Genomic DNA, 57098 nt, shown 5'->3' with positions numbered 1-57098 from the left:
TTAGAGGCGGTTTCAAAAAGCCGAAATAGATCGCTGGAGAGTATTCCAGCAGATTAGGCAAGCAGCGAACTTCAAGAAGGCTTCATGGATCTTGGCCAGTCGCTCGTAGCGGATTCGCAGTCGGTGGAAATTATGGAACCAGGCATGAGTACGTTCGACTACCCATCGATACTTTCCAAGTCCGCTGCCATGTTCAGTACGGCGCTTGGCGAGAACAGGTTTAATACCGCGATCGCGCAATTTCTGTCGGTGTGCTTCGGAGTCGTATCCGCGATCTGCAAAGACCACTTGAGGCTTTTGCAAGGGGCGACCGCGTATGCCACGGATGGCTGGAATCGCGTCGATGAGCGGCAACAATTGTGTGACGTCATGGCGATTCGCACCGGTCAAGATGATCGAAAGCGGCACCCCGTTTGCGTCGGTCGCCACATGGTGCTTGGAGCCCGGTCGCGCACGGTCTACGGGGTTCGGCCCAGTTTTTGGCCCGCCCCGATAGCCCGCACGGAAGACGAATCGACAACTACGCGTGACAAGTCGATTTGGCCCGCTGCGCGTAACTCGGCGAGCAGCACTTCGTGCAATCGGTCCCACACGCCTGCTTCTTGCCAGTCGCGTAAGCGGCGCCAACAAGTCACGCCGGAGCCGCAACCCATTTCGGCGGGTAGATCGCGCCAACGCAGCCCTGTGCGCAACACAAACACAATGCCGTTCAGTGCTGCGCGATCCGGTACCGGCTTGCGACCAGGGAACTTCTCGCGACGAGCTTTCGGCTGGGGCAGTAACGGTTCGAGTCGTCGCCATAATTCGTCATCAATGATTGGCTTGTCCATCCCTTGATCTCGTCGTCACGATGACAAAGGTTAACAGCATGTCCATGAAGTTAACAGCCCCCTTCACGTCTTTTTGAAACCGCCTCTTAGAATTAAAATTGAATTTATTTGAAACAGTGATTCCGAATAGTTATCAGCAGCTGTTCGCGACAGGGTTGAACGAGGGAGCCTGGCTCGAACAGGATCATCGCAACGCATGGAGTATCCCGTCGCATCACACCGGGTGATCGGCCCGGCGCTTGGTTAAACGATCGACAGGCGGACGGCGGCGGAATTTATGCCAGGACAGAACTCGCAGTCTCTGGGTAGAAGACTCGACTCGTGCCAGTGCGTAGCGTCGAAAATGGGACCGGTTTGCGCTACCCGCAAACGAATGCCAGGTTTCTACGTTTACCTTCCGAAGCGGACCGACCTCGATATGGCTGGACGCACCACCGCATGATGGGAGCGGCCGCGAGGCACCGGTGCCAGGCATGCGGACGAGGCGGGCGCCAGGGACACGAAATCAGGCGCAGCTCCGGACTCAGTTCCACGTTCTGGAACGAGGACCGCTTCTAACAGTGAGAGACGCCCCCGTGAGCCCAAAGCACGCCTTACGATAAACATTGAAGCCGTCGCGCGTCACACAGACGGCTCTGACCAAACATGGAGACAGGAAGTGATGAAGTCCCGCGGAAAATACCGTACGACCATTCTGATGATGCTGTTGCTCGCCACGGTCATCAATTACATCGACCGCTCGGCGCTGTCGATCGCCATGCCGTTTATCACGCGCGACTTTCACCTCACGGCGGGCGAAAAGGGCATGATCTTCGGCGCCTTTTCGATTGGCTACGCGGTGTTCAATTTTCTCGGCGGTTATCTTTCCGATCGCTTCGGCGGCCGCAGCGTATTGAGCGTCTCGATGACCGGCTGGTCCATCGCCTGCGGTTTGACGGCGGCGGTGTCGGGCTTCTGGTCGATGCTGCTGATACGCGTCGCTTTTGGCATGGGCGAAGGCCCGAACGCGGCGACCGCAAACAAGGTCGTGAACACGTGGTTTCCGATCGACGAGCGCGCTACGGCTGCGGGCGTGGGGCAGGCGGGCGGCCCAATAGGCGGTGCTCTCGCAGGTCCGGTCGTCGGCTTTCTCGCGCTTGCGTTCGGATGGCGCGCGGCATTCATCGTCATGGCGGTGCTCGGCATTACGTGGGCCATTGCGTGGCGCCTTCTCTCGACCGAGACGCCTGCACAGCATCCCAAGGTGAGCAGGGAGGAACTGGCTCACATTGAAGCAGGACAGGAAGCGGTGACGGCGCCTTCAGGCGGGAAGGTGTCGATACGCGAGGTGATCACGACACGCGCGGTCCTCACGACCGGCATCTCACTCTTTTGCTACAACTACATCCTGTTCTTCTTCATTAGCTGGTTTCCAAGCTATCTCGTCGATGCAAAGAACATCAGCCTCAAGGACATGAGCCTCGTCAGCTCGCTGCCGTGGATCACGGGGGCGATCGGTTTCCTGTCAGGCGGTTTTCTCGTTGACGCTATTTACCGGCGCACCGGCAAGCGCATGTTCTCGCGCAAGGTCGTGCTCGTGACGTCGCTGCTGATCGCGGCGAGCTGCATTGTGTTGACCGGTTTTGTCGATGCGGTCTCGACGGCCGTGGGCGTCATGACGATCGCCATCGGCCTGCTCATGCTCGCCGCGCCCGCATACTGGGCCATCATTCAGGACAGTGTGCCGCGTCATCAGGTCGGCACGGCGAGCGGCTTCATGCACGGCCTCGCAAATTGCTCGGGCATCGTCGGGCCGGCGATAACGGGCTTCCTGATCCAGAGCACCGGCAGTTTTGTAAGCGCGTTTGTGCTGGCCGGCGTGGTCGGCTTGATCGGCTCGCTCATCCTCGCGTGCTTTGTGGACGGTACCGACCGCATGCCGGAACCAACGCCGGCCTGAACCTCCCGGCGCCCCGCATGTATCGCCGTGTGTTGTGCGCTCAGCGTACGCTCAACGCGGCCGAAGAAATCTCGACACGACCTGCTCGTCGGGCTCGATCCCGATACCGGGCGCGTCGCTCAGGCGAAAGCGCTGGCCCTCGCGGACCGATGACAAATCGATCAGCTCAGCCGCCGGTTCGACATAGAGATATTCGACCTGCAGCATGTCTCGATACGCTGTCGCAAGATGCAGGGTCGCGAGAAAGCCGGGGCCGAAATACGGGCTGTGCGGCAACACGCCGAGCTTCGCGTCGCGCGCGAGCGTCATGATGTCAACGAACTCCGTAATGCCGCCGACCTTGCTGACGCTCGGTTGCAGGTAGTCGACGGCGCGCGCATCGATCGCCTGGCTGAATTGCGTCGCGGTGCACCAATTTTCGCCGGCCGCGATCGGCACGCCCTGCGAGCGAAGCCGCGCGAGACGTGCGAAATCCTCCGGCGGGAAAATCGGCTCTTCGAGCCACGAGACGCCGCCGAGCGCGCGCAGCCGTGCGAGATTCCCGAGCGCGGTCGCGTCGTCCCAGGCACAGTTCACATCGACGGACACTGGTGCCTGTCCGGCGATTTCCGCATGCGCCGCCTCGATCACCGGCATGTCGATTTCATGCAGCTTGATATCGCGAAACCCTTCGTCAAGCGCGCGGCGGCAGATGGTCGATGCGGCCTGTGCATCGCCGTAACGCACGAGGCTTGCGTAGGTGGAGAGCGTGGCCGGTTCCGTGCCGCCGAGCAGTTGCCATAGCGGCACGTTTGCGCGTCTTGCGGAGAGATCCCAGAGCGCCATGTCGACGCCGGAGATCGCGAACATCGTGATCCCGTATCGGCCGAAGAGATGCAACTGGCGCTGTGTCTGGCGCGTCCATACAGGGATCGAGTCGATGCTCGCTCCTTCGGCAAGCGGCTTCACGCGCGTCTCGACAACGCTGCGCGTGGCGTCGGCCACAAAATAGCCGAACGCTTCGCCCCAGCCCACATTGCCGTCCGTATCCTCGACGCGGATCAGCACGGTCTCCAGCGTCTTCCACGCAGAAGGTGTGATGCCGAGTCCGGTGCCACGATCTTCGAACGGGATCTCGACGACACGTGTTTCGACTGAGCGGATCTTCATCGCGGCGTCCGAACGAGGAGCGGCTGCGGCACATACGGTCCACCAACAAAGCCGGGACCGGCTGACGGCGGCATCGCTTCGCGCGCGAGAAACGCGGGCGCGAGATGATCGACGGCCGAATCCTGCGGCGCGTAGCCCAGCGCGACGGCGCGCCCATTGTGGAAGAACGGAGCGGGGCACCGCGACACGCCATAGACGACGTCGTGCGTGATGTCCTCATGCTCGAGCCCGATGCGGATGAGCTGTGCCAGATCGCGGCCGCTCACCCAGATGTGCTGGCGCCGTTCGTCCGCGACCTGCTCGTCGGCGTTGCCGATGCGAATCGACAGCGCCTTGAGGCCGTGGCGATGTGCGTAGAGCGCGCACGCGGCCTCGCCGAACACCTTGCTCAGCGCATAGAAGCCGTCGGGTGCAACGGGTGCGTCGTCGCCCGCGAAGCCTTCCACTCGATGCTGGCCGAGCACGTGATGGCTGCTCGCGAACACGAAACGCCCAATGCCAAACTCGCGGCATGCGTCGAGCAGATAGAGCTGGGCGCGATAGTTTGCATCGAGCGTCGCTTCGAAGTCGATGTCGAGGCTGTACGTGCAGGCGAGATGGAGGATGCCGTCGACACCCTGCGTGGTCTGCTGCACCACGTCGCGATCGGTCATGTCGCCGGCGATCGCCGTTTCGTTGGCGGCCAGACCACCTGCCTCGCGCAGGTCGAGCAGACGCAGGTTGTAATGCTCGCGCAGCCACGGGCGCACGCGGGTCGCGACGCCGCCGGCCGCGCCGGTGACAAGAATGGTTTTCATCGAAAGGCTTTTCCCTGTTTTCATCGAGTGCAGTCGCATGCAACCCACTCGAAGTAAGTCTTCAAATCCGCGATCGAACGCGCGCTGGCAGAGATGGCGTGTGAGAACTCATTGGCGCTGCCCGTGAGTGTAGGACCGCGAAAGCACCGCGTACTTCGCCGCCGGGCCGCGCCGCGCGCGCGAGTTCCAGGATCTGGAACTCGCGCGAGGAATTTGAGCGCACTTCATGCTTTGGGTTCCCAGGCGAGCGTGGTCCGCGCCGAGAAAATCTCCCCGGGGGCCAGTACGTGCATGCCAGTGCCGTCGATGCCGCGGGCTGCGAGATTGAATCCGTTCGCGACGTGACTAACCGGTTCGACGCAGAAGAAGGAGCCGCCGCGTGGCGTGTAGGCGACCAGGTGTGTGAGGGGCGCGTCGGCGGTTATGCGCATCGTGCCCGCGTTGCGCTCGATGAGCGCCGTGCCGTTCCATTCGCTCGCATAGATGGCGCAATCGCGCGTTTGCCAGTCAAGGTGGGAGAGTTCGGTCGGCTGCGTCGTGGCGAAAGCGTTGCCAGTCGGCACGAACGCGGCGTCGAGCTCCCAGCGCCGCTGGGCATCGAAGCGGATCACCGAGTCCGTATCGATCGCGAGAAACGGATGCCAGCCGAGTCCGGCCGGCATTGGGCTAGCCCCGAGATTACGCAGCGCGAAGGAAACATCCAACGCATTCGCGTTCAGCTCGAACGCGATGCGGGCCTCAAAGGGCCAGGGCCAATGCTCACGGTCGTCGGAATGCAACACGAGTTCCGCGCGTTGGGAATCGTGCGCACGCATTTGCCATGCGCAGCGTTGCGCATGACCGTGCAGGGTGTTCGGCAGATCGAGTGGGTGCGGCGCGAGCGCGTACGTCGAATTGCCGAATGTCAGCCGCGCCTCGGCGATCCGGTTGGAATAGGGGATCAGCGGATAGGCGCCTGCTTTGGGCCAGCCGTGTTCGGGCGCGTCCCACGCGCGCAGCGGTACGAGGAGGTTGAGGTTGCGGTCGAGCGCTTTCAGGCTGCAGAGACGCGCGCCGAGGTGTGGGGCGATCTCGGCTTCGAGCGAGCCGTTCGATAGCGTGAGGCGGTATGGGTCGGTCATGGCAGGAGAGGGTGCGAAAAGACCTGGTTCGGGTCAAGCGTCGAATTGCAGACGCAGCAGGTGGCCGGAGAGCGGCGCGCTCGCGAGCGATTCAATCGGCTGATGATTGCGGTCGCTTGTAATGTAGAGCGAAGCGCGCTGCGAGCCGTCGTGTACGAATGCGAGGCCGGTGGGCGCGGCAACGGGCAAGCTGACGATGTGATCGAGCACGCCTTCGGCGGTGAAGCGCATCAGGCTCCAGCCGTCGCGCAGTGCGGCCCAGACGCCGGCGCGTGCATCAAGCGCGACACCGGAAAGCCGGCCGGAACCCGGTGGCATCGACGCAAAGCGGCGCACGTTCGACGAGCCGCGGCGCAGCGCATATAACGTACCGGACGCCGACGCCGCGGCGTACGCGCAGGCACCGTCGGCGGACCACGTCATGGAGTCGATGGTTTCGCTGAATTTCCACTTCGATTCGAAGCGCTGAGCGTCGTTGACGAAGCCGAGATGCCCATGGTTGCCGCGCTGCATCCAGCCCCACGTGTGTCCCATCGCGTCGGTGCAGAGCAGCGTGACGTCAGGGTCGTTCCAGACGCTCGACCCCTCGTGGACGGTGAGCGTCTCGTCAGCGGCGAGGATCAGATGGCGTCCGGCTTGCGCAAGCAGCAAACCTTCGGGGCGCAGTTGCATCCCTGCGATGGGGGCGTCCAGATGGCAGACAATGCGGTCGGAGGCGCCGTCGAAGGCGTGCAGCACGGGCGCCAGCGTGTCGGCCCAATAAAGCGCTCCGCGAGCGGCCCACCAGACCGGGAACGCACCATGAAACGCCCACGACGAGCTGACTGCGGAAACCTCTTCGGTCTCGGCCGTCCGGCTGCCGGATTGAAGTTGCATGCCGACGCGCCGTGCTGCTTCGGCCAGTTCCGGGCCGAGCAGTTCCAGCCGCGCCAGCGACATGCGGTACGCGGGGCCGGCGACGCTCAGCGCGCCTCGCACGCGTCCCTCGTTATCGACGATTGGCGCCGCGACGCAACGCACGCCGAGTACGATCTCTTCGTCGTCGACGGCGTAACCGCGCGCTGCCGTGATGCGCAACTCGACCTGCAAACGCCCCCGATCGGTGATCGTCCGCGGCGTAAGCGCGGTCAAGGTCACGCCGCGCAGCAAGCTGTCGCGTTCGTCACGCGGCATGCGAGAGAGGATTGCCTTTCCCTGACCCGTGCAATATACCGGCTTGCTGCGGCCGAGCGCCGCCGCAGAGCGCTGGGAATGTGCGCCGTCGCAACGTTCGAGCGAGATCACTTCGCTGCCGTCGAGCGCCGCGAGATAGGTCGTCTCGCCGGTGAGATCGCGTAGTGCGCGCAATTCCGTGGCCGCAGCAACGACAAGATCCGGCATCAAATAGGAGTTGCGCACCAGTTCCAGATAGCGAAATCCAAGCCTGTACACACGATGCGCCAGGTCGCGGCGCAAGAGGCCGTGCTCAATCAGCGTGGCGAGAATGCGATAAAGCGTTGTCTTGGGCAGGCCCGCATGCTCCAGCAGATCGGCATTGGTCATGCCTTTCGGTGCCGCGCCCACCATTTCCAGGACTGTCAGCGCCTTCGACAGCGCTGCCGTTCCGTCTCCGATACTCATGTTTCCACCCGTTGGAATTCGGCGGTGTGGGCGCTTGCCGAACCGCGCCGAGTTTAATCACTTTATCAGCAGGATCGATATTCATGGGGTGCAGAAGGGCGCAAAGTTCCATATGCTGGAACTGAAGGCAGTTTTTTTGAACGAATGAGAAATCAAGCAAGCGCTCGTCATGCATATGCGAAGGGCTTCTATCGCGACGTCGATCCCACTGTTCACGTTAGCGGCGAAACGTTCGCGCAACTGCCAAATGCGGTTGGTCCGGTTCAGCGCTTTCGTGGGCAGGTCACTGTCTCCAGCAGATCCGCATTGCTCATGCCGTGTGGGCGCCGCGCCGATCAGGTCGAGCACGCCCGGCGCCTTATCCAGTGAAGCGGTTCCGTCTCCTATTGCCATATTCCCATCCGCTGGAACTCGAGAGGCGAAATGCGGATATCACCGGTTTTCACGGACGAATCACCGGACTAGCATTCGACCCACGGTGAACGAAAAAACGTCGCGCCCGGTTTCAGACTGTGGAACTGGCGCTCCGGTTTCACACCTCCGACCTCTACGACAGGACATTCCAGTGAAGATCCATCACTATGCAGATTCACTTGCCACCGCTACGCCTCGCGACGTGGTGGTGAGCGACGAAACGCTCGCGAAGCTGGCCAAGGTCAGCAGTGGTTCCCTCACCACGCAGCTTTTCAAGCACGGTTATCGACAACCGGCACTGGTGGGTTTGCGTGCGCTGAACAAGCATGTCGAACCGTTCGCCGGGCGCGCTTTCACGATGCGGTTCATCCCGGCGCGCGAGGGCATTGATACCTACGGCACGATGACCACCAAGCCGAACATGGACAACCTGCAGTGGCAGGGCGTCGAGCAGGTGAAGCCCGGGGACGTCCTCGTGATCGACAGCCAGAACGACCCGCGTGCGGCTTCCGCCGGCAACATCCTGGTCACCCGCCTACTTGCGCGCGGCGCCCGCGCCATCATCACGGACGGAGCATTGCGCGACGGCAGCGAAATCGCCAGCCTGCCGCTGCCGGCTTATGCCCGCGAGATCACCGCGACTACGCGTATCTCGTACCATCATGTGGCGGACCTGCAGGTGCCGATAGGCTGCGCGGGCGTCGCGGTGTATCCGGGCGACATCATTGTCGGCGACGCGGACGGCATCACCGTCGTGCCCCCGCATCTGGCGCAGGAACTGGCGGACTTCTGCACGCAGCAGGATGACCTCGAGCGCTATCTCGCCATGCGCATTGCCGCGGGGGAAGCGTTGTGGGGAGTCTACCCGCCGAGCCCGCAAGCCTACGAGGACTACAACGCATGGGTAGCTGCGGGACGGCTGGTGATTGCGTCTGTCATCGGCAAGGAGAAGCGCTGATGGCCGTCATCGATCAAGCAGGGTACGCCGCGTTGATCCGCCGTTATTTCGATGCCTGCAATGAAGCGGACTACGACAAGCTGGTGTCGTGCTTCACGCCTGACGCGGTCCATTATTTCCCGGCGGGCTTGCCCGATATCCCATGGCGCACCGCCGACACCATCGCCCGAAAATGGCAGTGGTGCGTTGAAAACCTCGGCTCCCAATGGACCATTGAAAAGATCCTGGTGAGTCACGACAGTCACGAAGCGGTGATCGAGTGGACCCACTGGAAGGCAAAACCGGGCACGGCGTTGCGCGGCGACGAGTGGTATGTCTTCGATGAAACCAGCGGCCTCATCAAGGAGATCCGCGCGTATTACGCATCGCCGGCGGACAAGGACGTGAAGATCAACGAGCTCGTGGATTTCGCTTATGAAGCGCGTGGCTACCATCTGCAAGCGACATCATGAGCAGCCCGGGAGGAGTCGTGAAGCGGGGAGGGACGTCATGGTGATGAAACACATCGTCATGTTCCGGCGGCGCGCGGACGTGGCGGGGCAGCCGGGACTTGAGGCGCAACTCGTCGAGCGCATGCGCACGCTGGACCGCGAGATCGTGTTCGTGCGCGGCTGGAAGGTCTCGGCCAACGAACTCGATCGCGCGATCTGCTGGGACTATCTGCTCGAGTCCACCTTCGACGACCGGCAAGCGCTCGAGCAGTACTTGCCGCATCCGGCTCATGTCGCGCTGATTACCGATCTGAAACAGTACTTCGACTGGGCCGCTGTCGATTACACGGACCACACGGATTCACCGGCCACCTGAATAGTCGAACCCGGATCGACAAGAAGCGGAACAGCTTCCCGGGTTCGCTCACACGCATGACGGCTGCGCTTGAAGCAGCGCGAGCCGGCTGGAGACAATGCAATGAACAGACACCCGTCGTCCGCGCAAGCGGACTTGGGGTCCGCTGTCGGCTCCGACATGGCCCGCGAACTGCGCATTACATCGGTTGAACGGGGCGAGATCTCTTCCGCGTTCAGTTGGGCCTATGTGATCTTCCTGACGCAGGCGGCCCGGGTGACAGACCGTATCGGCTCGAAGAAAGCGATGTTCAGCGCCATCGCGGTGTGCTCGATTCTCACCCCCGGCGCCGGACGAATGCTCCGATACTCTTCGTCGGCTCGAGGTCCAGGGGTCGACAAGTATTCGTCAGCGTTGTGGACGAAACCATGCATCAGCGAGAAGCCCATCCGAGGTGGCCCAAAGATGTCCGCCGGCCAGCATCTCGCTTCGAGCACTTGACTGGTATGAATAAGTCCTGCAGGAAGCGCGACGGCAGCAGGGATGTAGATATCCAGGTGCTCGTCCGGGAACCATCGTATTGAGTCCACTCCCTACGGGGTTCGCAGACGGTGCGAAAAGCTGCCGGCATAGGTCAAGGTGGTCTGCTCGAAGTCGTCGCGGGACTGGGGCGTCAGCTTCGTGCTGTCGCGTGTGCCAGGATAGACGTCGGTGTTGTTGACCATCAGGTCGGTGCATCGGAACGCGCTGCCGAGAAATCCACCGGTCAGACCAACGTTTAGGAGGCACCTCTTGGCGCACCGGCCCCAGCAGTTCTGCGGAACCATGAAAGAGGAGATGCTCGCAATAGAAATCGACAGTACGACGAATGGCGCTATGGAGCCTCATTGCAACCAGCAAGAAGGCGGCACTAACGCGTGCAGCGAGCAAGATCATTTTCCTGACCAACATGCTATCGCGTGAACGCTGACCGAACTAGTCGCTGATCCAGCCGCGCGCAGCCAGTTCGATTGCACCTCAGAGCAACGCCGCTGCATCCAGCAAAAGCGGGCATTGCAGTGATCAAATTATCGCGGGATTGGGGGCATCGAAGCTCCGCAGTTGGTTTGAACGACTTTGCTTGGGCGCTGCGCATGCGGGTAATCCACAGCATTGCCCTTCGAATCCCAGCCTGTGGAACTCCTTGAGCCGTTCGTGACGTCACCGGATTCACAGACTTCAGGCGCGTCTATAGCATGCGATTCTTGCTAAGCGCCCCGACACTGAACGATCGATCGCGAGAGACCGTGCCATCCACGTGCTTTGCGGCGAGTTCGTCGAAGAAATTAGATATCCAAACGAAAAAAAATAGAAAAGGAGACGCACCGTGAAATACGCAAAGGAATGTGTAGCGACCTCGCTTGCCCTGCTGATGCCTATGTTCGGTCACGCCCAAAGCAGCGTTACGCTATATGGTGTGATCGACGCCGGCCTGATCTACGTCAACAATATCAACGGCGCGCATGAGTACGCGGCACAGGCGGGCTGGTTTCAAGGAAACCGTTGGGGTTTGTCAGGCGTGGAGGATCTTGGCGGCGGGTATCAGGCAGTTTTCAGACTTGAAAGCGGCTTCACTGTGTTGACGGGCGCACTGGGGCAGGGCGGCGCGATGTTCGGCCGTCAAGCGTACGTAGGTATCGCAAGTCCGAATGGTACCGTGACGGTCGGCAGGCAATACGATTCAATCGTCGATTACGTCGAACCTGCGCGTGCAAATACAGGGTTACTCATCAACCATCCGGCCGAATTCGATAATCTCGGCAACGACTATCGGCTGAACAATGCCGTTAAGTTCGCAAGCGCGGACCTGCACGGTTTCAAGTTTGGGGGGGTGTTCAGCCTCGGCGGCGTGGCGGGAAGTTTCCAACAGAACCGCGCGTATTCAGTTGGCGCTTCGTATAACCAGGGGCCGCTGTTCGTTGGGTTAGCCTATCTCGACGCGCGCGACCCAAACTTCTCGTACTACGGCAACAATCCATCGTCGAGCACGACGGGCAGCAATATGTCTGTGTATCGGATCTTCTCCGGGTATGCGTCGGCCGGCTCGCTGAATACGTTCGCCGCGACGACCGGTTATACCCTTGGCAGCCTGAATGTGGCTGCGACCTACACCAACGTGCGATTCAAGGGACTCGGCGCAATTGCGTCCCTCAATCCGCTGGAATATCAGGGCACGGCGGCATTCAACACGGCGGAACTCGCGCTGGGCTATGCGCTGACGCCATCGCTCAAACTCGGCGCCTCGTATCAGTACATTCACGGCGCGCCGGTGCAGAACGGCGACGCTGGCAAGGTCACTTATCACGAGGCGGATGTCTCGATCGACTACTTTTTCTCGAAGCGCACGGACGTTTACGCGATGGTCATGGCGCAGCAGGCTTGCGGGCAGGATTCGACGGGAAAGACGGCAACTGCCCAACTGTGGGGGCTTTCGCCGGCGTCGACGAGTCGCCAGATTGGCAGCGTGGTCGGCCTACGCCACAAGTTCTGAGTCCGGGCAGTGCGCTGAATTCCAATGCGCGGGATTTACTCTCTTATTTGGAAACGACGCGCATTCCCCGTCGCGTGGTCGACCTTTACGATGCTACGAATCGCAGCCTCCGCGCGTAATAAGCGGTCGGCAGAAAACAAATCTGGAGACGTGACAATGAAACTCCGCGGACAGTACCGCTCGACCATTCTGGCGATGCTCCTTCTCGCCACGGTCATCAACTATATCGACCGCTCTGCGCTGTCGATCGCGATGCCCTTTATCACACACGACTATCACCTCACGGCAGGTGAGAAAGGCGTCATTTTCGGCGCATTCTCGATTGGCTACGCCGCATTCAATTTCCTTGGCGGCTATTTCTCGGACCGGTTCGGCGGACGACGTGTGCTGAGCTGGTCGATGACGGGCTGGTCCATCGCGTGCGGCCTGACGGCTGCCGTGTCGGGTTTCTGGTCGATGCTGCTGCTTCGCATCATGTTCGGCATGGGAGAGGGACCGAACGCGGCAACGGCCAACAAAGTGGTAAATACGTGGTTTCCGATTAACGAGCGCGCCTCAGCTGCTGGAATCGGTCAGTCTGGTGGTCCAATCGGTGGCGCGCTGGCGGGCCCTATTGTCGGCTTTCTCGCGCTCGCCTTCGGCTGGCGCGCCGCTTTCATCGTTATGGGTCTGCTCGGGGTAGGGTGGGTCGTGGCGTGGCGTCGCCTGTCGACGGAAACGCCCGCTCAACACCCACGTGTCGGCCAGGCCGAATTGGCTCAGATTGACGCGGGTCAAGAGCCCCTGCGGCCAGGAAAGAACGAGAAAGTGTCTATACGTGAGGTGGTGACGACCCGCTCGGTGCTGACGACCGGCATTTCGCTGTTCTGCTACAACTACATCCTCTTCTTCTTCATTACCTGGTTTCCGAGTTATCTCGTCGACGCTCGTCATATTAGCCTCAAGGATATGAGCCTTGTCAGCTCGCTACCATGGATCACCGGAGCAATCGGGTACATGTCGGGTGGCTTCATCGTTGATGCGATCTATCGGCGTACTGGGCGGCGAATGATGTCACGCAAGATCGTGCTCGTCACGTCGTTTCTGATTTCTGCCGGCTGTATTGCGCTGACAGGAATCGTCGACCAAGTCTGGACTGCAGTGACCGTAATGACGGTCGCAATCGGCTTCCTGATGCTAGCTGGTCCCGCGTACTGGGCAATCATCCAGGACAGCGTGCCGCGTCACCAGGTTGGCACGGCAAGCGGGTTCATGCATGGTCTTGCAAACTGTTCGGGCATCGTCGGTCCTGTGGTTACGGGCTTTCTGATACAAAGCACGGGCAGCTTCGTCAGCGCTTTCATTCTTGCGGGAGCGGTCGGCCTGATCGGCTCATTGATTCTTGCGTGCTTCGTCAACAGCAAGGAGCAGGTTGCCGCACCGGCACCGGCCTGACGCAGAGTCCTTGTATTAGCGCACGAGCGTTTGCCCTTCGAGAGCACACGCCTCTTATTTTTTGCACTTCACCATGAATAACGCCACGCCACGCCACGCCACGCCACGCCACGCCACGCCACGCCACGCCACGCCTGGCTTGAGCGAAGGTATGCGAGCTTTCGTTGACACCGCCGCGAGTCTTAAGAGCCTCACCGCCGACCGGCCATCGCGCCGTGCTGCTTTCGCACGACAGTGCGCGCATGTCACGTCTCCCGCGCCCCGGCCGCTGGTTGTCGTGGACCAGCCGGTCGGCGATGTGGTGACGCGTTGTTTTTTGCCGGCGCGCATCGTACCAGCGCACGGTTGGCCTGTACTTATGTTTTTTCATGGCGGCGGCTGGACCACCGGCAGTCATGCGACGCGCACTGGTTTGCCGATGCGCTACTGGCGCGGGCCGATCTGGCGATCGTGATGGTCGACTATCGCCTAGCGCCTGAGGCGAGCTATCCAGCGCAACTCGACGACGGAATGGCCGTATGGGACGCCCTCGATACGACGTCGCTGCCATTTGACCCAGAGCGCCGCGCAGTATCGGAAGACAGTGCAGGCGGCACGCCGGCCGCGGCGCTCTGCGTTGCGCTTCATTGCTTGGCGAAGCAAAAGATTAAAAGCATCGGGCGATTGATCGCATCTCTTTCAAAAGTATGCTGCGCGGGGAACGATATGACTGGTAGTAACTGCATCTGACATTGCCGCCACGCCTTCTTCAAACGCGAGATCCAGCTGATTCCTGAGGCGATGCCAAAGAGTACTAATACGTATTACTAATGAAATTAAGGAGGCGTCGGTGTATTAGGAAGCACTGACAAGAAGAATCCAGTGTCGATTAGGCGTAATACATCGACCGCGATCCGCTCGCTGCTCGCTCAGCCCCCGGCGCGCGCTGCAAAACGGCTTGCGTGCCGGGCCCGGCTAGCTCGATTCTCTAACATCAGAATCAATTACGGCTGGAATCGCGCATGAGGCGCGGATCATTAACGTTGACTCGCACTCGATGCTTTGAACCGCAGTATTGCCGTCGAGTTGCGCGATCAAGAGCGCGGCAGCGTGCTTGCCAATTTCCGCGCTTGGCACCCGAACCGTGGTGATAGGAACAGGTAATTCAGCCATCAACTCAAAATCGTCGAAGCCGATCAGGCTTAGGTCTCTTGGAACGACATAACCTTCGGACATCGCTTCAAGCATCGCTCCCATGGCGAATGATCCGTTGCCGCAAATGATGGCCGTCGGCACCTTGATTGGTGCGGCCATTATTTGCCGTAGCAGTCGTCGTCCGTCTTTCACACCCCAATATCCCTCGACGACATGCGCAGGATGCATTGCAATACCGCACTCGGCCAAAGCGTCGCGAACTCCATCGCGACGGGCGGCTGCCCGATCGTTCGTGTCAGCGTTTTGCGCAATCATCCCTATACGTCGGTGGCCTAGATCGAGCAGATAATTTGTAAAGTTGTAGAAAGCCCGATAGTTGTCTACGCCTACACACACGGACCGATGCTGAGGACGATAAGTAAACGTGCTGACGCATGGCACGCCTCGCTGTTCGAGCAACGGATAAAGCTCGGGATGATGAGCCTCGCCCACCACTGCGATGGCATCAACGCCGCGTTCGAGCATCTTGCGCACTTGGCGATACTCCCGCTGCAGATCGTATTCGGAACATGCCAGCAGCAATGTGTAGCCCTTGCCCTCGAGTTCGTCCTGAAGCGTCTGGATAGCGGTCGCAAAGTGTTCGTTTGCGAGTGTTGGCACGACAGCGCCTATGGTGCCGGTACGATGAGTTGCAAGGGCGCGCGCCGCTGCGTGCGGGACCCAGCCTAGATGGTTGATTGCAATACGGATACGCTCGCCCACCGTAGGTGAAACGATTTCAGGCGTATTGATGAAGCGCGAAACTGTCGCCTTTGACACGCCAGCGAGTTCCGCTACCTCTCTAAGGGTGGCGGTGGCGGGTCGGGGCGCGCCAGCCGTCCCCGACCCGGCGGCGTTGCTATTGGGCGTGGCCTTTGCCATATCGAGTGCCGAATTATTGATAGCGCCTATTATACCGCTCGCACTTTTCATCGGACCTCAAAGGGGATGATCGGGACCACGGGGGGCAACTGCCTATTTCACGGACAGCTTCTTCGCCCATTTCATGATGTGTCGACCTGCCGCGACGACTTCGCCCCGCTGGTTGATTACGTCCATGTCAGCGATGCTGCGACGCTTTTCTTCGTCGATTTCCGTAACTTTGTAAATGACGGTGACGGTATCTCCGAGAAGAACCGGTCGAATGAACCGGATCCTGTCGTAGCCCGCCGAGACCGGGAACTCATCGAGGTCGGTACGGTGAATGACATGCGCGATGCTGATGGTGGACGCAGTCGACATATAACCGACGAGCAGGGCGCCGTGAGCAATGCGGGTGCCGATCGACGATTTTTCCTGCATATATTGTTCGTTGATGTGGGTATCGCTGAAGTCACCTGTTAGTCCGGCAAACAGTGTGACATCGGCTTCACCGACCGTCTTTGCGAACCTGAATTCCTGCCCGATTTCAACGCCCTTGATTGGCATTTCTCTTTTCTCCAGATGCAGTTAGGTGGAGACGACTGACGTCGCCTAGTTTCAAAGATTGTGTGCCGAAGGCTCGGAAGCACTCGTTTTTATTTCTAAAATGATACCGGTTTCATTGTGGAAGTAAACTGCTGAACTGGCGATCTATCCCGAAAATTTCGGGAAATAATGGTATTCCCTAAGTCCTCAAAATACGGGTTTCAAACTCTTATGAGACCGGTTACATTGACGTGTTAGATGCACGGCACGATCGGCGTCGATAGCATCAAAGCGTACAAACGTTTCAGTGGACAAAGTGACATGCAAACTATTTCGATCTCAGAAGCGGCCGCCCTCGTGAAGGATGGCGACGCCGTTCTAATCAGCGGTTCAGGCGGGGGGCATTCCGTACCCGAGGCATTGCTTGCCGCGCTTGGCGAACGCTTCAAGCGGGAGCAAAAGCCGCTTGGGATCACGTCGATCAGCGTGGTCGGCGTCGGTGACAGGGATGCCCTCGGTGCAGGGCACCTAGCACAGGAGGGCCTGCTACGCAGAGCCATTACAAGTGCTCTCGTTGATTCTCCCGGTCTTGTAACGCTTGCAGCAGAAGACAAGATAGAGGCGTACACCTTTCCACAAGGCGTTCTGTCGCAACTCATGCGCGACATGGCCGGTGGACGGCCGGGCCTAATCACGAAGACGGGACTCCATACGTTCGTCGATCCGCGCCAACACGGCGCACGACAGAGTCCTCGTACGCCGCCAGACTTCGTCGAGTTGATCGAACTTGACGGGCAGGAGTGGCTGCGTTTTAAACCGCTTCCACTTGATGTGGCGTTTTTGCGCGGCACAACCGCCGACGAGGACGGCAACGTCACGATGGAGCAGGAGGCCGTCCTGGGAGAAATGTTGGCGATGGCTCAGGCGACGCGCCAGGCAGGAGGCATCGTCGTGGTCCAGGTGAAACGCATGGCTCAGCGCGGTACGCTGCCGCCCAAGCAAGTGAGGATTCCCGGCATATTGGTGGATTTCGTGGTGGTCGTGGCGGACCAGCGCCAGACCTATGCGACAGATTACGACCCGAGCTATGCCGGTGAATTGCGCGTGCCATTGTCGGCAATCAAGCCGCTTCCGTTCGGTCCGCGGAAAGTCATCGTGCGGCGCGCGGCGCTTGAACTTTATCCGGGCGCTGTCTGCAATCTCGGCGCGGGGGTGTCGACCGGGCTGTCCACCGTAGCTGCCGAAGAAAGGCTGCTTGAAGAGGTGGTCCTCACCAACGAACAAGGTTTGATTGGCGGTGCGCCGATTACCGGCCGTGATTCGGGCGGAGCTCAGAATTTCGCGGCGATGATTGAACAGCCCTCACAGTTTGACTTTTATGATGGCGGCGGTCTTGATCTTGCCTTCCTTTCGTTCGCCGAAGTCGATCCGCAGGGCAACGTTAATATCAGCCGTTTCGGCGATCAGATCGTTGGGGTAGGCGGCTTCATCAACATTAGTCAGAACGCAAAATGCGTGATCTTCAGTGGCACCTTGACCGCAGGAGGCCTGGATATCGAATGGGAGGCGGGCAAGACTGCGATACGCCGTGAAGGACGACATCGCAAATTCGTGAAATCGCTCGAACAGGTTTGCTACAGTGCCTCGTTCGCCCGTGCACGCGGTCAAAGCGCGCTGTATGTGACGGAGCGCGCTGTTTTCAGCATCGGGGCGAGCGGTCTTGAATTGATCGAGGTTGCACCAGGTATCGACCTTGAGCGCGACATATTTGCACAGATGGATTTTCGGCCGCAGGTGTCACCGAATCTGAAAGAGATGGACTCGCGCCTGTTTCATCCCGGACCCCTCGGTATCCATGACGAGATTGTCGCGCGCGAGCGGCGCTTTCGTTCGGCCCGGGTCGCCGCGTGGCATGCGGAGCATCGCTCATGACCATCGACGGCGCCACGAGGCTTTACGCGATCATCGGCGACCCGGTCGCGCAAGTTCGTTCGCCATCGGTCTACACGGAACTCTTCGCCGGCGCCGGCATCAACGCGGTCATGATCCCGGCACACGTCGGAACCGAGTTCTTTGAGCCGACGATGCGAGGCTTGATGGCACTCGGCAATCTCGATGGTCTGTTAATCACGTCGCCTCACAAGAATGCGGCGCTCTCGCTCGCCGGGCAGGTCTCGGCACGCGCACAGAGCGTTGCAGCCGTCAACGCACTACGTCGGGAAAGCGACGGTTCCTGGACCGGCGACATGTTCGACGGCGTGGGTTTCGTGGCGGCGGCTCAAGCTCTAACGCCGGTCGACGGTGCGCGGGTGTTGCTGTTTGGCTGCGGCGGAGCCGGGGCAGCGATTGCAGCGGAGCTTGCGGCCGAGGGCGCAAGCTCGATCGCTCTCATCGATCCCGATGCATCCCGTGCCGAGGATCTGAGCCGGTCGCTTACCCGGCATTTTCCAGCGTGCTCGATCTCCCTTCGGCGCGATGATGCGCGTTACGACATCGTGGTCAACGCATCGGTCGTAGGCATGAAAGACACCGACGATGTTCCGGGAGATCCCGGTCCTCTTGATGCTCAGAGCATCGTCGGGGATGTCGTGCTTCGTCCGCCCGAAAGGCCGACCGAGTTTGTCCTGCGGGCGCTTAGTGCCGGCGCGCGCGTTGTGACCGGACAGCAGATGCACGCCGGACAGACCGACGCGATCATGCGTTTCTTTTTCCGAGCAGGTTGAAGGCCTGCTTCTCAAAATACATAGGAAACTCTTCATGTCTTTGCTAGGCAAGGCGGCAGTTCTGATCTGGAATGACGTGATCGAAAACGAGCGGGAAGCTTTCTACGAATGGCATGACAAGGAGCACATCCCCGAACGCCTGTCAGTTCCGGGCTTCATGCGCGGACGGCGATATCGGGGAGATCGCAGCCACGGTGCGACCGAATGGCTGACCATGTATGAAGCGGACCATCTCGATACGTTGACCAGTCCCGCCTACCTAGCGCGCCTGAACGATCCAACGCCTTTGACGCGCCGTACGGTCAAGGCGTTTCGCAACACTGCACGCTCGATCTGTCGGGTGTTGCGAACGTCAGGCCAAAGCACGGGCGGTCATGTGCTAACGCTGCCGATAGCGGAGGATTTCGAAACGCAGGCGCTTGCCTGCCTGCTGGAAAAAACCAGTGTGCTTGCCGCGCACGTATTCGTAGCCGACGAGACAGCGAGCAACATCGACACCAAAGAGGCACGAGAACGTGAGTTCGTCGTGCCGAAAAACGTGTTGTTCGTGGAGACCTCGACGATAGCCGCTGCGTGGCGGGTGTTCGACGACTTGAGAAGCGGTTCGGCGGTGGAATCGGCCGCGGCGGAAGGCGGGCAGTCCGGTGTGTTTTCCCTTGAAATCAGCCGGCTGCCGGCATAAAGACAACCCCAAAGGAGTGTAAATGAAACTGTTGAGATTTGGCCAGAAAGGGCTGGAAAAACCGGGTGTCCTTGATTCAAAGGGCCGTATTCGCGACGTGTCTTCTCTATGCGAGGACTTTTCGCCCGCATTTTTTGCGAATGGCGGCGTCTCGCATCTGCGTGGCGGCGATATCGAAAGCATGCCGATCGTGAAAGACGATCAGCGTATCGGATCGTGCATAGCGCAGCCTGGTAACTTCATTGCCATCGGCTTGAATTACGTGCAGCATGCGATCGAAACGAACGCTCCGATTCCAGACGAACCCATCATCTTCAACAAGGCACCATCGTGCATTTCTGGGCCGAACGATCCCGTGGTCTTGCCGCCCGGATCCACGAAGTGCGATTGGGAAGTCGAAATCGCCGTGGTTATTGGCAAACAGGCTCTTTGTGTACCGGAATCAGAAGCGCTCGACTACGTCGCAGGATATTGCGTCTGTAACGACGTCTCCGAGCGGGAGATGCAGCTCGAGCACGGTGGCCAATGGGTCAAAGGCAAGATGTTTCCGACATTCGGTCCGCTCGGCCCGTGGCTCGTCACACCAGACGAACTCGGCGACGTCCAGAACCTGGGACTTTGGCTCGAACTCAACGGAGAGCGGATCCAAAATTCCTCGACATCGGACATGATTTTCAATCTCGCGCTGATCGTCTCGTATGTGAGTCGCCACGTCCTGCTGCAACCCGGCGATGTGATCACGACTGGAACGCCACCGGGAGTGGGTCTAGGTATGAAACCCGAACGTTACCTCAAGCCTGGCGATGTCATGGAACTTTCGGTGAGCGGCCTTGGTGTGCAAAAGCAGACTGTCATTGCATTTGAGGAATCGCTGCTGGCTGTAAGCAAATAAGAAAATCATAAGAATAAAAAATATACGATCGTTCATATTAATTCGGATACCTATGTTAAGGATTCGGAAAATGGAGACAGGTATGAAAACCGTACTGTTGGTAAGCTGGACGTCAAGCGTCGCTCTTTGCGATAGTGCAAGGAGATCATTATGAAATCGAGCGAAGCAACGCCGGTGGTTGCCGGTTCGATGCCATGGTATCGAGATATCACGGCGGCGCAGTGGCGTGTGTTAGCCGCTGCCTGGGGCGTCTGGGTGATGGATGCCGTCGACTTTCTGGCGATCACCTTCGTGCTGCGCGACATCGCATCGGAGTTTAATGTCCCCCTTAGCACAGCGTCTCTATTGCTGTTTGCAACCTATGGGGTGCGCTGGATCGGCGGACTCATGTTCGGTAGCCTCAGTGACCGGATTGGCCGCAAAATTCCTCTTGTTATCACGCTTGTCTGGTTTACCGGAGGTGCCGTCCTGACGGGGATGTCCTGGAGTTTTGTCTCCCTGGCCGTATTCCGCTTGCTGCTCGGTTTTGGTATGGCTCCGGGTTTCTCTCTTGGCGCAACAATGGTGGCGGAGTCATGGCCAGAGCGGCACCGAGCGATTGGGATCGGTATTCTCGATACAGGGTGGGGACTTGGTGCAATCGGGGCAGCGATAGCCTATGACCTGGTATATCCGCACTTTGGCTGGCGTGGGATGTTTTTTGTGGGCGTGATTCCAGCGCTTTTGCTGGTCGTGTTCATTCTTCTATTCGTCCCCGAGTCGCAGGCCTTCCGCAAGGGAGCAAAGCACGTGCGGGTACCGTTGCGTGACAACCCGGCAGTGATCTTGTTTCGTCGTTACCCCAAACGGGTCGGCTATCTCGCACTGCTGATGCTCGTGCTGTGTTTTGGGTCATGGCCCTTTCAGGGGTTGTTTCCGACCTACCTGAAGTCGCTATCGTTTGAGCCGCTAACCATCACATGGCTCACGATGACCTCCGCAGTCGGCCAGGTGTTCGGATTCTTTGCCTCTGGATTCATCGCGGAGCGCCTCGGTCGACGCGCAGGCATTAGCGCCATGCTCGGTGCCGGGGCGTTGTCTGTCGTCGCACTAGTCTATAGCGTCAACTATCTCTTGCTTGCCGAATGCTTCGCTTTCCTGAGCGGTTTTTTCCTGGTCGGATCATCGGGAATCTGGGGAACAATTCTTACAGAGAATTTACCGCGGGAAGTACGAGCGTCGGGCGTCGGCTTTCTCTACAACATCGGCGTGGTGGGCGGCGGCATCGCGCCTTATATCGTCCTCTCGACGGTCAAGGCGGCCAGTATGACCATCGCTCTGGGCATCGCTGTTTTCACGATCGTTGCCGCGCTGGCAGCCATCGTGATTCTGCGCTCGGTTCGCGAAACCAAGGGGATGCAGTTAAGTGAAATCGATGGGGGCGGTCATTAAGCCGATAACCAACAAGAAAACAAAAGGAGATAAAGAATGAAGAGCTATATCGAAAGGCAATCGCTGATTCCCCGAATTCTGGTTTTTGCGGGTCTCGGTCTTGCCGCCGCTCCCGCGCTTGCACAAAGCAGCGTCACGTTGTACGGAGTCGTCGACGATTCGATAATCTATCAGAGCAGCCAGAGCACGTTAGGCTCAACGAGCGGCGGTCGTTCCAACATCAAGATGGTTTCGGGGATCTGGTGGGGCGACCGTTGGGGTATCAAAGGTGCGGAGGACCTCGGCGGTGGCACAAAGGTGAATTTTCAGTTGGAATCGGGTTTCAACATTGCTACCGGCGGTCAGCAATTTACGAACGCGATGTTCGGGCGCCAGGCATGGATCGGAGGGTCCAACCCGGAGTATGGATCTCTCACGATTGGCCGCCAGTATACGCCTTACTACACTCTGGTCACCGCGCCTTATGGGCCAACTCTATGGCTAACGGGCGGGATTGGAGCACATCCGGGAGATCTCGATCAAATGGACCTCGACTACCGGGCAAACAGTTCGCTAGTCTATGTATCGCCGAAGTTTTACGGTGTGACAGTGGGCGCTTCGTATTCTCTGGCGGGTGTGCCCGGCAGCATTTACAGCGGTTCGACGTGGAGCGGAGCTTTGCAGTATGCATCCGGACCACTGGGCATCGGCGCGGCATTCGAGCGCATCAACAATTCAACGAGCGGTGGTGGCGTATTTGGCACGGATTCCACAACGACCACCGGTGGTCAGTCGGGAGTGTCTGCTGTCACCAACGGCTATCAGGGAGCGCAAGCGCAGCAGCGTTTCGCGGTCGCCGGCCTGTGGACGTTCAACAGTTCATGGGACGTCTCGGTATCGTACTCGAACGTCCAGTACATTCCAGGTATTAACTCGAAGTTTTCCGACACAGCGGTGTTCAACACGGAGGGCGCTGTGCTGCATTACAAAGCGCTACGGGACCTGGACCTTGCAGGCGGCTACAGCTATACGCGGGCGTCGAAGGCGAACGGGATAACTAGCGCGGCCCAGTACCAACAGGTCACGCTGTCCCAGTACTACACGTTATCAAAGCGCACTGGGCTTTACGCATTGCAGGCTTATCAGCGCGCGAACGGCAACACGCTGGGTACTCCGTCCTTCGGGACGGCGACCGCAACGCCACAAATCAACGCCACTGCAGCGATGGGCGACGCCTTCCAATCGACCCCGTCATCTTCGCGAAGCATGGTTGCAGTCGTCTTCGGCATCATTCACCACTTCTAGAATATCCAATGAAGTGGGGAAACAGGCAATTTCATCGCTTGCTGGCAGAGGAAGCATGGGATTGATTTTTTCGTTGAATTCTCGATTCGTCGGGCAAAGGCGCTTGGCATCCGAGCGTTGGTCCGGGCTCGATATTTCATCATTGCAATGACTCTTCGCTACATCCTGATATGAAAATTCTGATCACCGGCGCAGCCGGATTCCTGGGACAAAGGCTTGCGCTCCGACTGCTAGAGCGCGGCGAACTTATGGACGCGAACGGTAATCGCCAACCTATTACCGAACTCGTCCTACTTGATGTCGCACATTCTTCCCACTCAGGCGACTCGCGCGTGCGTGTGGAAACGGGAGACATTGCTGACCGATGTTTGCTGGAGCGCGTCATTACCGTTGAAACGGCGGCAATTTTTCACCTTGCTGCGATCGTCAGCGGGCAGGCGGAGGCGGATTTCGATCTTGGCATGCGCATCAACCTTGACGCCTCGCGCTTGTTGCTCGACGTTTGCCGCGAACGGGATCACAAACCCCGGGTACTCTTCACGAGTTCGGTCGCAGTGTATGGCGGCACGCTGCCACCGGTCGTGCGGGATGACACGGCGCTTCATCCACAGTCGTCTTATGGAACGCAGAAGGCAATGGCTGAACTGCTGCTGTGTGACTACACGCGGCGGGGTTTTGTCGATGGGCGAGTGCTTCGGCTTCCAACCATCACCGTACGGCCTGGGAGGCCGAACGCGGCCGCGTCGTCATTTGTGAGTGGGATCGTCCGAGAGCCGCTTAGCGGACAGCGTTCCGTCTGTCCAGTTGATGCGAGAACCCCCCTCTGGCTGCTCTCACCCGAGCGAGCGATCGAATCTCTCATCGCGGGGTGCGAACTTGATCGTGAATTGCTCGGGACGTGGCCAGTCGTTAACCTGCCAGGCTTGTCGGTCAGCGTCGCTGAAATGGTAGAAGAGTTGAGAAGAATAGCGGGAAACGATGTTGCCGACCGAATTGACTGGCAGATCGATTCGAGAATTGAGCAAATCGTGGGCAGTTGGCCCGGGTCCTGGGAGACATCCCGCGGGGAACGATTGGGCTTGGCTCCTGACCAGGATTTCGCTGCCATCATTGGGGCTTTTATTAACTCGCGGAACTCTTCAGATCCGGTAAGCGGCGGCTACTGATCGCGGACCTCGTGTTCCACTGTAAATCTTTAAGACCATCGAACAACGCAGCTAATGACACGAGCCGGAAAACGGAGACTGTGAAAAAGCGATTTTGATTTCTTCATCGCGTCATCTTACGTGACTGGCTCAACAACCTGACACCCATTAGCCAGCCGAAATCAAGGACAGAATTCTCCATCACGAGGTGTCGTTGGTGATGCTCTGTGATATCACCAATGACACCTCGTGATGGGCCTGCAATCCTGCTGCCGCGCTCGTTACGGATTCAAATCGTGCCCGGGTTTTCGTTCAGTTGGCTGCGAACTGAGTCGTGCCAGACACCCATCGGGATCAAGCAGGTGCAATGCAACTGGTAGCTGCCCTGGCGGCATAGGCCGCCCCAGAAAATCATCGGTACCAGACCGTGTCCAAAGGTAATTTGACAAAAGCCTTGGCTATCTCACGTCACGTGAGCGCCAGTCCTGAAGTGGCTCACGGTCTGGACGACCCAGTCATCCGCAAACAGGGGGTGGCGCAAGACAGGTGTCCAATCAATGCCTTGGCTGCAGGCTAGTCAGGTTACTGGCTCGCCCGCTTGCGTCGAACCATTAAGTAAAACATCGCGTCACATCAAACGATTGCTGCTCGCGCAGCATGTAGTAACAGGCACGCGCAAGTTTGTGCTCCACCGCCTTGAGCGCGACGACCCGGTTGGTTGCGCGCTGCTCGCGCTCATAGCAACGACGCGCCGGCGGGCATTGCATTAATGCAAAGTTCGCCGCCTCAATAAACGCCCATGCCAGATACGCATTGCCGTTGCGGGTGTTGCCTTCACCTTTCTTCCTCCCGTTACTTTGCCGCACGCTATCGACGCAGCGACAGTACGAACTGAACTGGCCTACTTCGGCAAAACGTGCCACCGTTCCAGTCTCCAGCATGATCACCGTCGCAAGCCTTTCACCAATTCCAGGCACCGTCTTCAGCAGGTGAAACTCGGCACGTAGCTTGACGCGCTCGGTGAGCCGTTTCTCATCCATCATTACTCGATGCCCCATTGCTTACAGGATGATCTGACGCATCGTCTGTTCGAGACCGGCGTGACGTGCATGTCTCAGCGGGCTTTGCCGCTTTAAATCGAGGGCGCAGGACGGGCGCGCTGGTTGTAAAGAATCTTGCGGCGGCGTTCCTGTTCCTCGGGCGTGACGCTGGCGGGATCTTCCGGCTCTCCGGCCGTCACCGCCAAACCTCGTTGCACCGCCGGCCGCTCGGACAGTTCCTCGAACCAGCGTTTGAAGTGGGGGAATTCGGCCAGGTCGATGCCTTGTTGCTGCCAGGAGACCGTCCAGGGGTACGACGCTATATCCGCAATCGTGTATTCGTCGCCGGCCAGGTAGCGGCGATCATACAGGCGATTGTTCAGCACTCCATAGAGGCGGTGGACCTCGTCGTTGAATCGACGCCGGGCGTACGTTTGGTCGCCAGCGCTTTCCGGGACCCGCGAGAAGTGCCCGCGCTCGCCGAACTTCGGCCCCTGGTTGGCCATCTGCCAGACCACCCACTGGGTTACTTCATACTTGGCTTGAACATCGTGTTGAGGCCAGAAGCGGCCTTCCTTTTCGGCCAGGTAAAAGAGGATCGCCCCGGACTCGAATACGCTGACCGGCGAGCCATCGCGCTTCGGTTCAGTGTCGATAATGGCCGGCATTCGGTTGTTGGGGCTGATCGCGAGAAACTCATCCTTGAATTGATCGCCTCGGCCGATGTTCACCGGAACAATCGTGTAGGGAACACCCAGCTCCTCAAGGAGAATGGTGACCTTCTTGCCATTCGGAGTTGGCCAGTAATGGACTTCAATCATGAGCTTGCTGCCTTTTAGTGATCTGCCGCAAACGGCACAGTGCGTCTGGTCGCTGGCCGAAGAAGATGATGGTGCGGAATTCAATGCTCTGCCAAAGCGGCGTGCCGGGCGACATCAGCATGACCAATCGCCGTGACTCACCCGTGCTGCGGCGGATCAAATACTTTAGATCGTCGGGGATGTTCATGGAACGACTAAATAGTCGTTTGTTTAGCGCGATTTTTGAATAACGATCCGGCGCGTAGCCAGGTCATATGCCGGCGGGCGTCGCGCTGCGCTCAGTGCTGGATGCATGTAGACAGTCTGGATCAGACGGCAGTCAGGACGGGAAATATTGGTTCGCCGGACTTGCGAGCCCGTAATAGCCGCGCAAGGTAGTGGCCTCGTGATTGCGGCGGAACAAACCGCGCCGCTGCTGGATTGGGACGACGTGATCGATGAACGTATCGAGTTGTGTCGGCAACACGGGAGGCATGACGTTGAAGCCGTCTGCGGCGCGGCTTCCCACCCAGTCTTCGATAACGTCGGCCACACGCTCAGGTGAGCCTGCAATCGTGAAATGCCCGCTGCGCCCGCCAACTGATGCAGCAGCGCGCGCAGCGTGGGATGCTCGCGCGCCACGAGACCGGTAATCACCGCTGCGCGGCTCTGCGCCGCCTGCACGGTGGCGGGGTCCGGAAAATCGTCCACGGAGAGGGGCTGATCGAGGTCGAGGTGCGAAAAGTCGAATCCGCCAAAGCGGTTTGACAGACGGCTCAATCCAACACTGACGTCGGTCAGGCTGTTCAGCTCTTCGAGCAGCGCACGTCCTTCGGCATCGGTTGAACCGATCGCTGCGCTTATCCCCGGCAGTATGACCACATGGTCGGCGGCGCATCCTTGAGATGTCGCCGCGGTTTTCAGATCGGCATAGAACTCGCGATCCTGGTGAAGGGTGTGGATGTCAGCGCGTTGCGGGGTGAGTCGTTGCGTCTGTTTCGCCGGAAGATTCAATTGGTGTATCAGAACCCGTTCACGTCGCTTGATCCGACCCAGACGGTGTTCCAACTGATCGAAGAACCTTTGCTGAACTTCGATCGACCGCCGAAGGCGGAACGGCAATGTCAGGTGGAAGCCGTGACCGAGCGCGTGGCCCTGCCGCTCTCAGTGCTGCAACGCAAACCTCGGGCCTTGTCCGGGGGGCAGAGGCAACGGCTCGCCATCGCCCGTGCGCTGATACTGAATCCATCCGTTCTGGTCCTGGATGAGGCCACCTCCGCCCTCGACGTCACCGTGCAGGCGCAGATCCTGAGTCTCCTGTTTCAATTGCAGCAAGAGCTGGGATTGACCTACCTGTTTATCACGCACGACCTGGACACGGTTCGCAAACTTGCACATTCGGTGTCGGTTCTGCACGCGGGGCAGCAGGTGGAGTACGGCGCCACGACAGAGCTGTTTCAGCACCCGGCCAGCGATTACACGCGCGAGTTGATTCTCGCGATTCCTGAGGCCCCGGCCTTGCATGCGGCTTGAGATCTTTCCGGGTAAGGCGCAGGTGCACGAGCTCAGGGCTGTCGATAGCAGACCAGATCAATTTCGACGAGCGCCGCCCTGCCAAGGCGTGCCACGCCGACGGTGGTGCGAGAGGGCAGGCTGACACTGTCTTGCGGAAAATAGCGCGTGTAGATCGCGTTGAACGCGGCGAAATCACGGTCGAACTCGCTGAGGTAGATGCGCACGAATACGGCATCCTCGTAACCATATCCGGCATGTCTCAAGATACGGGTGAGGTTCTCGAAGCAGACGACTGCTTGCTCTCCGACGCCTTCAGCAGGCGCTGCGGTGGGCGCGTCCGGGTCCGTTGGAAGCTGTCCGGTGACGTATAGCCAGCCTGCTGCTTGCACAGCATGCGAATACAGCGAGGACGGCGGCGGCGGGCTTGCATCGGCTACGAAGTGGTGGATTTTATCTGCGGACATAGAACGGGTGCGTAGAAATGAGGGTTGCTGGGGTAGGGTCACAGCGGCTACATTTGTTCACGAGATGCGGCCGCAAGGCTGCCTGCTTATGCCTGCCCCACTGCACTGAGCGCCTGCTCGAAGCAACTGAGCGGGGCGCTCGCCACGCCGATTCCAATCCATCCTGTTGCGCCGTCGCGATGGGCGATGCCGGTGTGAATCCGCACGGGACTTTGTTCCTCAACCACTCGCTGTGCATCAAGGCCGAGTCCTGCTTTTTCCGATCCAGCCAAGGCAGGCGCGAATAAGGGATGGGCGGACCAGAACAGCGCCCGCATCGAACGCCCTGCGGCTTCTGATTGCGGCCAGTCTCGCAACATGATGCGAGCAAGCTCCGGCGAGCAGTGCGATACCGCGCCGCCAAGGCCGAAGGTTTCCATGATCGCACTGTCGCCAAGATCGCGCTGAGCGTCGTCACGCGAATGCGGCGCGAAAAAATGTCCATCAGAGATTGTTGCCGGCGCACAGAACCAGCGCTTGCCCATGCCCGCCACGCGCACGCCGCACGAGGACCCGTTGCGCGATATTGCCGTAACGATGGTGCTATCAGCGATCCCTTCCGCCTGATCAAGGGCAAGTTTTGCGGCGGCCATCGCGTAGTTGAGGAAATGCTGAGGATTCCAGAGCAGCCAGGAGCAAACCGAATTCTCGAGGCTTGCAAGCTGACGCGCGAACGCAAACATGCCACCGATGTTACGTTGATGCACGTCGTCACCCAACGCCAACCCTTCTGCAATGAGTGGCAAAACGGGCACTCCGCCTGGCGGAAGTGCGCGAGCAATCGCGGGTCCGACTATATCGTCCAGGTAGCGCAACCCTGCTGCTACATGCGCGTCGTAACAGCCAAAGCGCAGCACGCAGCGGCCCGCCTCACCAAGGGTTGCATATGTGACTCCTGGACCTGTGCGGTTCTCGATGCGCATGACAATCTGGCTCGGCCGCACGACACCGCTCATTGGCGAGACAGTGCCCAGGTCATGATTGGCACGCAGGCGGATTTCGCCACGCAGAATGCTTGATCGTGCTGCATCCAGGGTGCCGGCCCAGCCTTCGTACACCGCTGCGCCGGCCAAGGCGTTCAGTACCGGGGCAGGGATCTCGGCGAGTTCGTCGAATGGCGGACCGGCGTGGCCGAGTTCGCCGTCAGCGAGGTTCAGTGCGTTGGCCGCGCGCTCACAGCCAGCCAGCACGGGCTGCGTCGCGGCGACGCGTTCCACCACTTTCTGGTTGGCGATGCGTCGACGCTCAGGATCCACAGGATAACTAACGCTGGCAGACTTATTCATGGGAAGGTCATTGTTGTGCGGCTCGTTTTGACGCAGGATCACGGTCGATACGCATCCGGTACTGAAACGCGTCGCCGCGAAAGTGCAGGTACTCGAACAGGATTGGATGGCCGTGTGCGTCGAACACATGCCGCTCGATTCTCAGTATTGGAGTAAGCGGCGCAAGCCCCAAGGCAGCGGCGGTTTCTTCGTCCGCGGGAATGGCATCCATTGCAACGTTCGCATGATTGACGCGAACCTGGCTGCGTTCTTCAAGAAGACGAAAGATATCCTGGGTCGCGAGGTCGGCGCTGGTTAACTGTCTCGCGAGTGGTTCGCCAATATAGGTGGTCTCGAACGAGATGGCTTCTCCGTCCAGGAACCGTACGCGCTTGATCTCGGCAACGCGGGCGCCTTCCTCCATATCGAGCCGTGAGCGAATCTCTTCGCGTGCTTCGAGGTAACGCAAGCCTTCGAGCTGGTTGCTGACCTTGTGACCTAGCGGCGCCATTGCCTCGGAAAATCCCTGCAAGGCGTCGACGTTCTGATAGGCACGCGGCGGCGAGACAAACGTGCCGCGTCCATGCACTTTCTTGACGAGTCCCTCCTGACGCAGCGCTTCAAGCGCCTGCCGCACAGTGATGCGGCTTACCTCAAACATGTCGCACAACGCCTGCTCGGTCGGAAGTTGTGTCTCGGGGCCATAAGTGCCGTCGAGCATGCGCGCGCGAAGATGTTCTTTCACACGTTTGTACAAAGGGGAAGTGGAATCCTGAATGAGCATTGACGGTAAGTTATCGCTTTAGATGTTATGACAACAAAAAAGAAAGCAACACAAGTTTAACGGCTTTTATACCTGCTGAGGGATCGCGAATACATCAATCTCAGTGTCTCGAGACAGGCTGTCTAAAGCTATAAAACCGCTAAGTAAGTGAGGATTCGTTGCTTTGAATCGGGGTTCGGTCGTTCCTATACTGCAATACCTGGACCGTTGTTATTACAACATGATTCACGGGCGCTTATTCATCCGCCTTTCTGCATGTCATTAACGGAGCTGTAAAGCATGTTCAAGCATCTGATCCGCGCAGCCGCGCTGCTGGCGTTGGCGAGCAGCTTCACATCGGCGGCCCTCGCGGCCGAAAAGACAGTCGTCATCGGCTATCAGACGGACATCGAGCCGTCCAAGATTGCACAAGCGGAAGGGCTCTATGAGAAGGCCAGCGGCTACAAGATCGACTGGCGAAAATTCACTAATGGTGCCGACGTAATTGCAGCCATGGCGTCGGGCGACGTACAGGTCGGCTTCACGGGCAGCAGTCCGCTTGCCGCGGGCGTCACGCGAGGCCTGCCGCTCGAAACCTTCTTCATTGCGGCCGAGATCGGCACCGCCGAAGCGCTGGTCGTACGCAACGGCAGCAACATTACGAAGCCGGCGGACCTGATCGGCAAGAAGGTCGCGGTTCCGTTCGTCTCGACCACGCATTACAGCTTGCTCGCAGCACTCAAGCACTGGGGCATTCCGGCGAACAAGGTCACCATCCTGAACCTGGCGCCGCCGGAAATTGCCGCCGCATGGCAACGCGGCGACATCGATGCCGCTTATATATGGGATCCGGCGCTCGGGAAGATCGCGAAGACGGGCAAGGTCCTGATCACATCCGCGGACGTACGCAAATGGGGCTCGCCTACGTTCCTCGCCTGGGTTGCCCGCAAGGATTTCGCGCAGGCCCATCCGGACTTCCTCGTGAGCTTTGCGAAGGTCACGGGCGTGCAGAATGCCGCGTATCGCAAGGACGGTGCGACGTGGAACGCCGATACGTTGCAGGTGAAGGAGATTGCCCGCATCAGCGGTTCAGACCCGGCGGACCTGCCTGCATTATTGCAAGGGACGACCTTCCCGCTGCTCGGCGAGCAGACGACGCCAGCCTTGCTCGGAGGCGGCACGGCCAAGGCGCTCGCCAATACTTCTGCGTTCCTCAAGGAACAAAAGCGCGTGGATGCCGTTCTGCCTGACTATGCGCCGACCGTCACGGCTTCCAACGTGACACAGGCAGAGGGAAAGTAATTCGATGATCCGGATCGACTCACTCAGCGTTGCGTTCGATACTCCGCGCGGACCGCACACGGTTCTCTCGGAACTCGATCTCGTCCTGCGTGACGGGAGCTTCACTGTCGTGCTCGGTCCGTCCGGCTGCGGCAAGACCACGTTGCTCAATGTGGTCGCGGGGTTCATCGCACCGTCGGCGGGAACCGTGAGTCTTGACGCAAAGACGGTCACGGGACCGGGTTCCGAGCGCGGCATGGTGTTTCAGGACGATGCGTTGCTACCCTGGCAGAACGTCGAGCAGAACATTGGTTTCGGGCTGGTCCTCGCTGGCGCGCCACAGGCGCAGCGGCGCGCGACCGTGTCTGCGCTGCTCGATCTCACCGGCTTGACAGCCTACGCCCGGTATCCGCTCTGGAAGATCTCGGGCGGTATGCGTCAGCGCGTGGGCCTCGCGCGCGCACTCGCTGTCGATCCCCGTTTCCTGCTGCTCGACGAGCCGCTCGGCGCACTTGATTCGTCCACCCGGCTGAAGATGCAGGAGTATTTGCTCACGCTCTGGAAACGATGCGGCAAGGGCATGGTGATGATCACGCATGACATTTCCGAAGCGCTGTTCATGGCGACCGATCTGGTCCTCATGCGCGCGAATCCCGGGCGGATTGCTTCGGTCCAGCGGCTCGATTTCGGCGAGCGTTTCGTCGCGAGAGAAACGTCTCGCGCCATCAAGGCCGATCCGGCGTTCTTGCGCCTGCGCGACGACATCGAGAGCCAGATTTTCGCCGACGAAGAGGAATAACCATGAGCGATATCGAGCAGGTGGCCGGCTATCCGGCGTCCCGCCTGGAGCCCTCGGCACCGGCGCGTCGTCGTTTGCCGCTTAACCGGCACCGGCTGATCAGTGTTGCGACCGTCGTGGCCGTGATCGCGTTCTGGAGTATCGCTACCCGGCTTCAGCTCGTGAGTCCCGTGTTCCTGCCTTCGCCAGTAGCGATAGCCCGCAAGTTCTTCGATGTCTCCGTGAACGGTTTCAGCGATGCCACGCTCTGGCAACACACGGTCGCAAGCCTGTCGCGGGTGTTTGCCGCGCTGGCGCTGGCAGTCGTTACCGCCGTGCCGCTTGGCGTGCTGATCGGGCTCAATCCGACCGCGCGCGCAATTGCGGATCCGCTGATCGAATTTTATCGGCCCGTGCCGCCGCTTGCGTACCTGCCGCTGATCGTGATCTGGTGTGGAATTGGCGAGCCCTCCAAGATCCTGCTGATCTGGCTGGCTATCTTCGCACCCCTGACCATCTCCACTCAGCAAGGCGTGCGACGGGTAAAGCAAAGCCGGTTGCGTGGCGCTCAGGCGTTGGGCGCGACGCGCTGGCAACTCATTCGCTACATCGTCGTACCCTCGGCCGCTGCAGATGTGCTGACGGGAATTCGCGTGAGCCTCGGAGTGGGCTGGTCGGTGTTGGTTGCGGCGGAGCTGATCGCCGCCACGCGCGGCCTTGGCTTCATGATCCAGTCGGCGGCGCAGTTCCTCGTCACCGACGTGGTGATCATGGGCATCATCGTTATTGCGTTGATTGCGGGCCTGTTCGAATGGGGATTGCGATATCTCCAGCGCGTGCTGGTGCCTTGGGAAGGACACGCATGAGCGATACGCATTCGGTGGCTGCGAGCATCGTTCTCCAGGCGGACGTACTCGTACTCGGCGGCGGTCCGGCGGGTACATGGGCCGCGTTGAGCGCGGCACGCCAGGGCGCACGCGTCGTGCTTGCGGACAAGGCTTATTGCGGCACGTCCGGCGCTGCTGCCGCGTCGAACAACAATGTCTGGTACGTCAGCGACCCGGCGCGCCATGAAGCCGAATTCGCCGAGCGCTACCTTTGCGGCGGAGGTCTTAGCGAACGCAGTTGGACCGGCGCGCTCCTGCAGGGCGCGGTGCAGCAATTGCATTTGTTGGCCGAACTTGGCTATCCGTTCCCGAAGACAGAAGCGGGCACCATCAACTACGCGACCTTGCGAGGACCTGACTACATGCGCTTCATGCGCTTGCAGATCAAGCGAGCCGGCGTGCAAATTCTTGATCACAGTCCGATGCTCGGCCTGCTCGGCCATGAGGGTCGCGTGGTGGGGGCTCATGGCGTGTCGAGGGGCGGGGGGCGATGGCAGGTCCAGGCCAACGCCACCGTGATGGCGACGGGCGGCTGCGCGTTCATGAGCGGTGCGCTGGGCACGAATGTGTGCACCGGCGACGGTCATCTTGCAGCGGGAGAGGCGGGCGCGCGGTTTTCGGGTATGGAGTTTTCCAACCAGTATGGGCTGGCCTCGAGTCACTCGTCCGTCACCAAAGGGCTCCCTTTCGTATGGAGCACCTACTCGCGCGAGGACGGCAGCGAGATTCCAATCATCGACGACGAGCCGTTCGTCTCGGTCGCGAGAGTATTGACCGAGGAACCGGTGTTCGCCGTTTTCGACCGGGCCAGCAAGGACATTCAGCATTGGCTGCGCAGCGGCCAGGCCAATGCATTCCTGCCTTTCGATCGCAAGGGTATCGATCCTTTCACGCAGCGATTTCCGATCAGCTTGCTGCTTGAGGGCACGGTGCGCGGGACCGGCGGCATCCGGCTGAGCGGGCGGGATTGCGCGACCGACGTGCCCGGCCTCTATGCGGCAGGCGATGTGACCTCCCGTGAGGTTGTGGTCGGCGGTCGCACGGGCGGAGGCTCGCCTAACTCGGCATGGGCGATCGTGACAGGAGCGTGGGCAGGCGCTGCCGCCGGCGCTTTCGCGGTTGGACAACGCTCTCACGCACCCGTGCCGTTGCGGCCCGCAACAGACATGCCTGCGCTCTCCGATCCGCAGCTCTCGCGACAGGTGATTGAACAGTACGTCTGGCCTTTGCAAACCAATCTCTTTCGCAACGCAGCGGGTCTTGGCGTTGCGCTCGACGCGCTTGAGCGCGCGTGGCATGAGCCCGCGGACCATGCTGCAGCGGCCGCGCACGCGCGGTCCGCGCGCGCGATGCTCTACGTGGCCCGCCTAGGGTATCGAAGCGCGCTGCGCCGCACCGAGTCGCGTGCCCTGCATCAGCGCACCGATTTTCCCGCGCGCTCAGACGCCCAGCATTACCGGCAAGTGGTCGCCGGCATCGATACATTTACGTTCGTAACAGAGGCCGTTGCGAACTAGCCAAGGAAAACGGTCTTGATCGAACTTATCAGCGAGTCCCGTTGCACGTCCTGCAATCGCTGCGTGGAGGTATGCCCGACAGGTGTTTTCGATGCGGTCGATGGCGCCATACCCGTCATTGCCCGGCCGGACCAATGTCAAACGTGCTTCATGTGCGAACTTTATTGTCCCGTGGATGCCATGTATGTCGACCCGTGCGCAGATGGGCACGTCACGGTGTCAGAAGAAACGCTCATCGAACAGGGATTGATGGGCAGCTACGCGCGCTCCCTCGGCTGGAAAAAAGCGCGCGCTGGCGGAACAGAAAATGATCTGACGCATCATCTGTTCGAGATCGGTGTGACATGAACAAACGTAACACCGGAATACATCGTCGCCGTTAGCGTCGTGGGCTGCGGCTTAGCAGAAGCAACACGAGATGATGCAGATTGCCGCCGGCGTATCCGGTGGCCTGATACTGGGCAATGTTGATCCGGACCCGGTCATTGGCAAGCAGCGGGTTTTGCGCCGACGAGCTATTCTCCTGGCGTGCCATCTTCAAACGGCGTCCACTATGTCAGCGCTCACTACCCTCCCTAACAACAGGACCCAACCCATGGCAGATTCCACCGTCGCGCGCATTGCAGTGCTCGATGACTATCAGCAGGTCGCCAGTGGGCTCGCTGATTGGGCGAGCCTCGCGCCGCGAGCGCAGCCGGTTTTCTTTCACGACCATGTCGCCGACTCCGATGCACTTGCCGCGCGCCTCGCACCATTCGACGTAGTCGTGCTGATGCGAGAGCGCACCCGGTTGGACGCCGCGCTGCTCGCGCGCTTGCCCCTTCTCAAGCTGATTGTCACTGTCGGCATGTGGAACGCAGCGATCGACCTGCATGCCGCCCGCGCGCAGCAAATCGTCGTATCGGGGACTACGGGCGGTGACTCTGCGGCTACGCCGGCGCTCACCTGGACGTTGATCCTCGCCATCACGCGCAACCTGCATGCAGAAGCTACCTCAGTGCGCGCGGGTGGCTGGCAGGTCGGCCTCGGCGTGGACGTGAACGGCAAGACCCTCGGTTTGCTGGGACTAGGCCGTATCGGGCAGGCGGTCGCGCGCCTGGGTCAGGCATTCGGGATGCGCACGATCGCCTGGAGCGAAAACCTGACGACCGAGCGGGCGGCGGAACACGGCGTTGAACGTGTCGACAAAGACCAGTTGTTTCGGGACGCGGATGTGCTGTCCATTCACCTGAAACTCGGCGATCGCAGCTTGGGGATTGTCGGCGAGCGGGAATTGGCGCTAATGAAGCCGAGCGCTTATTTGGTTAACACCTCGCGTGGGCCGATCGTTTCCGAAGCAGCGCTAATTGAAGCACTGCAGGCACGGCGCATTGCCGGCGCGGCACTCGACGTGTTCGATGAAGAACCGCTTGCGCCTCACCATCCGTACCGGTTCCTGCCCAATGTGCTCGCCAGTCCCCATATTGGCTACGTCACCGAAAACACCTATCGCGCCGCCTTTTCGCAGATTGTGGAAGCGATCCATGCGTGGCTCGACGGCACGCCGGTTCGGGAATTGCCACTCTGACCCATGTGGCAGGGATTGGAACAGACCGGTCGTTCAGCGCAGGTAGTCGGGCCGCGTGAATCCCTTGAATCGCTCGTCTACCACGCGCCTGAACTCGGGAGACTTATAGGCGTTGGCGATGTCCTGAACATATGGTTTATCGATGTCGACACCACGAACCGCGACGAGGTTGAGGTAGTGCGGCGGAATCTTTTCGAGCAACAACGAGTCGGTAAGCTTCAACCCGGCGGCCAACGCAAAATTGCCGTTGATGAACGCGTAATCTACGTCGTCCAGGGAGCGGGGCAGTTGCGCGGCATCCAGCGGCAACAGCTTGAGCTTATGCGGATTGGTGGCTATGTCCCGCTCGGATGAAGTGACCGGATTCGTCCCCGGTTTGAGCGTAACCCAGCCGATCTGTTCCAGCAGCACAATTGCACGCGCCTGGTTAGTGACGTCATTGGGCAGCGACACAGTCGCGCCGTCCTTCACGTCCGCAAGACTTTTGAATCTGTGACTGTAGACGCCGATCGGTGCGGTCGGGACCTTGATCAGTTCGGAAAGCTTGAGATTATGTTCGTCGGAGAATTTCTTCAGGTAGATCTCGTGCTGAAACGCATTGGCGTCGAGTGCGCCGTCCGCCAGGGCAAGATTGGGTTGCACATAGTCGGTGAATTCGACAATGCTAACCTTATAGCCTTCCTTCTCCAGCACGGGTTTTATGCCATAGCGGATCTGGTCGGCATATGGACCCGCGGTTGCGCCGAAGCGGATCTCTTGTTTCGCGGGATCTGCGGCATGTGCCAACGTCACCGCGGCTGACATAGCCGACATAGTCGACATGAGCAGGAAAGCACGAATGCCACGCATCAGATTCATTTTAATCTCCACATCATTGCCTTATTCGCAGCAACGCCGTGAGCTTTCGAAGGCTCTTGACGCTTACTCTTTCAGGAAGCCGACGCGAAGATAAGCGAATCAAATTCCGGCGCAAAGAAAGCAATTCTGCTTTGCTAAGAATTGGATGCGTTTTCGGTCTTGAGTGGCGACCAAGCGGACTAGCCATCGGGTGGCAATCAATCGCGGTGCAGCGATAAGCCAAGCTGCTGTTGTCAGTTGGGGAGCCGCGGCATGCGTCCCACGATCAAATCGTCTCACCCGCGACACGCCTGTTATTGGTCCCCCCAGGCGGTACAGAAGACTCCCGGCATGCGTAGCGCCGCATTTATTTACTCAGTCACACCTCGCCGAGCACGCCAAGATACGCTTGACCGATGAGCTCATGTGAGGCGTCGGCATTTGGCGGATGGAACGCGCCAGCCCGTACATCGCGATACAAGCGTTCGAGTTCATTCCGGCGCGACAACGACGCTGCGCCGGCTATTTTCAGCGACAAGTTCACCACGCGCAGCGCACCGTCCACGGCATGCTGTTTTGCGGCCAGCAATTTCGCGATCCACGGTTCGTCGTCTGCATAACCTTCCCACCACTGCGCGGCTACGCGCTCGATCAATGCTTCAATACTGTCGAGTTCGATCGCGGCCTCCGCGACGGCAGCTTGCGTGAATGGCTTATGCGCGTAGGTCTGTCCCTGCAACGCAGCCGACGTGCGGCTGCGTGCTGCGCTGACCGCCAGGTCGAACGCACGTTTTGCGATGCCGAAGTACACCGCGCCAAGCCCTGGCAGCACGGCGCCCAGGATGCCGTCCACGAACGGGTCGTTGGGAATCCCGGCGGGTAGCACGCGCGTCACGTGTTCCCGCGCCGCGATAGCGCCTTCAAGATAGGTATCGTCGCTGCGTGTGGCGCGCAACCCAAGCGCGTCCCAGGTTTGGACCGTCCGATGCCCAGGCGACTCGCGCCGGATAAACGCGTGCACGATCTTCGGATGCGCCGGATCGGAGTTATCCAACCCATGCACGCCGAGCCAGTCCCATGCAGGTGCAAGCGAGGTCAGGACCTTGCGGCCATCGAAACGATAACTGCCGTCGGGTAGTGGCGTCGCCGTAACGAATGAATGCGCCAGACCCAGGTCGTTGCCGGGTTCGCCGTGTCCGGCGGCGAACACTTTGCCGGCGCTGGCTTCTTCGAGAATCCATTGCGCGGAAGTATCGCCCTTCCTCAACAGATGAAGCGCCGCCCCAATCCAGTATTGATGCATGTTCAACGCCAGCGCAGTCGCCGGCGCGCGATACGCAAGCCGGACTTGCTCGTGCAGCAACTCCGGCAGCGTGAGGCCGAGTCCGCCCAGTGCAACGGGGACGGCAGCGTGGAGAAAACCGGCGCGTTGCAGGTCGTCCAGGTCTTCCGTGAAGAAGCGATTCTCGAGGTCATAAGCGGCGGCGCGTTCGCCGATGCGCGAGAGTAATGCGTCGCTTAGCAAGGGGGCACGCGATGTTGCCGGCGCCTTCACTTGCACAGGCTGTGACACGGGCAAAACGTCGACTTCGCTTGGAAAATTTGACATCCACCGGCTCCTTTGATGAACCATTGCGTTCAGCGATTATGGCGACGCGCCGCTTGAGTGCGCCACCATCGATTGATGATTTGCAAATCAGGATGTCAGCTGCATAAAGTGCGACAGGTTGTTATTGCGCTAGCGAAATTCGTTATAAAAATAGTTCCAAGGCTGCGATTTGGATAGACCTTGCATGAGGGATTGAATTGTACAAATCGCTATACCCACGCATGAATATTCAGACGATCCCGATGCTAGGATAAAAAACGTTTAACTCACTGAACAACTCGCTGAACGATATCGAGTGGCTCAGCCTTACCGGTCTTATTCCTCATCGCGAACGTGTCCAGCAAACCAATCATATTGAGCGGGTTCACCATGAACACCGTCTCGCATCTCAACTACGGACTTTGGCGCCATCCCGACGATCAAGCGTATCGCTACACCGATATTGACTACTGGATCGAGCTGGCAAAGCTGCTGGAGGAGGGGCGCTTCGACAACCTGTTCATTGCCGATGCGTTAGGCCTCCTGGACGTACATGCCGGGAGCGCGGATGCATCGCTGCGCACGGGCACCCAGTCGCCTGTCAATGACCCCTTGCTCCTGGTGTCCGCAATGGCCGCCACTACCCGGCATCTTGGTTTTGGCGTCACCGTGTCGACAACCTATGAACAACCGTATCTTCTGGCGCGCAAATTCACCACGCTCGACCATCTCACGAAGGGCCGGATTGCCTGGAACGTCGTGACCTCGCAACTGGATAGCGCAGCGCGTAATCTTGGCCTCGAACGCCAGGTTCCGCACGATGAGCGCTATGAAATTGCCGACGAGTTTCTCGATGTCGTCTATAAGCTCTGGGAACACTCGTGGCAGGACGGTGCCGTGGTCCGGGACAGTAGCCATGCAGCGTTTCCCGAGGGGCTTTACACCGACCCGGCCAAGGTCCGCGCCATTCGTCACCACGGCAAATACTTCGACGTACCGGGCGCGCATTTGTCGGCGCCCAGCCCGCAGCGTGTGCCAGTCCTGTTTCAGGCCGGCGGTTCGCCGCGCGGTCAGGACTTCGCCGGCAAACATGCGGAAGTGGTATTCGTCGCCGGCGCGGATGCGGCGGGCATCCGTCGCAACGTCGCTCAGATCAAGGCAGCGGCGCTCAGCCATGGTCGTAGTCCCGACGCCATCAAGTTCATCAGCGGTGTTGCCGTGGTTGTTGACGAGAACGATCGTGCCGCGCAGGACAAGCTGCACGAATACCGGTCGTTTTTCAATGTCGAAGGCGCCATTGCGCATTATTCGGCAAGTACCGGCATCGACTTTTCGAGCCAGCCACTCGATTCCCCGCTGAAGTATCAGGACACGGATTCGAACCGGTCGTTGCTGCGCATGTTCGACGATCCGGAGGGTGGCCGCGAATGGACGTTGCGCGAAGCGCTTGCGCCGGCCAACGGTTTCGGGCGCAGCAAGACAATCGTCGGTGGACCCGTGACGGTCGCGGACGGGATCGAGCGCTGGCTCGAAGCAACCGATACCGATGGTATCAACCTGATCCATATCCTCAGCCCGGGCAGTTTCGCTGATTTCGTACGGTACGCAGTGCCGGAGCTGGATAGGCGCGGGCGGCTGCGTGAACGCCGCGACGGGACCTTGCGCGAAAGATTGTTCGAGAGCGGCTCCGCGCGTGTGCCGGCCGATCATCCTGCAAGCCGTCAGCGCATCGACGGCGTGCGCTCATGAATGGCCTGATAAACGGGCCGCACGTGCGCGCCCTGAACGGAGATGAGGAGCTGCTCGCGGCAACGAAGGTATTCCGCACGGCGATGATCGGATTGCCGGTGCTGCCACGCGATCGAGCAGTGGAACTGAACCGGTTGAACAACGCGGGGCGCACGTACGGCGCATTCGAAGCCGATCGCCTGATCGGGACCACGGATTCGTATGCAGGGACGATTACCGTGCCCGGAGGCAATCGCGTGCCGCACGCGGCAGTCACGCATGTCGGCGTGTTGCCCGGGCACACACGCCAGGGCGTGGCCAAGGCGCTGCTGGTCCGGCAACTCAAAGATGCCCGCCAGCGTGGCGAGGCGCTCGTCTCGCTGCGCGCGGCATCGGCGAGTATCTATGGAAGGTTTGGCTACGCAGTCGCGAGCTCGGCGGCGACCATCGAAGTGGACGCGGTCAATGCGCGTTTGCACGTCGGCGTGGAGCGCGGTTCGGTGCAACTCATCGACCCGGATAACGCGTGGCATCGCATGGCCGTGCTGTACCGCTCGCTTTTGCCGGAACGCGCAGGGGCGATCGACCGTGGCGCTTATTGGTGGCGTCTACAGGAAATGCGGCAGCAGGGCGCACCTACGCTTTCGCACGTTGCCGTTCGCGGGGAAGAAGGATACGTGCGTTATCACGCGGTCCCGAGCGCCAACTGGTTTGCCGAACGGCAACGAACAATCGTGGTTGACGATCTAATTGCTTCGTCATCCGAAACGTATGCCGCTTTGATTGGGTATGTGCTGTCGCTCGACCTGGTGCATAAGGTCGTACTGACGGCTCGTCCAACGGACGATCTGCTGCCATGGCTGCTCGAAGACTACCGGCATTCGAAGGCAACGGATCTGCGCGATGAAACCTGGCTTCGTATTGTCGATACCCGCATCGCCCTGGATGCGCGGCGCTATTCAGGTGACGCAAGCTTGGTCATCGAAGTGATCGACCCTCTGCTGCCAGAGAACACCGGGCGCTTTCAGATCACCGCGAACGGTGCAGCGCCAAGCGATCGGAAACCGGATGTGACAGCCGATATCGCCGCACTGGCAGCAGTTTATCTGGGCGGGGCTCGCTGGTGGCAACTGGTGCAGTCAGGTCGTGCGCAAGCGCGATCAGTCAGCGCAGTGGCTGCTCTGGATCAGCTCTTTGCCACCGATGCCGCGCCGTTTTGCGGTACGCACTTTTGACCCTATTCAGACAGACTCTCGTGCTCCATGGCGAGCGCAACCCTATAAAACCACACACTTTCTGAAAGGTTTGTTTATGACGTTATCTCTCCCCGGTGCCAGCCGGGTTCTTCTGCCGTTGCTCATTGCTGCGTTGACAAGCCCGGCCGTCGCCCTTGCCGCTGACGCTAACAATACCAATACCGACACGCCGAAGCCGGGCGGGACTTTACGCCTCGCATCGCTGCAACCGGACATTGACGCATTCGATCCACTGACCGGTTACAGCACCGATTCGTGGGAAGTCCTGCGTGCGGTAACACGGCAACTCGTCACTTACCCGGGTTCGGCGACCAACCTGAAGGACGACACCAAGCTGGTCCCCGACCTCGCGCAGTCATGGGATGTCAGCCCGGACGGAAAGACCTATACGTTTCACCTGCACCAGGGCGTGACATATTCGGGTCCGACGAACCGGCCGATCGTCGCCGGGGACTTCGTCTACGCAATCAAGCGCTTCTGCGATCCGAACAAGCAGGTTGCGGCGGTCAACTACTTCAACCTCGCATTCGCCGGGTTCGCAGGCTACTGCAAGGACTTTGCAAAAGTGCCTTCGGGCGATCTTGCGGCAAGCAAAAAATTCATCGACACGCATGAGATCGCGGGCGTTTCCGCCCCCGATGACCACACGCTTGTCCTGCGCTCGGACACGCGCAACTACGATTTTCTCAACATCCTGTCGATGAACTTCGTGACCCCGCTGCCGGAAGAGGTGGCGTCGCGCTATTTCCCCGACTCGCAGGACTTCCGCAAGAATTTTCCATCGAGCGGACCCTACGTCGTGGATTCCTACGTAAGCGGACAGAAGCTCGTCCTGAAGAAAGTCCCGAACTACAACCATGCGCTTGATCCGGCTCGCAAAGCCTACGTCGATCAGATCGTGCTCGACTTCACGACCAATAGTGAAGACGCCGTCGTGCAGAAAATCCAGGCTGGCGATGCGGATCTTTCGCTCTACCTGGACGTGCCGCCGCTCGCTACCATCCGCCGCTTCGAGGCGCAGAAAAGCCCTTATCTGCATGCGTCGAATAGTGGGGCGGCCAACTTCATCGTGATCAACGCACGGCCGGAAGCCGTGAGTCCCGGGGCCGCCGCATTGCGCAAACTGGCAACCCGTCAGGCGCTGGCTTATGCGGTCAATAAGGCGCACATCGTGCAAGCGCAAGGCGGTCCGATTGCGGCGGTGCCGTTGGGCCAGATCATCACGTCGACAACGCTTGGTCATCGCCCGCTCGACCCTTATTCGACTGCGGGCAGCCGCGGCGATCCAGCGAAGGCGAAACAGCTTCTTGCACAGGCGGGTTACCCGGACGGTATCGCTTTCGACCTAGCTTACCGGTCCAACGCCCAGTTTTCGACTATCGCGGTAACGTTGAAAGAGGACCTCGCGGCGTCAGGTATCAAGTTGAACCTGATACCGGTCCCGCCTACGCAATTCCTCGCTTACCTGCAGGACGCCAAGAGCCGCTATGACCTCGCGCTGGCGCAGTTTGCACCTGACTGGCAAGGACCCAGCACACGCATGCTGCTGGGCGGCTGGCTCGACTCTGACGCGTCCCCCTGCGGCAAGGGAAACAACTATGCGATCTGCTACAGCAATCTGGTGCTGAACGGCCTCGCGGCGAAAGCGTTCCCCTCGGACAATCCCGAACCCATCTGGGCCGAAGCAGACCGCGTCGTATCGGCTGACTTGCCGTGGATTCCGTTGTTCGAGAAGCGCAGGGTCGCGATCACGTCGGACCGGCTGACGAACTGGGTGTGGTCGTCGCTTGCCGTGCAGGCGGACATCACGAATATCGCAGTGCGTCAGTAAAACCCGGCGATCATCATGGCGGCATTCGGAGTCAGGGATCTAGTCGTCAGCTTTGGCGCCGGTGCGCGCCGGAGCGAGGTCGTGCATGGCGTCTCGTTCGCGGTGGGCGCGGGCCGGACACTGGCGATTGTCGGCGAGTCCGGCTCGGGCAAGAGCGTCGCACTGCTTGCGGCAACAGGCTTGTTGCCGCCCGGAGCGTCGGTGCAGGGCAGCGTGTTGTTTCAGCAGCGCGAGATCCTGGGTCTGTCCGAAAGCCGGTTGCGCGCGCTGCGTGGCGCGGGGATCGGCTATGTGTTTCAAGACCCGTCAAGCAACCTGCATCCGTTGAAGACGGTGGGGCGCCAGATTGCCGAAGCCATCAGCGTGCACCGGCGCATGAGCCGCGCTGCGCTGCGGGCACGCGCGATCGAGCTGCTCGACGAGGTCGGTATCAAGGAGCCTGCCCGGCGCCTGCATGACTATCCGCATCAGTTCTCGGGCGGGATGCGCCAGCGCGTGATGATCGCCATCGCTATTGCGATGAACCCGGCGGTGATCATTGCCGACGAACCCACCACTGCGCTCGACGTCACCGTACAAGCGTCCATCCTGCGCTTGCTCAAGCGCTTGCAGCAGCGTCACGGCACGGCGCTGGTGTTCGTCAGTCATGACCTGGCGGTTGTATCCGAGATTGCCGATGACATCGCCGTGATGCGGCATGGCGTGGTGGTTGAAAGCGGTCCGGCCGCACAAGTGCAGGAGACACCCGCTCACGTCTATACACGCGAGTTACTGGATGCATCGCGGCATGCACCGGTGCCGGCTTCGCCCACGCGGCAACCTGTGCCCGCGGTCGCGCCGCTGCTGGTCGTGGACGGCATCACGCGTTCGTTCCCGCAACCGGGATGGTTTGCGAAGCGGCCGGTCCCGGTACTCCACGATGTCTCCTTCGCGCTGCATGAGAGCGAAATACTCGGTCTGGTCGGTGAGTCGGGATCAGGCAAGTCCACGATCGGCCGCATAGTGGCGGCGCTCGACCGGCCGGATTCCGGCTCGGTGACACTCGAGGCGCAGCGCTATGCCGTCCCGGGAACCGGGCCGCTGAAGGTGTCGCGAAGCTTGCGCGCGGCGGTCCAGGTGATCTTCCAGGACCCCTATGGCACGCTCAATCCGCGACAACGAGTACGCTCGATCTTGAGTGAACCGTTCGTTAATAACACCCGGCTGGGCCCAGGCGAGATTGCAGAGCGCGTGACTCGCCTCATGGAGCGAGTGGCGCTGCCCGTGGAACTGCTTGACCGGTTTCCTGCCCATCTTTCGGGTGGTCAGCGCCAGCGCGTTGCCATTGGCCGCGCGATTGCCTTGCAGCCACGCGTGGTGGTCGCGGACGAACCTGTCTCCGCACTCGATAGCTCGACCCAACGAAAGATCATCGAATTGCTGCGTTCGATTCGCGCGACCGAGCGAGTGTCGTTTCTATTCATTTCCCATGATCTGGGCGTGGTCGCCGAGCTGTGCGACCGCCTAATTGTGCTCGAAGGCGGGCGCGTGGTGGAAGCGGGGCCGGCTGCAGCAGTTCTAAAAAATCCACAGCATTCCTATACAAAAAAGCTGGTTGCATCCATTCCGGGCCGCATGCGCTCCCCGATCAACCTGACCGAGTTCGCGCCGGAGGAGTCCGATGTCTGATCCCGCATTATTTGCAGCGCCGCCCCTGCAGGCGCCCGTCATTCGTACGGGGCTCGCACGAATCCTGTGGCGAGAGCCGTCAGTGCGCATCGGTTCGGTGCTGGTATTTCTGGTGCTTCTTGCTGCGCTCGGTGCGCCGTGGGTGAGCGCGTGGCTGGGACACGGACCGACCCAGCAGTTCCGCGATGTGGCCCTCTCCGAGACCGGTTTGCCTGTTGGACCGAGCGCCGCTTTTCCGCTGGGTGCCGACGACAATGGCCGGGATGTACTTGTGCGAACGTTGTATGGTGCGCGTATTTCCCTGCTCATCGCCATTCCATCGACTACGCTGGCCATGGTGATAGGCACCTCGATCGGTCTGATTGCGGGTTTCTTTGGCGGGATCACGGACAGAGTGGTCTCGCAGGGAATCGATGTCGCGCTGTCCTTTCCATTTGTGGTGACGGCCTTGAGTCTGCTTGCTTTCAATCGTGGGGCCGACGGTCAGAGCCTCATCAATCCGATGCTCGTGGTCATCATTGTCATTTCGTTTTTTTCATGGACTTATTTCGCACGGCTGACGCGTGGCCTGGTGTTGAGCATGCGCCATCTTCCGTTCATTGAGGCGGCGGCGGTGGCCGGCGCGAGCAGGAGGCGAATCGTCTTCAGGGAGATCCTTCCGAATGTCGCGCCTTCGGTGCTGGTGTACTGGGCGGTGCAACTGCCCAACAACATCATTGCAGAGGCCACTTTGTCATTTCTCGGCGTTGGCGTGCAGGCGCCGGCGGCAAGCTGGGGCAACATGATTGCGGACGCGCAGCGCTCGTCGATGTATCAGGTCCAGCCGTGGTTCCTCCTGGGGCCGAGCATTGCGCTGTTCATCACCGTAGTCGGTTTCAATACGATCAGTTCGGGTCTTCGAAACGTCCTCGATCCGCAGCGGCTGTGACCCGTGACCTGTGACTTTTGAACCATGCTCATGATACGCACGCTTCCCCGCCTCTTTGCGCGCACTTTATCCACGCTTGTCATCGTGCTGGTGAGTGCATTTTTTATCACGCGGCTGGCCTACCGGAACCCTGCCGTCATGCTGGCGCCGCGCAATGCGGACCAGCAAACCATTGACGCCGTCGCCCACGCTCTCAGGCTCGATACACCCTGGTATCAGCAGCTTTGGTATTACGTGTATCGCGGACCCGACATCCAGGGAGCACCGATGGGTCTTGCCCACTGGCCACCGGCCCTCGGCTATTCATTCCGCCATCAGGCCGGCGTCACTGATCTGATCTTGTCTAAGGTGCCGGTAACCTTATCCGTCTCGCTCGGAGCGCTAGTGATTTCGGCGATAGTCTCGATCCTGCTCGGTGTACTCGCGGCGCGTCGAGCCGATTCATGGATCGATCACACGCTGTCCGGATTTGCCTACGGTGCGCTGTCCGTACCAACATTCCTGAGCGGCATGCTGCTATCGTATTTTCTTTACTTCCAGCTTTCGATGCATAGCATCAATGTGTTTCCGGGCAGCGGCTACGTGGCGCTCACCGACGATCCACTGCAATGGGCGCGTCATTTGCTGCTGCCGTGGCTGACACTGTCAGTGGCGGAGGTCGGGATGTTTCAGCGCGTGGTTCGCGCGAGCATGCTGAATGTTCTCGGCGCGGATTATGTGCGTACCGCTCGCGCGAAAGGCGTCCCCGAGTGGCGGGTATTACTTCGGCATGCGTTGCCGGCGGCCCTCAATCCAGTCATCACACTGGGCGGTCTGGAGCTCGCCGTGATCATGGGGGGCGCGATTGTCACCGAGCAGATGTTCGGGCTTGACGGAGTAGGGCGGCTCGCGATCACTGCAGCGCTGGATGGCGATTTTCCCGTCGTGATCGGCACAACGGTCTTTGCTGCCAGTGTATTCGTGGGCTGCACGCTCGTAGTCGATCTCGTGACACGCTGGCGTGATCCGGCGCGTGCTGTCTGATCCCTGCAGCGGTTGACGGCAGCTTCAGGTCACCGCCGCCGCGTGATTCGATGAAACCGGCCGTACCGCCGCGCGCGTTAGCCGCGCCGGATGATGGTCGGGCAAGTAAGGCCCGTGTCCCTGAATCTTTTCGCGCAAGGTCCCGGGCGCGTAATCCGTCTGCATCAAGCCGCGGCTTTGCAGCACGGGCACCACTTGATCGACGAACTCGCTCCACCAGCCGAGGGTCGTCACCGGCACCACGTTGAATCCGTCCACACCGGCGTCGGCGTAACGCTGGACTTCATCGGCAATCTGTTCTGGCGTGCCTGCAAAACGGCCGGATACCGTCTGTCGCAACAGATCACCGAATGTGACGACATGGTCCGGCGCGGCCTCGATAAAAGCCCTGACGTTGCCGCGTACATGGTTCGTCAGCAGCAGTTCCGAAATGGGCCGGGCCGGATCAATGTTCGAAAGGTCCACGCCTAGACCACCGCTCCAGAATGACTGCAATGCTTCCACGCTGAGCCACTCTTTCAGTTCGCGACGGCGGGCGAGCGCTTCGGCTTCAGTTGATCCAATCACCGGTGCGAGAGAAACAATGATCTTGAGCTCGTCGCCGTCGCGACCGAATGCACGCGCGCGTGCGCGCAGATCGGCTGCTGTCAGCGCAGCGCTTTCAGGCGTGCGAGAGGCGATGAACGTGGCCTCAGCATGGCGGGCAGCAAACGAACGCCCGGCTTCCGATCCCCCGGCCTGGAAGAGCAGCGGCGTGCGCTGCGGGGAGGGCTCTGAAAGATGCGGGCCTTCGACCGAGTACCGCTGCCCCCGATGATGAATCTTGTGCACCTTGGCGGGATCGGCGAACACGCCTCGCTCAGGGTCGGCCACAAGCGCGTCGTCTTCCCAGCTTGCCTCCCACAGCTTGTAGGCGACATCTGCATATTCCTCCGCCCACCGGTAGCGTTCGTCGTGTTCCGTCAACGCACTTTGCCCGTGGTTGCGGGCAGCGTTATCGAGGTATGAGGTGACGATGTTCCAGGCCACCCGCCCGTCCGTCATGTGGTCGAGCGTGGACATCTTGCGGGCGAAGTCGAAGGGATGATCCTGGATGACGGAACTGGTGACCGCGAAGCCCAGGTGCTCAGTCACCGCGCCCAACGCCGACACAAGACTGGCGGGGTCGAGGCTCGGAAATTGCATCGCTGTACGAATCGATGTGTCGCCGTTGCCGCGGAATTTATCGTAGACACCCACTACGTCCGCGAGGAAGACCGTATCGAACTTGCCGCGTTCCACCGTGCGCGCCAGATCGAGCCAGGGCGCAAGCCGCTTGTAGTCGAGCTGGATACGGCCCTCGGGGTGACGCCAGTAACCATGACTGTGGTGATTGGGCGTGACGTGCGTGAACGCGTTATAGATCAGGCGTCGCTTCATGGCGTGAGCTCGGCGGTAGAAGCGTCCTGGATCGAGCCGGTGTTTGATGCCTCACCCGATCGCGAGGGTAAGGACAGCACGGCATCGAGCAAGGCACGCGTAGAAGGCTGGAGTGCGTTGGCGTGAAGGTCGGCGGCATCGAAGGTCTCGATGATCCGGCCGCTCTCCATGACCGCCCCGCGGTCGCACATGAATTCGATCACCGGCAAGCTGTGGGCGATGAACAGATAGGTCAGGTCAAGTGTCTGCCGGAGTTCAAGCAACAGGTTGAGAATGTCCGCCTGAATCGATACATCGAGCGCGGAAGTCGGTTCGTCCAGCACAATGAACTCGGGCTGCACGACCAGTGCCCGGGCAATGCCGATCCGCTGCCGTTGGCCGCCGGAAAATGTGTGGGGGAAGCGCTCAAGATGCCGGGCTGTCAGCCCTACTCGTTCGATGGCCTCAATGGCGAGTTGATAAGCGTGAGGTTGATTGCGCGCCACGCCGAGCCGCAGCGCTGGATCGCAAAGTTGCTCGCCAATCGTACGGCGCGGATTGAGCGACGACGTGCTGTCCTGGAACACGAACTGAAACCGCTGGCGGAAACGCCGCAACTCGGCGGCATCGAACTGTGCCAGGTCCGCACCCGCAAATTGAACGCTGCCGCTGGTCGAGGCAAGCAACTGCGCGACCAGACGTGCCAGTGTTGATTTGCCGGAACCGGAGGTCCCGATGAGGCCGAAGATCTCGCCGCGGCGGACCTCGAAATGGACGTCGCTGACTGCATCGAGTGTGCGCACGTGTGAACGCAGCCACGACTTTTCAATGACGAAAGTCTTGGTCAAGCCCTGGACTTTGAGCAACGGGTCAGACACAGGTTGGTTTGAAATAACCGATACCGCCGCTTTCCTGCCACCGCTCTCACCCAGCCGTCGCGCAGGCGATGGGTCCAGGCGCCGCAAGCCCAGTTCGGGCACTGCCGCAATCAGTTTCGCCGTGTAGGCATGGCGCGGCGCTGTCAGAACCTGCTCCGTTGGCCCATGTTCCACGATTCGCCCGGCCTTCATCACAGCGACGCGCTCGCTCAGGAACGACACCACGCCGAAGTCGTGTGTGATCATCAGAACGGCCATCCCGAACTCACGGTTCAGGCTCTTCAGCAGCGCAAGGATGTCCTTCTGAAGCGTGGCGTCGAGTGCGGTAGTCGGTTCGTCGGCGATCAGCAAACGTGGCCGGCCCATCGCCGCCATGGCGATCATCACGCGTTGCCGCATGCCACCGCTCAGTTCATGCGGCCACGCGCGCAAGACCCGTTTTGTATCGACGATACCCACGCGCTGAAGCCATGTTGCCGCGTGTTCGAGCGATTCAGCCTGGCCGATATTCCGTCGATGCCGCGCCACCTCCTGAAGCTGCGCGCCTACCCTGAACGACGGATCGAGTGAGCTGAGCGGGTCCTGAAATACCATCGCAATGCCGTTGCCGCGGATCTGCTCGAGTGCGGACTCAGGTTTGCCCAGTAGTGCGCTGCCTTCAAACGATATGGTCCCGTGCACGCTTGCCTCGCGCGGCAGCAAGCCGGCAATGGCCGCAGCCGTGACGCTCTTGCCTGACCCGGATTCGCCGACCAGCGCAACGATTTCGCCCGCTTCAATGTGGAGGTCGATACCGCGCACGGCGCTTTCAAGCCCGTGTCGTCCAGTGAAATCCACCTTGAGTTGTTCAATCTTCAGCAATGACACAGGGATCTCCGCCGGGGCGTTGAGGGTAGGTGCATGGAGCAAGACCGGGTTAATCGCGAGGATCGAGCACGTCGCGCAATCCGTCCCCGAACCAGTTGAACGCGAGTGCGAATGCGACGATCACCAACGCAGGCAGGGTGGCGACATGACCGCCGCCGAGCAGCATTACCCGGGCGCCTTCGCCGACCATGCGACCCCAGTCAGCCGTGGGCGGCTGTACGCCAAGCCCGAGAAAACTCAGGCCCGCGAGGAACACGATCATTCCTCCGATCAAGGTCGTGCCATACACCACCACCGACGTCATCACGTTGGGCAGGATCTCCCGCGCGACGATTTCGAACGACGACGCGCCCAGCGCGCGTGCCGCCTCTACGTATTCCTTATCGCGCTCGGCCCGCACCTCGGCATAGACCACTCGCGTGACATAGGGCAGTGCGCAAAACAGCACCGTCACGGTCACCGTGATGATGCCCGGACCGAAAGTCGTAGCCAGGTTGATCGCAAACAGGATCATCGGAAAGGCGAACAGGATGTCGATAAAACGCATCACCACCGCGCTCACACGGCTTCGTGAATAGCCTGCGTACAAGCCGAGCAAAAGGCTGAGCACGCATGCACCGAACACGGCGGGGATCACTACGACAAGCGATGTCCTGCCGCCCCAGATCAGACGGCTTAGCATGTCGCGCCCTTGAGCGTCCAGGCCAAGCAGATGGCCCGGCGTGCCGATGCCGCCGAGGCGCAGAACAGGATCGGCTGCGTTCGGGTCATAGGGTGCGAGCCAGGGCGCGGCCGCTGAAACGGCGAAGACGAGCAGGATGAAGAGCAGGCCGCCCAATGCAAGTCCATTCGATGCCAGCCGCGTGGCTGCCGCGCTCAGGCGTGAAGGTGCGAGCCGCTCGCACGCGCTGCAGGCTTCGGCGTAGACTTTTTCCCGAACCAGTTCTGACGGTGGCATCGAGGGGTTCCTATACAAAATTGCAAGAAGACATTAAGCGCCAAGACGTGGATTGAGCAGGTCGAGGGCGATGTCGGTCAGAAGATTCACGCCCACAAAACACGCGGCGACCAGCATGACGCCGGCTTGTGTCATCGGATAGTCGCGGCCCGCTGCGGCCACATACAGTTGCGAACCCAGGCCGGGCCACGCGAATACGTTCTCCACCAGGATCACGCCGCTTAGCAAATAACCTATCTGCAAGCCCGTCACGTTGATGACCGGACTAAGCAGGTTGCGTCCCATGTGACGCCGCAAAATCCGGGCGCGTGAAAATCCCAGAGCGCGATAGGTACGGATGTAATCCGCTCCTGCGATATCGATCACGCTTGCCCTCACAAGCCGGGCAAGAATCAGCATCGAAATGAGTGCTGCCGAAAATGCCGGCAGCACAAGATGGCGCAGCAGGTCGGGCAGGCCGCCGTCGCCGCGCAGGTCCGCAATGCCGGATGATGGCAGCCAGTGAAGCTTGAGCGCGAACAGCCACATCAGCACAAGGCCGAGCCAGAACACTGGCATGTTATGGCCGATCTGAATCGCGAACATGGACCAGGAATCCCCTTTCGACCCCCAGTTCAAACCGGACACGACGCCCACCGCAACACCGAACACCACGCAGATCAGCGTTGCCGCGGCAGTGAGGATCGCGGTGTTGACGAAGGCTGGCCACAGTATGGCCATGACCGGTACCTTGAGGACGATGGAGTTACCCCAGTGACCGCTAAGCAGATGCGACAGCCAGATGAAATACTGCGCCACGAGCGGCCGGTCGAAGCCATATTCGTGCCGCAGGGCGTCGATGGACGATTGCGGCATTTGCCCCGTGAGCGCGTTCGAGATCGGGTCGCCCGGCGCCAGATGTGCCGAGAGAAACACCAGCACCGAGATGGTCAGGAAAACTGGAACGGCCTGCGCCAGGCGACTGATGATGGTGCGTGTCATGTTGTAAGCCACACCCGGCTCAGGTCGTACCAGTTCTGTGCCGGCGCGTTGAAGCCCCTGACCTTGGCGCTTGTTGCGAAGTAACGGGTGAACGTCAGAAGAGGCACGACGCCAGCCTGCTTCTGCAACAAGCCATTCGCGCTTTTCCATAGCGGGATGGCCTTCGCCTCGTCGGCTTCGACCGATGCCACGTCGATCGCTGCCGCCAGTTCCGGCCCAAGCAGGTCCTTGCCGCCACGCGCCACGACGTACCCCTGGTACACAATACGCAGCCATAGCGGCGTGACGAAGCCCCATTCCATGCTGGCAAGCGCGATGTCGTCGGAGAGGTGGGGGAGATTGGACGTATAGGTCAGCCACTCCTGCGAGAGGATCTTCACGGTGATGCCAACCTTGGCGAGATCGCGCTGGATCCATTCGATGAATGGCTGGTTCGCCTCGTCAGTGGCAATCGTGAAGCTGATGTCGCCGTCCTTGAAGCCTGCGGCGCTCAGGAGGAGGCGTGCTGCATCGGGATCGAAGGCGAAGTCTTTCTGCGCGGGATCGTAAGCCGTGTTGCCGGGATTGAGAATGCTGTAGGCCGCCATGGCGTGACCCTTGAACAGCGTCTTGGCCAGGCCCTCGCGGTCGATCGACTGGATGATTGCCTGCCTGACACGCACGTCCTGCACGAACTTGTTCTTGAAGTTCCAGCCAAGATAGAGCAAATCCGCGCCAGTGCTCTCCGGCACCGCATAGCCGCCCGATGACAGCGGTTGAACCGCGTCGGCAGGCGTGCGGGTAAGGATATCGATCTCGCCTGCCTGGAGTGCGGCAAGGCGCGTGGAGTCGTCCGTGATGGGCCGGAAAACAATTTTGTCCACATAGGGACTCGGCCCCCAGTACTGTTCGTTGCGTGCGAGTTCGGTTTTTTCCCCATGGACTCGCGTGACCAGCCTGAACGGTCCTGTACCCGCGGCATGTTCGGCAAGACCGTCCTGGCCCCAGGTCTTGAGCGCCTCGGGACTGAAAATTCCCGACACGTAATTGCCTTGCGGCAACATCCGTGGGAAGTCGCGGAACGGCCGGTTGAAGACGTAACGTACGGTGTAGTCGTCCACTACGTCGAACGACTTCAAGTCACCGTACACGGCTTTCATGAAGGCGTTGGCCTTGACATCGTAGTACTCGAAACTCTTGTCGTGGAAGCGGCGCACGTTGAACGCCACGGCTTGCGCGTCGAACGGCGTGCCGTCGTGAAACTTCACGCCGTGGCGGAGCTTGAACGTGAACGTGGTTGCATCGTCGCTCACCTGCCAGCTTTCAGCCAGCGCCGGAATCAAGGGCGGCGGTCCCTCGGACGATGGCTTACTGAGATCCTCGCCCACCAGCGACTCGTAAATATGCCGGTCAACGCGATAGGTTTCCCACGAGTATTGATGGTTGGGATCATAGACGGTCGGCTCCTGATACTCGCCGACGACCAGGGTTCCACCAACCCGAGGCGTACCGCCGGAAGAAGAGGATGCGAGCGCAACCGGGCTCCCTTTACCTTTACCTTCCGTACCGGCCGTGCGAATCAAACCATAACCAATCACGCCTGCACCGACCAGGGCGCCGCCAACAATGAAATTCCGGCGTCCGTTTGAATTCCGTGATTCTTTCTTCGGCTGCGAATCCTCTGGGCCACTATCTGACATCTTGCTGATTCCTTCGAGTTTCTGGATAGAGCGCCGACATGCGGTGCTGGCGTCCGCTGTAAATGCGTTTTCGTCAACGCAGCGGTGCTGCTTGAACGGCACAACTGGTTGACCGGCACAACAGATGGCAAACCTGAACGCTACGGCGCGCGTGAAGCGTTAGCAACGAAGGATTCGTGCGAAAGATATGAGGTTCGTGGCGCGCTGGTTTGCGAGAGCGCAAGACGGGAAAGACATCCCCTGCGTTTTCATTCTCAACGTCAGCCGGCTGATCGGGTTGCCGCCCCTCCCAAACTAATCTCGATTGCAGATAAGTAATTTCCATTTTGATAGTAGGCCCGTGTCGCCGGCGCTGTTCCAATTGAGAACAAGGACCCATTTTGGGACTTCCTCTTTGCGGTAATTGCACCGCTTCGGTGATTGGCAGAAGACATTGGCCATAGCCAAAATCGAAGGCCTGCAAGCAATCTTTCAATCTGGAACACTCATGTCGACCCGTACCGTCGCAGGCGCTGAATTGCGCTTGCCCAACCTTCCCGATCCAGAGCGCGTGCAGCGTATTTCCAGCGACGCACAAGCGCTGGACGCAGCTCGCCGCGTCGCCGATCAATTCGCACCTGGCGCCGCGAGCCGGGATCGAGAACGCTTGCTCCCTTGGGCTGAGCTCGATCTCTGGTCCGAGAGCGGCCTCGGCACCGTCACGGTACCGCGCGAATACGGCGGCGCTGACGTGTCGCTTGCTACGCTTGCCGAAGTATTCGTCATACTCTGCGCGGCCGATCCTGCCTTGGGGCAGATTCCGCAGAATCATTTCGGTGTGCTGGGTGTATTGCGCGAGATCGGCACACCCGCTCAGAAGCTGCGCCTGTACAACGAGGTAATGGTTGGACGACGGCTGGGCAATGCCGGACCGGAGCGCCGCTCCGCGGAGTCTTCGACCATTCTTCAGGGCACCACGCGCCTGCGGACGACCCCTGATGGTTTGCGCCTGGACGGCCGGCGGTTTTACTCCACGGGCGCACTGTTCGCGCATCGCGTGCCGACTCGCGCGACCGACGACGAGGGCCGGGCTGTTCAGGTCTGGGTGCCGCGTGACGCACCGGGCCTGAGTCTGATCGATGACTGGAGTTCGTTCGGTCAACGGACCACCGCCAGCGGCAGCGTGGTGTTCGATAACGTGGCCATTGACCCGCAAGACGTGCTCCCAATCTGGCAACTAGCGGATCGCCCCGGCCTATACGGTCCGATATCACAACTGATCCAGGCCGCGATCGACCAGGGCATCGCGGAAGCGGCGGTGGCCGATGCCATCGCTTTCGTGCGCGAACGCGCCCGGCCGTGGATTGATTCAGGCCTGGAGCACGCGGTGGATGATCCGTACATCATCGCGGATGTCGGCCGCCTGCAAATTGACTTGCATGCTGCCCGCGAAGTCCTGCTCGAGACCGGCCATACCCTGGATGCGATCGCTTCAAGCCCACTTGACGCAGAGTCGAGCGCACGCGCTTCGGTGGCCGTGGCTGAAGCCAAGGTATTGACCACGCGCATTGCGCTCGAGGCGAGTGAAAAACTGTTCGAGCTGGCCGGCTCCTCCGCCACGCGCGCGGCCCATAACCTCGATCGTCACTGGCGCAATGCCCGTACTCACACACTTCATGATCCGGTGCGCTGGAAGTCGCATCTGATCGGTAACTACCATCTCAACGATGTACTGCCCACGCGGCACTCCTGGAACTAAGCCATGACTTTTTTCGAATCCGAGGGGAGAACGGCTGCTGCGCTCGCAGGACCGACCCCCAGCCCACGTCCCGTTCGCGCACCCGATCTGGTCAAAGACGACGCGCAGGCGCTGGATGTTGCGAAACGGCTCGCCGCTCAATTCGCGCCCGATGCGGCGCTGCGTGACCGTGAGCGCCGCTTGCCATGGGCCGAGCTCGATGCCTTTGTGCTGAGCGGCCTGTGGGGCATCACGGTGCCGCGTACATACGGTGGCGCAGACGTAAGCAATGGCGTGTTGGCAGAAGTGACAGCGATTATCTCCGCAGCCGATGGGTCTCTCGGCCAGATTCCGCAAAACCATTACTACGCGCTCGAGGTCTTGCGAGTGGGCGGCAGCCACGCACAAAAGCGCTTCTTTTACGAGCGTGTCCTGGCGGGTGAACGCTTTGGCAATGCGCTCGCCGAGATCGGCAACAAGGACTTCAAGCGTCGCACGCGTCTCACGCGCGCGCCGGGCGACTGGCATATCGACGGCCAGAAATTTTATTGCACCGGCGCGCTCTATGCGCACTGGATTCCGACACTGGTCGTGGCGGATGACGATGGCCGTGACGTGACGTACCTGGTATTCGTACCGCGTGCAGCGCAGGGCGTGAGCGTGACCGACGACTGGGATGGCTTCGGCCAGCGGGTGACTGGCAGCGGCTCAGTTCGCTTCGACCACGTGGCGGTGCAACCGGAATGGGTCATACCGTTTCAAACCTCGTTCGATCGGCCCACTACCATTGGACCGCTGGCGCAGATCATCCACGCGGCTATCGACCTGGGTCAGGCGCGTGGCGCGTTCGAGGCGAGCTTGCCGTTCATCCGCGAGCGTTCGCGACCGTGGATCGACGCGAAAGTCGCGCGTGCCAGTGACGACCCGCTGACGATCGCCCAGGTGGGAGATCTCGCGGTGCGCCTTCGGGCGGCGGAGGCTTTGGTGCGAAGAGCCGGGCGCGCAGTCGACGCGGCGCAAGCCGAGCCCACCGAGCGTTCGGTGGCGGAAGCTTCCATCGCGGTGGCCGAGGCGCGTGCGCTGACCACCACTGCTTCACTCGATGCCGGCTCGCGCCTGTTCGAACTCGCCGGTACCGCGGCGACGCTCGATGGTCTTGGTCTCGACCGCTTCTGGCGCAATGCGCGCACCCACACACTGCATGACCCGGTGCGCTGGAAGTATCACGCCATCGGGAACTTCTATCTCAACGACAAGCTTCCGCCTCGGCATGGAGCGCTTTGAAGCTTGGGTGGCGCCTGCCGTTACAGCCGCACTGCCTGCACGTCGGGCGCCACACCGGCGCCGCGTTTTCTTCGCAGCCGCGGATTGAACGCGGTGTGCAGCGCGTCGCTCAGGAGGTTGAGTCCGAGCACGGTCAATGCAATCGCCGAGCCCGGCACGGCGATCATGTACCAGGCAGTGCGCAACGCTTCGCGCCCCGTGCCGACCATCGAACCCCAGCTCACTACATTCGGGTCACCGAGCCCT

General features: G+C 60.3%; 50 protein-coding genes and 4 pseudogenes. 30 read left to right on the top strand and 24 right to left on the bottom strand.

Going from position 1 to position 57098, the window contains the following annotated elements:
* Positions 1-12 precede the first annotated feature (12 nt).
* Positions 13-830: pseudogene (locus tag EOS_RS44475) on the bottom strand (IS5 family transposase).
* 661 nt (positions 831-1491) lie between these two features.
* On the opposite strand from EOS_RS44475, the gene EOS_RS15965 reads away from it, so the two are divergent.
* A complete protein-coding gene (locus tag EOS_RS15965; RefSeq protein ID WP_047847629.1) occupies positions 1492-2769 on the top strand; it encodes an MFS transporter in 1278 nt (425 codons plus the stop codon).
* Positions 2770-2820: 51 nt separating this feature from the next.
* Here the strand turns inward: EOS_RS15965 and EOS_RS15960 are convergent, their stop codons facing one another.
* From EOS_RS15960 to EOS_RS46280, 5 genes are all read right to left on the bottom strand, one after another.
* Complete coding sequence (locus EOS_RS15960; protein WP_047847628.1) at positions 2821-3918, bottom strand: mandelate racemase/muconate lactonizing enzyme family protein; 1098 nt, start codon at positions 3916-3918, stop codon at positions 2821-2823.
* Positions 3915-4715 (bottom strand): NAD-dependent epimerase/dehydratase family protein, encoded by an 801-nt coding sequence (locus tag EOS_RS15955; protein ID WP_047847642.1) that lies wholly within the window; start codon positions 4713-4715, stop codon positions 3915-3917. The genes EOS_RS15960 and EOS_RS15955 overlap by 4 nt, the downstream gene beginning before the upstream one ends.
* Before the next feature lie 224 nt (positions 4716-4939).
* Entirely contained in the window at positions 4940-5836 is an 897-nt protein-coding gene (locus EOS_RS15950) for an aldose epimerase family protein (protein WP_047847627.1), read from the bottom strand.
* Between the two features lie 33 nt (positions 5837-5869).
* A complete protein-coding gene (locus EOS_RS15945) occupies positions 5870-7456 on the bottom strand; it encodes an IclR family transcriptional regulator domain-containing protein (protein WP_047847626.1) in 1587 nt (528 codons plus the stop codon).
* 81 nt (positions 7457-7537) lie between these two features.
* Positions 7538-7804, bottom strand: coding sequence for a hypothetical protein (locus tag EOS_RS46280; RefSeq protein ID WP_152693128.1), 267 nt, complete (start codon positions 7802-7804; stop codon positions 7538-7540).
* A 217-nt stretch (positions 7805-8021) separates the two neighbouring features.
* On the opposite strand from EOS_RS46280, the gene EOS_RS15935 reads away from it, so the two are divergent.
* From EOS_RS15935 to EOS_RS43525, 7 genes are all read left to right on the top strand, one after another.
* Positions 8022-8828 carry an RraA family protein gene (locus EOS_RS15935; protein WP_047847624.1) on the top strand — a complete coding sequence of 269 codons (807 nt, stop codon included), beginning with the start codon at positions 8022-8024 and terminating at the stop codon, positions 8826-8828.
* Complete coding sequence (locus tag EOS_RS15930; RefSeq protein WP_047847623.1) at positions 8828-9280, top strand: nuclear transport factor 2 family protein; 453 nt, start codon at positions 8828-8830, stop codon at positions 9278-9280. Before EOS_RS15935 ends, EOS_RS15930 begins: the two co-directional genes overlap by 1 nt.
* Positions 9281-9317: 37 nt before the next feature.
* Positions 9318-9635: a Dabb family protein gene (locus EOS_RS15925; RefSeq protein ID WP_235442833.1), complete on the top strand. Its 318-nt coding sequence runs from the start codon at positions 9318-9320 to the stop codon at positions 9633-9635.
* A gap of 102 nt (positions 9636-9737) precedes the next feature.
* Positions 9738-10115, top strand: a complete 378-nt coding sequence (locus EOS_RS43535; protein ID WP_053063895.1) for a hypothetical protein — start codon at positions 9738-9740, stop codon at positions 10113-10115.
* 865 nt (positions 10116-10980) lie between these two features.
* The gene (locus EOS_RS15915) at positions 10981-12144 is read left to right on the top strand and encodes a porin (RefSeq protein ID WP_075645342.1); all 1164 of its coding nucleotides are present in this window, start codon (positions 10981-10983) and stop codon (positions 12142-12144) included.
* Positions 12145-12300: 156 nt separating this feature from the next.
* Positions 12301-13578 carry an MFS transporter gene (locus tag EOS_RS15910; protein ID WP_047847622.1) on the top strand — a complete coding sequence of 426 codons (1278 nt, stop codon included), beginning with the start codon at positions 12301-12303 and terminating at the stop codon, positions 13576-13578.
* Between the two features lie 309 nt (positions 13579-13887).
* Positions 13888-14307: an alpha/beta hydrolase fold domain-containing protein gene (locus tag EOS_RS43525; RefSeq protein ID WP_075645341.1), complete on the top strand. Its 420-nt coding sequence runs from the start codon at positions 13888-13890 to the stop codon at positions 14305-14307.
* 225 nt (positions 14308-14532) lie between these two features.
* Here the strand turns inward: EOS_RS43525 and EOS_RS15900 are convergent, their stop codons facing one another.
* Together EOS_RS15900 and EOS_RS15895 are read right to left on the bottom strand one after the other, a co-directional pair.
* Positions 14533-15633, bottom strand: a complete 1101-nt coding sequence (locus EOS_RS15900) for a LacI family DNA-binding transcriptional regulator (protein WP_047847621.1) — start codon at positions 15631-15633, stop codon at positions 14533-14535.
* Positions 15634-15726: 93 nt separating this feature from the next.
* Entirely contained in the window at positions 15727-16179 is a 453-nt protein-coding gene (locus EOS_RS15895; protein WP_047847620.1) for a MaoC family dehydratase, read from the bottom strand.
* 300 nt (positions 16180-16479) lie between these two features.
* Here EOS_RS15895 and EOS_RS15890 point away from each other — a divergent pair, with 300 nt between their 5' ends.
* From EOS_RS15890 to denD, 7 genes are all read left to right on the top strand, one after another.
* On the top strand, positions 16480-18090 hold the full coding sequence (locus tag EOS_RS15890; RefSeq protein WP_047847639.1) for an acyl CoA:acetate/3-ketoacid CoA transferase: 1611 nt from the start codon (positions 16480-16482) through the stop codon (positions 18088-18090).
* Positions 18087-18881: a shikimate dehydrogenase family protein gene (locus tag EOS_RS15885; RefSeq protein WP_047847619.1), complete on the top strand. Its 795-nt coding sequence runs from the start codon at positions 18087-18089 to the stop codon at positions 18879-18881. Before EOS_RS15890 ends, EOS_RS15885 begins: the two co-directional genes overlap by 4 nt.
* A gap of 34 nt (positions 18882-18915) precedes the next feature.
* Entirely contained in the window at positions 18916-19563 is a 648-nt protein-coding gene (locus EOS_RS15880; protein WP_047847618.1) for a DUF4286 family protein, read from the top strand.
* A gap of 22 nt (positions 19564-19585) precedes the next feature.
* Complete coding sequence (locus EOS_RS15875; RefSeq protein WP_047847617.1) at positions 19586-20455, top strand: fumarylacetoacetate hydrolase family protein; 870 nt, start codon at positions 19586-19588, stop codon at positions 20453-20455.
* A 150-nt stretch (positions 20456-20605) separates the two neighbouring features.
* Positions 20606-21886: an MFS transporter gene (locus EOS_RS15870; protein ID WP_047847616.1), complete on the top strand. Its 1281-nt coding sequence runs from the start codon at positions 20606-20608 to the stop codon at positions 21884-21886.
* Positions 21887-21922: 36 nt separating this feature from the next.
* Positions 21923-23170, top strand: a complete 1248-nt coding sequence (locus EOS_RS15865) for a porin (protein ID WP_087881953.1) — start codon at positions 21923-21925, stop codon at positions 23168-23170.
* Between the two features lie 170 nt (positions 23171-23340).
* A complete protein-coding gene (gene denD / locus EOS_RS15860) occupies positions 23341-24336 on the top strand; it encodes a D-erythronate dehydrogenase (protein WP_047847615.1) in 996 nt (331 codons plus the stop codon).
* 590 nt (positions 24337-24926) lie between these two features.
* Here the strand turns inward: denD and EOS_RS15855 are convergent.
* The 4 genes and pseudogenes from EOS_RS15855 to EOS_RS15845 form a co-directional block, all read right to left on the bottom strand.
* Positions 24927-25349, bottom strand: a pseudogene (locus EOS_RS15855) (transposase); the annotation flags it as partial.
* A gap of 98 nt (positions 25350-25447) precedes the next feature.
* Positions 25448-26176 (bottom strand): glutathione binding-like protein, encoded by a 729-nt coding sequence (locus EOS_RS15850; RefSeq protein ID WP_047847614.1) that lies wholly within the window; start codon positions 26174-26176, stop codon positions 25448-25450.
* Positions 26169-26363, bottom strand: coding sequence for a hypothetical protein (locus EOS_RS46265; RefSeq protein ID WP_152693126.1), 195 nt, complete (start codon positions 26361-26363; stop codon positions 26169-26171). Before EOS_RS46265 ends, EOS_RS15850 begins: the two co-directional genes overlap by 8 nt.
* A 23-nt stretch (positions 26364-26386) precedes the next feature.
* Positions 26387-27037 (bottom strand): hypothetical protein, encoded by a 651-nt coding sequence (locus tag EOS_RS15845; protein ID WP_235442832.1) that lies wholly within the window; start codon positions 27035-27037, stop codon positions 26387-26389.
* 81 nt (positions 27038-27118) lie between these two features.
* Between EOS_RS15845 and EOS_RS15840 the strand changes: the two are divergent.
* A pseudogene (locus tag EOS_RS15840) lies at positions 27119-27688 on the top strand (ABC transporter ATP-binding protein); the annotation flags it as partial.
* A gap of 32 nt (positions 27689-27720) precedes the next feature.
* Here the strand turns inward: EOS_RS15840 and EOS_RS15835 are convergent.
* From EOS_RS15835 to EOS_RS15825, 3 genes are all read right to left on the bottom strand, one after another.
* Positions 27721-28134, bottom strand: a complete 414-nt coding sequence (locus tag EOS_RS15835) for a RidA family protein (protein ID WP_047847613.1) — start codon at positions 28132-28134, stop codon at positions 27721-27723.
* Positions 28135-28220: 86 nt separating this feature from the next.
* Positions 28221-29459, bottom strand: coding sequence for a YlbE family protein (locus tag EOS_RS15830; RefSeq protein ID WP_047847612.1), 1239 nt, complete (start codon positions 29457-29459; stop codon positions 28221-28223).
* Between the two features lie 7 nt (positions 29460-29466).
* Positions 29467-30183: a GntR family transcriptional regulator gene (locus tag EOS_RS15825; protein WP_326972929.1), complete on the bottom strand. Its 717-nt coding sequence runs from the start codon at positions 30181-30183 to the stop codon at positions 29467-29469.
* 318 nt (positions 30184-30501) lie between these two features.
* On the opposite strand from EOS_RS15825, the gene tauA reads away from it, so the two are divergent.
* From tauA to EOS_RS15800, 5 genes are read left to right on the top strand one after another with little or no spacing between them, the layout of a single operon-like run.
* Positions 30502-31503, top strand: a complete 1002-nt coding sequence (gene tauA / locus EOS_RS15820; protein ID WP_047847610.1) for a taurine ABC transporter substrate-binding protein — start codon at positions 30502-30504, stop codon at positions 31501-31503.
* A 4-nt stretch (positions 31504-31507) separates the two neighbouring features.
* Positions 31508-32281 (top strand): taurine ABC transporter ATP-binding protein, encoded by a 774-nt coding sequence (locus tag EOS_RS15815; RefSeq protein WP_047847609.1) that lies wholly within the window; start codon positions 31508-31510, stop codon positions 32279-32281.
* 2 nt (positions 32282-32283) lie between these two features.
* Positions 32284-33126 carry a taurine ABC transporter permease TauC gene (gene tauC / locus EOS_RS15810; RefSeq protein WP_047847608.1) on the top strand — a complete coding sequence of 281 codons (843 nt, stop codon included), beginning with the start codon at positions 32284-32286 and terminating at the stop codon, positions 33124-33126.
* Positions 33123-34664: an FAD-dependent oxidoreductase gene (locus EOS_RS15805; protein ID WP_047847607.1), complete on the top strand. Its 1542-nt coding sequence runs from the start codon at positions 33123-33125 to the stop codon at positions 34662-34664. The genes tauC and EOS_RS15805 overlap by 4 nt, the downstream gene beginning before the upstream one ends.
* 15 nt (positions 34665-34679) lie before the next feature.
* Entirely contained in the window at positions 34680-35012 is a 333-nt protein-coding gene (locus tag EOS_RS15800; RefSeq protein ID WP_047847606.1) for a 4Fe-4S dicluster domain-containing protein, read from the top strand.
* A gap of 31 nt (positions 35013-35043) precedes the next feature.
* On the opposite strand, the gene EOS_RS47080 is transcribed toward EOS_RS15800, so the two are convergent.
* Entirely contained in the window at positions 35044-35205 is a 162-nt protein-coding gene (locus EOS_RS47080) for a hypothetical protein (RefSeq protein WP_160312500.1), read from the bottom strand.
* Between the two features lie 54 nt (positions 35206-35259).
* On the opposite strand from EOS_RS47080, the gene EOS_RS15795 reads away from it, so the two are divergent.
* On the top strand, positions 35260-36231 hold the full coding sequence (locus EOS_RS15795) for a D-2-hydroxyacid dehydrogenase family protein (RefSeq protein WP_047847605.1): 972 nt from the start codon (positions 35260-35262) through the stop codon (positions 36229-36231).
* 33 nt (positions 36232-36264) lie between these two features.
* Here the strand turns inward: EOS_RS15795 and EOS_RS15790 are convergent, their stop codons facing one another.
* Together EOS_RS15790 and EOS_RS15785 are read right to left on the bottom strand one after the other, a co-directional pair.
* A complete protein-coding gene (locus EOS_RS15790) occupies positions 36265-37089 on the bottom strand; it encodes a MetQ/NlpA family ABC transporter substrate-binding protein (RefSeq protein WP_047847604.1) in 825 nt (274 codons plus the stop codon).
* A gap of 358 nt (positions 37090-37447) precedes the next feature.
* Positions 37448-38677 (bottom strand): acyl-CoA dehydrogenase family protein, encoded by a 1230-nt coding sequence (locus EOS_RS15785; protein ID WP_082163370.1) that lies wholly within the window; start codon positions 38675-38677, stop codon positions 37448-37450.
* A gap of 369 nt (positions 38678-39046) precedes the next feature.
* Between EOS_RS15785 and EOS_RS15780 the strand changes: the two genes are divergently transcribed.
* The 6 genes from EOS_RS15780 to EOS_RS15755 all read left to right on the top strand — a co-directional run bounded on the left by EOS_RS15780 (position 39047) and on the right by EOS_RS15755 (position 47090).
* A complete protein-coding gene (locus EOS_RS15780) occupies positions 39047-40405 on the top strand; it encodes an LLM class flavin-dependent oxidoreductase (RefSeq protein ID WP_235442831.1) in 1359 nt (452 codons plus the stop codon).
* Positions 40402-41619, top strand: a complete 1218-nt coding sequence (locus EOS_RS15775; protein WP_047847602.1) for a GNAT family N-acetyltransferase — start codon at positions 40402-40404, stop codon at positions 41617-41619. Before EOS_RS15780 ends, EOS_RS15775 begins: the two co-directional genes overlap by 4 nt.
* Before the next feature lie 76 nt (positions 41620-41695).
* Positions 41696-43471 carry an ABC transporter substrate-binding protein gene (locus EOS_RS15770; protein WP_075645340.1) on the top strand — a complete coding sequence of 592 codons (1776 nt, stop codon included), beginning with the start codon at positions 41696-41698 and terminating at the stop codon, positions 43469-43471.
* Between the two features lie 15 nt (positions 43472-43486).
* Complete coding sequence (locus EOS_RS15765) at positions 43487-45139, top strand: dipeptide ABC transporter ATP-binding protein (RefSeq protein ID WP_047847601.1); 1653 nt, start codon at positions 43487-43489, stop codon at positions 45137-45139.
* A complete protein-coding gene (locus tag EOS_RS15760; protein ID WP_047847600.1) occupies positions 45132-46067 on the top strand; it encodes an ABC transporter permease in 936 nt (311 codons plus the stop codon). The genes EOS_RS15765 and EOS_RS15760 overlap by 8 nt, the downstream gene beginning before the upstream one ends.
* Before the next feature lie 30 nt (positions 46068-46097).
* On the top strand, positions 46098-47090 hold the full coding sequence (locus EOS_RS15755; protein WP_047847633.1) for an ABC transporter permease: 993 nt from the start codon (positions 46098-46100) through the stop codon (positions 47088-47090).
* Positions 47091-47114: 24 nt separating this feature from the next.
* On the opposite strand, the gene EOS_RS15750 is transcribed toward EOS_RS15755, so the two are convergent.
* Genes EOS_RS15750 through EOS_RS15730 form a run of 5 tightly spaced genes read right to left on the bottom strand, consistent with a single transcriptional unit; the run spans position 47115 to position 53851 of the window.
* Entirely contained in the window at positions 47115-48509 is a 1395-nt protein-coding gene (locus tag EOS_RS15750) for an LLM class flavin-dependent oxidoreductase (RefSeq protein WP_047847599.1), read from the bottom strand.
* Positions 48506-50233, bottom strand: coding sequence for a dipeptide ABC transporter ATP-binding protein (locus EOS_RS15745; protein WP_047847598.1), 1728 nt, complete (start codon positions 50231-50233; stop codon positions 48506-48508). The genes EOS_RS15750 and EOS_RS15745 overlap by 4 nt, the downstream gene beginning before the upstream one ends.
* Positions 50234-50282: 49 nt before the next feature.
* Positions 50283-51191, bottom strand: a complete 909-nt coding sequence (locus EOS_RS15740) for an ABC transporter permease (protein ID WP_082163369.1) — start codon at positions 51189-51191, stop codon at positions 50283-50285.
* A gap of 33 nt (positions 51192-51224) precedes the next feature.
* Entirely contained in the window at positions 51225-52172 is a 948-nt protein-coding gene (locus EOS_RS15735; protein ID WP_047847597.1) for an ABC transporter permease, read from the bottom strand.
* Entirely contained in the window at positions 52169-53851 is a 1683-nt protein-coding gene (locus EOS_RS15730; protein ID WP_082163368.1) for an ABC transporter substrate-binding protein, read from the bottom strand. Before EOS_RS15730 ends, EOS_RS15735 begins: the two co-directional genes overlap by 4 nt.
* Before the next feature lie 487 nt (positions 53852-54338).
* Here EOS_RS15730 and EOS_RS15725 point away from each other — a divergent pair, with 487 nt between their 5' ends.
* Both EOS_RS15725 and EOS_RS15720 read left to right on the top strand, forming a co-directional pair.
* Complete coding sequence (locus tag EOS_RS15725) at positions 54339-55589, top strand: SfnB family sulfur acquisition oxidoreductase (RefSeq protein WP_047847596.1); 1251 nt, start codon at positions 54339-54341, stop codon at positions 55587-55589.
* A 3-nt stretch (positions 55590-55592) separates the two neighbouring features.
* Entirely contained in the window at positions 55593-56852 is a 1260-nt protein-coding gene (locus EOS_RS15720) for an SfnB family sulfur acquisition oxidoreductase (RefSeq protein ID WP_047847595.1), read from the top strand.
* Positions 56853-56872: 20 nt separating this feature from the next.
* Here EOS_RS15720 and EOS_RS15715 read toward each other — a convergent pair.
* Positions 56873-57098, bottom strand: a pseudogene (locus EOS_RS15715) (ABC transporter permease); the annotation flags it as partial.

The sequence above is a fragment of the Caballeronia mineralivorans PML1(12) genome, from assembly GCF_001028175.1.
In the GTDB taxonomy this organism is placed as follows: Bacteria; Pseudomonadota; Gammaproteobacteria; order Burkholderiales; family Burkholderiaceae; genus Caballeronia; species Caballeronia mineralivorans.
This window is presented reverse-complemented; position numbering and strand designations above follow the sequence as displayed.

Coding starts and splice junctions, on each gene's coding strand:
- tauA (WP_047847610.1), top strand. CDS start 30,502: ATGTTCAAGCATCTGATCCGCGCAGCCGCGCTGCTGGCGTTGGCGAGC.
- EOS_RS15790 (WP_047847604.1), bottom strand. CDS start 37,089: ATGAATCTGATGCGTGGCATTCGTGCTTTCCTGCTCATGTCGACTATG.
- EOS_RS15795 (WP_047847605.1), top strand. CDS start 35,260: ATGGCAGATTCCACCGTCGCGCGCATTGCAGTGCTCGATGACTATCAG.
- EOS_RS46265 (WP_152693126.1), bottom strand. CDS start 26,363: ATGAACATCCCCGACGATCTAAAGTATTTGATCCGCCGCAGCACGGGT.
- EOS_RS15805 (WP_047847607.1), top strand. CDS start 33,123: ATGAGCGATACGCATTCGGTGGCTGCGAGCATCGTTCTCCAGGCGGAC.
- EOS_RS15925 (WP_235442833.1), top strand. CDS start 9,318: ATGGTGATGAAACACATCGTCATGTTCCGGCGGCGCGCGGACGTGGCG.
- EOS_RS15900 (WP_047847621.1), bottom strand. CDS start 15,633: ATGGCAAAGGCCACGCCCAATAGCAACGCCGCCGGGTCGGGGACGGCT.
- EOS_RS15955 (WP_047847642.1), bottom strand. CDS start 4,715: ATGAAAACCATTCTTGTCACCGGCGCGGCCGGCGGCGTCGCGACCCGC.
- EOS_RS15765 (WP_047847601.1), top strand. CDS start 43,487: ATGGCGGCATTCGGAGTCAGGGATCTAGTCGTCAGCTTTGGCGCCGGT.
- EOS_RS15835 (WP_047847613.1), bottom strand. CDS start 28,134: ATGTCCGCAGATAAAATCCACCACTTCGTAGCCGATGCAAGCCCGCCG.
- EOS_RS15755 (WP_047847633.1), top strand. CDS start 46,098: ATGATACGCACGCTTCCCCGCCTCTTTGCGCGCACTTTATCCACGCTT.
- tauC (WP_047847608.1), top strand. CDS start 32,284: ATGAGCGATATCGAGCAGGTGGCCGGCTATCCGGCGTCCCGCCTGGAG.
- EOS_RS15740 (WP_082163369.1), bottom strand. CDS start 51,191: ATGCCACCGTCAGAACTGGTTCGGGAAAAAGTCTACGCCGAAGCCTGC.
- EOS_RS15880 (WP_047847618.1), top strand. CDS start 18,916: ATGTCTTTGCTAGGCAAGGCGGCAGTTCTGATCTGGAATGACGTGATC.
- EOS_RS15725 (WP_047847596.1), top strand. CDS start 54,339: ATGTCGACCCGTACCGTCGCAGGCGCTGAATTGCGCTTGCCCAACCTT.
- EOS_RS15780 (WP_235442831.1), top strand. CDS start 39,047: ATGAACACCGTCTCGCATCTCAACTACGGACTTTGGCGCCATCCCGAC.
- EOS_RS15775 (WP_047847602.1), top strand. CDS start 40,402: ATGAATGGCCTGATAAACGGGCCGCACGTGCGCGCCCTGAACGGAGAT.
- EOS_RS15960 (WP_047847628.1), bottom strand. CDS start 3,918: ATGAAGATCCGCTCAGTCGAAACACGTGTCGTCGAGATCCCGTTCGAA.
- EOS_RS15870 (WP_047847616.1), top strand. CDS start 20,606: ATGAAATCGAGCGAAGCAACGCCGGTGGTTGCCGGTTCGATGCCATGG.
- EOS_RS15830 (WP_047847612.1), bottom strand. CDS start 29,459: ATGAATAAGTCTGCCAGCGTTAGTTATCCTGTGGATCCTGAGCGTCGA.
- EOS_RS15850 (WP_047847614.1), bottom strand. CDS start 26,176: ATGATTGAAGTCCATTACTGGCCAACTCCGAATGGCAAGAAGGTCACC.
- EOS_RS15750 (WP_047847599.1), bottom strand. CDS start 48,509: ATGAAGCGACGCCTGATCTATAACGCGTTCACGCACGTCACGCCCAAT.
- EOS_RS15945 (WP_047847626.1), bottom strand. CDS start 7,456: ATGAGTATCGGAGACGGAACGGCAGCGCTGTCGAAGGCGCTGACAGTC.
- EOS_RS15730 (WP_082163368.1), bottom strand. CDS start 53,851: ATGTCAGATAGTGGCCCAGAGGATTCGCAGCCGAAGAAAGAATCACGG.
- EOS_RS15720 (WP_047847595.1), top strand. CDS start 55,593: ATGACTTTTTTCGAATCCGAGGGGAGAACGGCTGCTGCGCTCGCAGGA.
- EOS_RS15890 (WP_047847639.1), top strand. CDS start 16,480: ATGCAAACTATTTCGATCTCAGAAGCGGCCGCCCTCGTGAAGGATGGC.
- EOS_RS15760 (WP_047847600.1), top strand. CDS start 45,132: ATGTCTGATCCCGCATTATTTGCAGCGCCGCCCCTGCAGGCGCCCGTC.
- EOS_RS15885 (WP_047847619.1), top strand. CDS start 18,087: ATGACCATCGACGGCGCCACGAGGCTTTACGCGATCATCGGCGACCCG.
- EOS_RS15735 (WP_047847597.1), bottom strand. CDS start 52,172: ATGACACGCACCATCATCAGTCGCCTGGCGCAGGCCGTTCCAGTTTTC.
- denD (WP_047847615.1), top strand. CDS start 23,341: ATGAAAATTCTGATCACCGGCGCAGCCGGATTCCTGGGACAAAGGCTT.
- EOS_RS15785 (WP_082163370.1), bottom strand. CDS start 38,677: ATGTCAAATTTTCCAAGCGAAGTCGACGTTTTGCCCGTGTCACAGCCT.
- EOS_RS15770 (WP_075645340.1), top strand. CDS start 41,696: ATGACGTTATCTCTCCCCGGTGCCAGCCGGGTTCTTCTGCCGTTGCTC.
- EOS_RS43535 (WP_053063895.1), top strand. CDS start 9,738: ATGAACAGACACCCGTCGTCCGCGCAAGCGGACTTGGGGTCCGCTGTC.
- EOS_RS15865 (WP_087881953.1), top strand. CDS start 21,923: ATGAAGAGCTATATCGAAAGGCAATCGCTGATTCCCCGAATTCTGGTT.
- EOS_RS15965 (WP_047847629.1), top strand. CDS start 1,492: ATGAAGTCCCGCGGAAAATACCGTACGACCATTCTGATGATGCTGTTG.
- EOS_RS15950 (WP_047847627.1), bottom strand. CDS start 5,836: ATGACCGACCCATACCGCCTCACGCTATCGAACGGCTCGCTCGAAGCC.
- EOS_RS15815 (WP_047847609.1), top strand. CDS start 31,508: ATGATCCGGATCGACTCACTCAGCGTTGCGTTCGATACTCCGCGCGGA.
- EOS_RS15910 (WP_047847622.1), top strand. CDS start 12,301: ATGAAACTCCGCGGACAGTACCGCTCGACCATTCTGGCGATGCTCCTT.
- EOS_RS15895 (WP_047847620.1), bottom strand. CDS start 16,179: ATGCCAATCAAGGGCGTTGAAATCGGGCAGGAATTCAGGTTCGCAAAG.
- EOS_RS15930 (WP_047847623.1), top strand. CDS start 8,828: ATGGCCGTCATCGATCAAGCAGGGTACGCCGCGTTGATCCGCCGTTAT.
- EOS_RS15875 (WP_047847617.1), top strand. CDS start 19,586: ATGAAACTGTTGAGATTTGGCCAGAAAGGGCTGGAAAAACCGGGTGTC.